Consider the following 54746-nt stretch of genomic DNA (forward strand, 5'->3'; position numbering starts at 1 on the left):
CACCTGGCGGGCCTCGAAGCCCTCGGGGTCGCCGCCGCGCTGCCGGAGCTCGTGGGCCATGTCGGCATCCATCGGGTGGCCGACCAGCGCCATCGTGCCGGCCGAGGCGAAGCGCAGCCCGGCGGGCGCGACGTGCCGGGACCAGCGCTCGGCGAAGGTGGACCGGCAGATGTTGCCGGTGCAGACGAAGAGGATGTTCACGCGGGGCTCCGGTGCTGCGAGGTCGACGGGGGCATTCGGAGTCTAGGCCGGGCGTGCTGAGTGTCACGATCGGATCGGGGCGCGGAGCCGAGGACTCAGGGCCACAGGACGCTACAGTGACGGAACTGCACCCTGTGGGGTGCAGTGTGCTCACATCCTCATCACCGACGGAGAACGTCTTGACGCTCGACGACATCCTGCGACTCTCCCGCCGACACATCATCACCCTCCTCCTCAGCACCCTGGCCGGGCTCGCGCTGGCGGCGGGCTGGGTGGCGATGCAGACGCCGGTCTACACCGCGACCGCCACCGGCGTCGTCCAGGCCTCCTCCGGTGGCGGAACGGTCGGCGAGTCCCTGTCGGGCAACTCGCTCGCCATCACCAAGGGCACGACCTACGTCACCTACTTCAACTCCAAGCCGGTGGCCGAGAAGGTCATCAAGGAGCTCGACCTCGACACCACGCCCAGCGAGCTGGGCGACCGGATCGAGGCGACGGTCGAGGAGGAGACCCCGAACATCACCGTCACCGCCGAGGGCGGCAGCCCCGAGGAGGCGAAGGAGCTCGCCGACGCGGTCGTGAACCAGACGTCCGAGTACGTGCGCGAGCTCGAGACGAAGAACCTGTCCGACACCGGTGTGACGCAGGGACCCTCCGGTGAGGAGGAGGGCAAGGACGAGGAGCGCACGCCGGCCACGAGCATCATGCCGCTGGCCAGCGCCCAGCTGCCCTCCAGCCCGTCGGAGCCGAAGCCTGCCCGCGCCCTGGCCCTCGGCGGCCTGGCCGGCCTGGCCCTCGGCTACGTCCTCGCGTGGTTCCGTCACCGCCAGGACACCCGCATCCGCACCCAGGACGACATCTCCGAGGCCGCCAAGGGCTCCCCGACGCTGGGTCTCATCCCGGCCAACGAGGCCCTCGCGTCGCCCGAGCGCGCTGTGCGCGACTCCGGCGAGATGGACTTCACCACCCGCGAGGCGCTGCGCCAGTTCCGCACCAACCTGCGCTTCGTCAACGTCGACCAGGCCCCGAGGTCAATCGTGGTCACCTCGGCACGCATGGGTGAGGGCAAGTCGACCATCTCGTCGAACCTGTCCTACCTGTTGGCCGAGGGCGGCGAACGCGTCATCCTGGTGGACGCCGACCTGCGCCGTCCGGCCTTGGCCGGCATCTTCGACATCGACTCGTCGGTGGGACTGACCCAGGTGCTCGCCGGGTCGGCCGACCTCGCCGACGCGGCGCAGCCGACCAGCCACCCGAACCTCATGGTCCTGCCGGCCGGCACCATCCCGCCGAACCCGTCGGAGCTGCTGGGCTCGCAGCGCATGCGCGATCTCATCGCCACGCTGACCAAGACGCACCGCGTCATCCTGGACGCCCCGCCGCTGCTGCCGGTGACGGACGCCGCGCTGCTGACCACGAGCACCGACGGTGCCGTGATGGTCGTGGCCGCCAACGACACCCGCAAGGAGCACGTCGAACGTGCCGCCGCGAACCTGCGGAACGTCAACGCCCGCCTGCTGGGTGCGGTCATCAACCGCGCGTCGGTGAGCCGCCTCAACCGCCTGCTCTACGGCGAGGGCTACGGCTACGGGTCCTACGGCTACGGCTACGGCAACCAGTACGGCTACGGCGACGACAAGAAGAGCAGGAAGCGTCGCAAGAAGCGCAGGAAGAAGTGAGCGCGACCCCCTGAGGGGACACGAAGGAGGGCCACCGGGAGAAGTTCTCCCGGTGGCCCTCCTTCGTGCGCGGGGACGTGCGCCCTCAGGCGTGCGCCTTGGCGTAGGCCTCCTCGAGGTCGGCCGACAGACGGCCGCGGTCGCTGACCTCCCAGCCGTTGGCGCGGCCCCACTCGCGGATGGCCGCGATCTCGCGCTTGCGCGCGGCACCCGTGGTGGACGAGCCGGCCGAGGAACGGCGGGACGTGCCGCTGCGACGCCCGCCGGAGCGACGCGCGTGCGCCACCCAGTCCGCGAGGTCGTCACGCAGCTTGGCCGCGTTCTCCGCGTTGAGATCGATCTCGTAGCTCACCCCCTCGAGGGAGAAGGTGACCGTCTCGGTGGCCTCGCCCCCGTCCAGGTCGTCCTCGAGGATGGTCACGTGTCGCTGCACCATGCGCCCTGCCTTTCGTCGCCTCGCGTCCTTGATGGTTTCTGTCGGGACATTCCACCCCAGAAAGGCCGGGTCACGCAACACGAAAAGGGGACAGGAAAACCCGGTGATTACTCACCGGGTTTTCCTGGAATCAGCCGAGGGGGTCCTCGTCGGTTCCCTCCTGCTCGGCCTCCCACTGCGCGATGGCCGCCCGCTCGCGGCGATCGCCCTCCACGATGTGCTTCATGACGACCCCGAAGAGCCACAGGATGCCGATGCTCGGCACCAGGGCCGCGACATAGGGCCAGACCGCGTCGAGGAATTCCGACATCATGCCTCCGGCTTGGTGTGGGGGAACAGGATCGTCTCGCGGATCCCGGCGCCCGTGAAGAGCATGACCATCCGGTCGATGCCGAAGCCGAGGCCGCCCATCGGCGGGGCGCCGTACTCCAGGGCCCGCAGGAAGTCCTCGTCCAGCTGCATGGCCTCGGGGTCGCCCGCGGCGGCCTGCACCGACTGCTCGGTGAGCACCTCGCGCTGCACGACGGGGTCAATGAGCTCGGAGAACGCGGTGGAGCGCTCCACCCCGGCGATGATCAGGTCCCAGGCCTCGATGAGCCCGGGCTTGCTGCGGTGCGGACGGGCCAGCGGCTGGGCCGACGGCGGGTAGTCGCAGAGGAAGGTCGGCTGCAGCAGGTCGGGCTCCACGAGCTCGAGCAGCTCCAGCACGATCTTGTCGGCGTCCCAGTCGTCCTCGACCTCGACCTCGTGCTCGGCGGCCAGCCGGCGCAGGGTGGCCACGTCGGTCTCGGGCGTCACCTCGGTGCCCACCACGCCGGAGACGGCCTCGTGGACCGGCAGCCAGCGCCACTCCCCGTCGAGGTCGACCTCACCGGCCGGGGTCTGGATCCGACGCGACTCGAGCAGGCCCGCCTCGATGAGCGCGTCGGCCACGGCGAGGTACATCTCGCGCATGAGCTCGGCCATGGTCGTCTGGTCACCCCAGGCCTCGTAGGCCTCGAGGGTGGTGAACTCCGGGCTGTGGGTGGAGTCGACGCCCTCGTTGCGGAAGATGCGACCGATCTCGAAGACCTTCTCGACGCCGCCGACGACGGCCTTCTTGAGGTTGAGCTCGGTGGCGATGCGCAGCGTCATGCGCTGGTCGAAGGCGTTCATGTGCGTCTCGAACGGACGCGCCTTCGCCCCGCCGTGGATGAGCTGCAGGATCGGTGTCTCGATCTCCACGTACCCGCGGTCCTCGAGGAAGCGGCGGGCGGTGCTGGTGACCAGCGAGCGGATGCGCACCATGCGGCGGGCGTCGTCGCGCATGATGAGGTCGGCGTAGCGCTGGCGGACGCGCTGCTCCTCGGAGAGGTCCTTGTGCAGGGTGGGCAGGGGGCGCAGCGCCTTGCTGGCGAGCTGCCAGTCGGTGGCCATCACCGACAGCTCCCCGCGCCGGCTGCAGATGACGCGACCGGTCACCGAGACGATGTCCCCCAGGTCGATCACCGACTTCCAGCGGTCCAGGGCCTCCTGGCCCACCTCGGCCAGCGAGAGCATGGCCTGCAGCCGCTCCCCGCTGCCGGCCTGCAGGGTGGCGAAGCAGAGCTTGCCGGTGTTCCGCGAGAACACCACGCGACCGGTCACCGAGACGACGTCCTGGGTCTCCTCACCCGTCTCCAGGTGACCCCACTGCTCGCGGACCTGCTCCAAGGAGTGGGTGCGGGGCACCTCCACCGGGTAGGCCTGACCGCCGGCGTCGAGCAGTGCGGCCCGCTTCTCGCGCCGCACCCGCATCTGCTCGGGCAGCTCGTCGGCTGCGACCGGAGCCCCGGGGGCACCGTCGGCCGGCTGCGAGGCGGACTGCTGGGCGGCGGGGTCGGTAGTCACATCGCCATTTTACGCGTCACCGTCCAGCCCCCTGCTCGTGGGCGAGCAGCCACTCCTTGGTCTCGACGCTGCCGGCGTAGCCGTGGGCCGACCCGGACGCGCTGACCACCCGGTGGCAGGGCACGACGACCGACAGCGGGTTGCGCGAGTTGGCCGCCCCCACCGCCCGGACGGCCCGCGGGTTGCCGATCGCCGCGGCGATCTGCCCGTAGGTTCGCGTCTCCCCGACCGGGATCGCGCACAGCTGCTCCCACACCGCCTCCTGGAAGGCGGTGCCGTGGGCGTCAGTGGTCAGGTCGAACGCGGTCCGTCGCCCGGCGAAGTACTCGGTGAGCTGCTCGGCGGCAGCCGTCAGCGCCGTCGGGTCCTCGGGACCGAAGGTCGAGCGGTCGGGGGCGGGCCGGTGGTCCGGCCAGTACACCCCCTCGAGCACCTCCCCGGTGCCCACGAGGGTCACCGGCCCGACGGGGGTCTCGAGCACCCGGTGGCTGCGGGTGGCGACGGGGTCGGTGTCGGCTGCACTCATGCTCGCTCCTGGGACGGGGCCGGACGCACCGGCGACGAGGGCGTCGGGTTCCTGACGCCTGCGACACAGCATGGCCCGCTCCGGGGCCGGGCGAAAACTCCTGCCGTCCGACCTGTGGACGGCGGGATGCCCCTCAGCTCTGGTCCAGCCCCAGCTCGTGCAGCAGCTCCCGGGCGGCCGGTGGCGGCTCGATGCGGGCCGCCACCGCGTGACGTGCCGCTGCGCGCTCCAGCGCCCAGAGCACCTCCGCGAGCGCCTCCGAGCCGTCGGCCGCGACGGGCCGCTGCGCCTCCGGGGCGGCCTGCAGCCCCGCCACGTCCCGGGCCGCCGCCAGCTGCTCGGCCAGGCGCTCGGCGTCCCAGCCGCTGACGGGCCCGGACGGAGAGGTCCCCGCCGGCGCCTCACCACTGCCGAGAGCCGCCTCCAGGGAGGCCCGCAGCAGCGGACCGGCCACGGCGTCGGGGCGGGTGACCCCACCCGCAGCCAGGGCGCGGCGCACCGTGGTCACCAGGGCGGAGACCCCCTCGGTGGCCACGGTGACTGCCGCGTCGTGCCGGGGCAGGTCCACCGCCTCCAGTCGCATCGGGGTGGCGCCGAGCTCCATGACGAGCGACTGCGCCACCGGGTCGACCTCGGCCGGACAGAGGTGGCAGACGACCGCGTCGCCCAGCCGCTCAACGTCCTGTGCCTGGCCGGAGAACACCATGGCGGGCTGCAGGGAGAGGCCCAGGACCGGTACACCGGCCTCCAGCACCGGGCCGAAGAGTTCCACCCCCACCCCGGGCACGGTGTGGGCCAGCAGGTGGCCCGGGCGCACCACCCCGGCGGCCACCAGCCCGGCCACGAGTCCCGCGGCGTCCTGCCGGGGCACGGCCAGCAGCACCAGGTCGGCGTGGCCGGGCACCTCCTCCGGGGCGCAGCGGACGCTCGTGGGCAGCAGCGAGGCCGCCCGGTCCGCACCCCTGTCACCCACGCTGTGGGCCACCACCCGGTGCCCGGACCGCTCCCACGCGGCCCCGAGGACGGCGCCCACCCGTCCGGCTCCGATGACGCCGATGCGCAGCCGCGGAGCGCTCGAGGACCCGGGGACGTCGCTGACCATGCGCCGCACCCTACGACGCGCCGTTGCCGTCCGCGTCGGTGCGATGTGGAACGCTCGGGGCGTGGACACATGGCACTGGCAGAGCCCCCGCGAGGCGGTGCGGCGCACCGAGCTCGAGGAGACCGTGGACCCCGCGGAGCTCATCGAGCAGGTCGACGCGCAGCTGGCCGCCGGAGCCCGCCGGGTGGAGGTGCTGCTCGACCCTCGCCGCCGAGACCTGCGCCGCCTCACGATGCGGGCCGGCCTGCGCACCGAGGGGACCCTCCGCGCCTTCGCCGGCCCCTCCCCCGAGGGGGACCGGCTGCTGGCCACGCGCCTGGACAGCGACCCTCCGCGGCTCTCCCGCGAGGGGCGTCTGGGGGTCCTGGACAGCGCGCTGCCGGTGAAGCGCGTCATCGCGCAGGGGGTGATCACCGACGGGGCCGGCCGGGTGCTGCTGTGCGAGCTGACCTACAAGTCCGAGTGGGACCTGCCCGGCGGCATGGTGGACCCCGACGAGGGGCCGATGGACACGGTCGTGCGCGAGGTGGCCGAGGAGCTCGGCCTGGACATGGAGGTGCAGGGGCTGCTCAGCGTGAACTGGCTGCCGGCCTACCGGGGCTGGTCCGACGCGGTGCTCTGCGTCTTCGACCTCGGCACCCACCCCGACATCGTCGAGCGGGCGCGGTTGCAGCCCAGTGAGATCGCGGCCCTGCACTGGTGCACCCCGGAGCAGGTCGCGCAGCACGCCGCGCCCTACGTGGCACGGCACCTCTCCAACGTGTGGGACGGGGAGCAGGTCCGACGCGACACCGTCTACCTGAGGGACGGGGAGCCGCCGCAGCGCTGAGCCCGGCCCATCGAGGGCGCCCCGGCTCAGTCGTGCCGCGTGCGTCCCAGTGCCGGCGTGCCCCGGCTGGGCGCAGGCTGTCGGCGCGGTCCGCGCTCGTCGTCGTCCCCCTCCTCCGGAGGCACCCGGCACAGCCACTGGCTCACCTGACCGGACGCGGCCAGCAGGAGGGAGGTGCCCACCTGCAGACCGGTGCGGACCAGGTCGGCACGCACGCTGGGGACGTCGCCGTTCGGCAGGCCCGCAAGCAGCAGACCGCCGAAGGCACCGGCCAGGACCGAGCCCGCCCAGGCCGCGGCGATCGCGATCACGACGATGAGCCGGGCCGTCTGCGGCGAGGGGGCGTGGTGGCGGATGCGCTCGTGGCGCGCGGAGTCCTCCTGCGCCCGCACCGACCGCCAGACCCAGAAGGCCGCACCGAGCAGGCCCAGGCTGAACAGCACGTCGAAGACCAGGCCCATCGCCGCGCGCACCGGGACGGCGTTGCCCTGCCCCAGCCACCAGCGGGAGGCGAGCCACCCCAGCACGCCGGCCACCAGGAGGGCCACCAGCAGCTGGGGGACGCGGGTGCCCGGGCCGCCGCGGCGGGGGTCATGCGGGGTCGTCGGGCTCATCGCGCACCTCCCCAGCGCAGCGCCGGCCAGGACGGGCCGGGCCGGGCCCCCTCGGCGTCGGCGGCCCGCTCCGCCAGCTCGGGGACCGCGGCACCGGCGAGCTGCGCGGCAGGGTCCACCATCGCCCACGGGGCGAGCACGAAGGCCCGCTCGGCCGCGCGCGGGTGGGGCAGCTCGAGCTCCCCGGTGGAGCACTGCTCCGTGCCTGCGCGGGGGTCGCCGTACTGGACGAGGTCGAGGTCGAGCGTGCGGGCGCCCCAGCGCACCTCGCGGGTGCGTCCGTGCGCGGCCTCGATGCGGTGCAGATCCGCGAGCAGCTCCTCGGCCGGCAGGGTGGTCTCCACCAGGGCGACGGCGTTCAGGAAGACCGGCTGCTCCACCGGGCCGACCGGATCGGTCTCGACCAGCGGCGAGAGCCCCGTGAGCCGCACCCCCGGGAGCGACCCGAGGGAGCCCACGGCCGCGGCCAGGGTCGCCGCGGCGTCCCCGAGGTTGGCCCCCAGGGCCACGACCGCCGGCACCACGGCCCGTCGCGTGGCGGTCACCGCGACGTCGCCGAAGGGCACCGTGATGGGCGCCTGCGGCTTGTGGACGGTCACCTCGAGCACCGGGCAGGCGCGCCCGCCGGGGAGCTCCTGCACGGCGTCGAGCACGCGCTCGGCGAGCGTCTCCAAAAGGTCCACCGGCTGGTCGCCGACCGCGGCCACGACGGCCTCGGCCGCCTCCCCGTAGTGCAGCGTGGCACCGATGTCGTCCCCCGCGCCGGCCCCGACCGGCAGCTGGGCCACGAGGTCGACGACGAACTCCTGCCCCTCGCGCCGCTCGTGCTCCAGCACCCCGTGGTGGCCCCGGGCCCGGACGCCCGTGAGCCGGATGACCTGTCCCTGCCGCGCCTGCGTCATGCCCCCGGCTCCTCCCGGCCCGCCCGGGCGGTGCCGCGGAGCACCCCGAGCACGTCCACGGTGCCCTGGACGTCGTGCACCCGCACCGACCAAGCGCCCGCCTGGGCGCTCAGCACCGAGGTCGCCGCGGTGGCCGTGTCACGCTCGGCCGGCGGCGCCGGTGCGTCCTCGGGGCCGAGGGTGCCGGGGCGCACCCGCCCCAGGAAGCCCTTGCGCGAGACGCCGATGAGGGAGGCGCTGCCGAGCTGCCGGGCTCCGTCGACGAAGCGGTCGAGCTCGCGCAGCAGCACCCAGTTGTGGGCCGGGGTCTTCGCGAAGCCGAAGCCCGGGTCGAGCACGACGTCCTCGACCCGCACACCGGCGGCCACGGCCCGCTCGAGCTGCTGCTCGAGCTCGGCCAGCACCTCCCCGGTGACGTCCTCGTAGTGCGCCTCGCCGTACATGTCGTCGGAGTGCCCGCGCCAGTGCATGAGCACGTAGGGCACGCGCGACTCGGCGACCACCCGGAACATGTCCGGGTCCGCCAGCCCGCCGGAGACGTCGTTGACCACGGCCGCGCCGGCCTCCACGGAGGCGGCGGCGACGGACGCCCTCATCGTGTCCACCGAGACGCACCGACCCGCTCGCGCGAGCTCCCGCACGACGGGCAGCACCCGCTGCAGCTCCTCGTCCTCGGGCACCCGACCGCTGCCGGGGCGGGTGGACTCCCCGCCGACGTCCAGCAGGTGCGCGCCGGCGGCGACCAGCTCCTCGGAGTGCGCGACCGCCGCAGCCGGATCGGCCCAGCGTCCCCCGTCGCTGAACGAGTCGGGGGTGACGTTGACGATGCCCATCACCACCGGCAGCCCGTCGGGGTCCTGGGGCAGCCCGGACACGAGCGGGGCGTCCTGCCCGGCCATCAGCCGTTCCTCAGCAGGGTCAGCGCCTCGGCGCGGGTGGCCTGGTCGGTGAAGTGGCCGCGCACCGCGGAGGTCACCGTCCGCGCGCCCGGCTTGCGCACCCCGCGCATCGACATGCACAGGTGCTCGGCCTCCACGACGACGATCACCCCGCCCGGGTCGAGGTGCTCCACCAGCGCGTTCGCCACCTGGGTGGTCAGCCGTTCCTGCACCTGCGGGCGGCGGGCGTAGAGCTCCACCAAGCGCGCCATCTTGGACAGTCCCACCACCCGCCCGTTGCGGGGGGTGTACCCGACGTGTGCGACGCCGTGGAAGGGCAGCAGGTGGTGCTCGCAGAGCGAGTACATCTCGATGTCCCGCACCATCACCATCTCGTCGTGGTCGACGGCGAAGGTGGTGCCCAGCACCTCGGCCGGGTCCTCACCGAGGCCGGCGGTCAGCTCCGCGTACGAGCGGGCGACCCGGGCGGGGGTGTCCAGCAGGCCGTCCCGCTCCGGGTCCTCGCCGACCGCCAGGAGAAGCTCCCGGACGGCCGCCTCGGCGCGCGCGTGGTCCATCAGGGCTTCCGGCCGGAGGGACCCCACCCGCTCGGGCTGGAGCCGGGCGTCGGCGGCCGGCCGTGGCCCTCACCGGGGCCGGCCGTCCCGCCGGGCTCACCGGCACCGTGACCGGGGTCCACCGGCCGCTCGTCGACGGGCAGCTGGTCCAGCGGGGAGGAGATGTCACCGCGGTCGATGGCGGCGCGCTCCTCCTCGGTCAGGATCGGCGGACGCTGCGACACCGGACGGTCGGCGCTGGAGAGCCAGGTGGCCCGCACCGGGCGCTTGCGCACCGGCTCGAAGATCTCGGCCAGCCGCTCGGCGTTGATGGTCTCCTTCTCCAGCAGCTCGAGCACGAGGGCGTCGAGCACGTCGCGGTTGTCGCGCAGCGCGGCCCAGGCCTCGTTGTGCGCCGCCTCGATGAGCACGCGCACCTCGTCGTCGACCACGCTGGCCATGCGCTCGGAGTACTCCCGGCCGCCGCCCATGTCGCGCCCCATGAAGGGCTCGCCACCGGACTCGCCCAGCTTCACGGCACCGACCTTGTCGCTCATGCCGTACTGGGTGACCATCTTGCGCGCGATGTCCGTGGCCTTCTCGATGTCGTTCGAGGCGCCCGTGGACGGGTCGTGGTAGATCAGCTCCTCGGCCACCCGGCCGCCCAGGGCGTACGCCAGCTGGTCGAGCAGCTCGTTGCGGGTGGTCGAGTACTTGTCGTCCAGCGGCATCACCATCGTGTAGCCGAGCGCGCGGCCGCGGGGCAGGATCGTGATCTTGCTGACCGGGGCGGTGTGGTTCATCGCCGCGGCCACCAGGGCGTGACCACCCTCGTGGTACGCGGTGACCTTGCGCTCCTTCTCGTTCATCACACGGGTGCGCTTCTGGGGACCGGCCATCACGCGGTCGATCGCCTCGTCCAGCGCCCGGCTGTCGATGAGCTGCGCGTTCGAGCGGGCCGTCAGCAGCGCGGCCTCGTTGAGCACGTTCGACAGGTCTGCACCGCTCATGCCCGGGGTTCGGCGGGCGACGGCCAGCAGGTCCACGTCGGAGGCCATCGGCTTGCCGCGGGCGTGCACCTTGAGGATCTCGTGGCGGCCCTTCATGTCCGGGGCCTCGACGGCGATCTGCCGGTCGAAGCGGCCCGGGCGCAGCAGGGCCGGGTCCAGCACGTCGGGACGGTTCGTGGCCGCGATGAGGATGACGTTCGTGTTGCCGTCGAAGCCGTCCATCTCCACGAGCAGCTGGTTCAGCGTCTGCTCGCGCTCGTCGTGGCCGCCGCCCATGCCGGCTCCGCGGTGCCGGCCGACGGCGTCGATCTCGTCCATGAAGATGATGGCCGGCGAGTTCGCCTTGGCCTTCTCGAACAGGTCGCGGACGCGCGAGGCACCCACACCGACGAACATCTCGACGAAGTCCGAGCCGGAGATCGAGTAGAAGGGCACCCCCGCCTCACCGGCGATGGCGCGGGCCAGCAGGGTCTTGCCGGTGCCGGGCGGGCCGTAGAGCAGCACGCCCTTGGGCACCTTGGCGCCCACGTGCTGGAACTTGGCCGGCTCGGTGAGGAACTCCTTGATCTCGTCGAGCTCGTCGACGACCTCGTCGGCGCCGGCGACGTCCTCGAAGGAGACCTTCGGCATGTCCTCGGTGGCGAGCTTGGCCTTGGACTTGCCGAACTGCATGATCCGCGAGCCGCCACCCATCTGCGGCAGGATCAGCAGGAACAGGCCGAGGATGAGGAGGAAGGGCAGCAGCGTCATGAGCAGCCCGACGAACCAGTTGGTCTTCTCCGGGTCGTCGGTGAAGCCCTTCTTCGGCTCGTTCTCGTTGAGCGCCTTGACGACGTCCTCGCCGCGGGCCTCCACGTAGAAGGACTGGATCTTGCGGGCGTTCTCCACCCCGCCGCCGCTGTACTCCTTGCCCTCCTTGAGGGTGAGGTCCACGCGGTCGGGCGTCACCTTGGCGGACTCGACGTTCCCGGCCTCGATCTGCTTGAGGGCGGCCGAGGTGTCCACCCGCTCGAAGCCCTCGTTGTTGGTCAGCCCGAACCAGAGCAGAACCCCGCCGATGATCAGGAAGATCCAGACCAGCGGCCCACGCCACATCTTCTTCATTGCCATCCTCGTGCGGGGTGTGCTCCCCGCGTCTCGTCCTGCCGACGTCCTGCTGACGCTCGATGCCTCGCGCCAACGCACGAGGGCGCCTCAGTGTTCCACAGCACCCTGCCGCGGCACGGGTTCCGCGGAACGGCCGGTCACTCGTACATGTGCGGTGCGAGGGTCCCCACGCAGCGCAGGTTGCGGTAGCGCTCGTCGAAGTCCAGGCCGTAGCCGACCACGAAGTCGTTCGGGATGTCGAAGCCCACGTAGCGGGCGTCGATCTCCACCTTCATCGCGTCCGGCTTGCGGAGCAGCGTGGCGACCTCGACCGAGGCCGGCCCGCGGGAGGCCAGGTTCTCCAGGATCCAGCTGAGGGTCAGCCCGGAGTCGATGACGTCCTCCACGACCAGCACGTGGCGGTCGGTGATGTCCGCGTCCAGGTCCTTGAGGATGCGCACGACGCCGCTGGACTTGGTGCCCGACCCGTAGGAGCTGATGGCCATCCAGTCCATCGGCACGCTGTAGGGCATGGCGCGCATGAGGTCGGCGACCACCACGACCGCCCCCTTGAGGACGCCCACCATGAGCAGGTCCTTGCCCCGGTAGTCCTCGGCGATCTGGTCGGCCATGCGCTGCAGACCCGTCAGGATCTGCTCCTCGGTGAGCAGGACGTTCTCGAGGGCGTCCTCCATGTGCTCAGCGTCCACGTGGTCCTCCAGGCTGCGTGTGGGTGGGGGTCGTTCCCTGCGGTGCGGGGTCATTGTCGCTGATCGGTCCGACCACCGCTGCACCACCCGGCCCCCGCCAGCGCCACCAGCGCCGGGGACCGGGCAGGTCGACCGGCCCCTGACCGGTCCAGTCGGTGAGCAGGCGGTCGAGCTCGCGCAGGTGCACCGCGGCGGGGGCGGGAGCGTCCGGCCCCGCCGCGCGCAGCACGAGCTGCCGCCACACGCGCGGGCGCAGGGCCTCCTCCACCGCCAGCAGGTCGTCCACCGGGCACGTGCCGTCGGGGGTGGCGGGCAGACCCTCGAGGCGCTCCCGGGCCAGGGCGTCGAGCAGGTCCGCGTCCGCGCGGGCGTGGTCCGCGGTCCGGGCCAGCGCCGGCGCCAGGTCGGTCCCCAGCTCGGTGGCGAGCCGCTGCAGCAGCCATCGGGCCCGCACCCGGGTGAACCGGGGGTCCTCGTTGTGCGGGTCGTGGTGCACGTCGAGGCCGAGGTCCTCGCACGCCCGGCGGGTGGTGACCGCCGGGAGCCCCAGCAGCGGTCGTCGCAGCCGGCCCCGGTGCGGGGACATGCCGGCCAGCGAGCGGGTCCCCGCCCCTCGCACCAGACCCAGCAGCACCTGCTCGGCCTGGTCGTCACGGGTGTGGGCCAGCCAGGTCTCCGCCTGCCGGGTCGCCTCGGTTCCCTCCGGGGTCAGCGCGTCTGCGCAGCGCTCGAGCGCCGCGTGGCGGGCACGCCGGGCGGCAGCCTCGGGGCCCTCGCCGGCGTCCACCACCTGCACCCGCACGGATTCGACCCGACCGATGCCGAGGGCCCAGAGCGTGTCCACCGCCCGGGCGGCCACCCGGTCGCTCCCGTCCTGCAGCCCGTGGTCCACCACCACGGCCGCCACGAGGGGGTCCACGCCGCGCCGACGCAGGCCGTCCGCCTCGAAGGCGACCGCCGCCGCCATCGCCGTGGAGTCAGGCCCCCCGCTGCAGGCCAGCAGGACGGGACGCCCCGCGGCCACCGCCTCGGCGAGGAGTCCGCGGACGGCCCGGCGGACGGCCGCCACCGCCGGCGGCGGGCCCGGCACCTCAGCCCCCGTGCACGCCGACGACCGTCAGCCGCCGTTGCACTCGCACTGCTGCAGCGCGGCGACCAGCTCGTCGTGCGCCTTGCGCGCCACCATCGGCTGGGTGGAGCGCTCGAAGTCGTCGCTGCTGACCACGAAGGTGAGCAGTCGCCCGTCCTTGGTGACGGTCGTGCCCGCGATGCCGCTGGCCATCGGCAGGGTGCCGGTCTTGCCGCGCACGAAGCCGCGCGCCTCCTCGCGGCCATCCCCGTAGAAGCGGTCCGCGAGCGTGCCGTAGAGGCCCGACATGGACAGGTTGCCCAGGATCCTGCCGTACTCGGGGTCGTCCCCGGAGGCGCCGGCCTTGAGGAGCTCGCCGAGCACCTGGGCCGGGATCTCGTTCTTGCTGGTCAGCCCCGCGGCGTCGAACTGCTTGTGGCCGGAGTTGTCGATGCCCCGCTCCTTGGTCATCTTCACGACCCACTTGCCGACGTCCGACGGACCGGAGTGCTCGACCTCGAGCCCGCCGCTGGCCAGACCGGCCTGCCGGGTGAGGGTCTCCACGCGCGCGTTGTCGCTCACCTGCAGGGCGTGGATGAGCTGCTGCCGCACCGGTGCGGACTTCACGACGCCGAGCTGCTCACCATTGGACTTGCCCTTGGTGCGCGGGACCGACTTCTTCACCTTGACGCCCTCGTCGTGCAGCGCCTGGGCGAAGGCACCGGCGGCGCTCAGGGTCGGGTCCGCCGGGGTCGGCTTCAGGTGCCGGGCCCGGTCGTCGAAGAGCTGCAGCATCGTGACCTTGCCGGTCCACCCCTCGTTGAGGGCGACGTCGGACCAGTCCTCGGAGTACAGGGGCCCGCCCTGGGAATCGTCGACGGCCACCTGGAACTCGTCCGGCAGGTCCTCGCCGGCCTTGCGCTTGGCCTCGATCTCGGCGGCCACCTGCCGCGCCAGGTCCTTGAGGCCGGCTCGCCCGGCGACGGACAGCGGGTCACCCATGCCACGGGACAGCATGGTGTCGCCCCCGGCGACGATGACGATGTTGTTCCCCTCGTCCAGCAGGGCACGGGTGGGCAGCCGCTGGTCGAGGTCCCAGCCGGACTCCGTGATGGCGCCCACCGAGACGAGCTTGGTCATGGAGGCCAGGTGGTTGGGGCGGTCGCCGTTCTTCTGGTAAACGACCTCGCCGGTGGCGGCGTCACGGATGTCCAGCGAGAGGAAACCGAGCTCCTCGTCGTCCAGCGTCTCGCCCAGCGCCTTCTCGATGGTCTTCTTGCTGGGGGCCTCCCCCGAGTCGTCGAGGGGCTCCACCAGCGGCTCGCGCTCGGGGAGCTCCTTCTCGATCTTCTCGACCTCCTCCTTCTTGGTGGGGCCGTCGACCACCTTGTTGGCCGCACCGGGGTCCAGCTGCTGGTCCAGCACGTCCAGCGGTGCGTCGGGGTCGGCCGTCGAGCTCTCGTTGGGGGCACCGGCGGTGGAGTCGAGGAGGTCGGTCTCGTCTCCCTCCTCGGCCGCCGCCGCGGCCGGCGCGTCACCGAGGGGGCCGGGGACGGCTCCCTGGGAGTCGGCGGTCACGTAGGCCCCCACCAGGGCGACGACGGAGGTCGAGGCGATGAGGGAGTTTCGGAGGGAGGGCTTCACCGGGCACCTTTCGGACGTGCTCACAGGATGGGGGAGACTGGCCCCAGCGTAGACGCCAACCAAGGAGGCTCCATGGAATTCGACATGACCGTCGAGATCCCCGCCGGGAACAAGAACAAGTACGAGATCGACCACGAGACGGGCCGGATCCGCCTGGACCGCCTGCTCTTCACGGCGATGCGCTACCCGGCGGACTACGGCTACATCGAGGACACCCTGGGCGAGGACGGGGACCCGCTGGACGCCCTGGTGCTGCTGGACGAGCCGACCTTCCCCGGCTGCATCGTGCGCGTGCGCCCCATCGCCGTGTTCAAGATGGTCGACGACGCCGGCGGCGACGACAAGATCCTGTGCGTGGCCGCGGGCGACCCGCGCCGCGACCACATCACGGACTCCTCGGACGTCTCGGAGTACACGCTCGACGAGATCCGCCACTTCTTCGAGGTCTACAAGGCCCTGGAGCCCGGCAAGTACGTCGAGGAGGGCTCCAGCTGGGGCGACCGCGCCGAGGCCGAGAAGATCGTCGACGAGGCGCTGAACCGCGCCAAGGAGCAGGGCATGACCACCGCCCGCTGGCCGCTGCCGGGCCACGAGTCCGACGACACCGAGCGCTCGATCGACCGCGCCGAGTCCGTCGACGGCGAGCCGAGCCAGGCGGACAAGCCGCAGGCCTGAGCCTCCCGGACACGCAGAAGGCCCCCACCAACCGGTGGGGGCCTTCTGCGCTGGAGCCGCCTACCGGAATCGAACCGGTGACCTGCTCATTACGAGTGAGCCGCTCTGGCCGACTGAGCTAAGGCGGCGGGTACTCCACACGCGCCGGGCGCGTGATGCGATCGCCCACTATAGCGGTGGCGACCAGCGCTGGTGAAATCCGGGAGCGGCCATCCGCTCCGTCACCCACCTCACTCGCAGCGCGCCGCGTCCCCCTCGGGCACCGTGCCAGAGAGCAGGTAGGCGTCCACGGCCTCGTCGACGCACTCGCTGCCGCGACGGTAGGCCGTGTGCCCGTCACCGTCCCGGGTCAGCAGGTGGCCGTTGTCGAGCCCCTGGGCGGTGTCCTCGGCCCACTCCAGCGGGGTGGCCGGGTCGCGCGTGGTGCCGACGACCAGGATCGGCTCGCTGCCCTTCGCCTTCGCCTCGAAGGGCTCGGCGGGGTCCACCGGCCAGTCGTCGCACACCGACCCCTCGCCCATGAGGAAGTCGCCCCACAACGGTGCGGCCTTCTCGTAGGCCTTCCGCACCTCGGCCTCGGAACGACCGCCGAGCGCGCGGTCGTTGCAGGTGTAGACGTGGAAGGCCTCCATGAGGTTGGAGTCGTAGCTCCCGTCCGGCTGCCGGTCGGCGTACCCGTTGGCCAGCTCCATGAGCCCCTGGCCGTCGCCGTCCTGCGCGCGGCGCAGCGCCTTGGTGAGCTGCTGCCACCCGGCCTCGTCGTACATGGCCGCGGCCAGCCCGTAGGTGGCCCACCCGACGTCCAGGTCGTCCACCCGCGCGTCGGCCCGCACCCTCGGCGGCTCCTCGTCGATGGCGCGCAGCAGCTCGCGCAGGCCGTCGGCGGCCTCGTCCGGGGTCTCCCCCAGCGGGCAGTCACCCTCCTGCGTGCACCACTCCAGGTAGGAGCGGGTCGCCCGCTCGAACCCGCGGGCCTGCCCGAGACCGATCTCCACCGCGTCGAGGTCGGTGGGCAGCACCCCGTCGAGGACGAAGGCCCCCACCCGGTCGGGGAACTCCTCGGCGTAGGTGGCGCCCAGCTGGGTGCCGTAGCTGAGGCCCAGGTAGTTGAGCCGCGAGTCCCCCAGCGCGCTGCGCAGCACGTCCATGTCCCGCGCCGCGTCGGCCGTGTTGATCGCGCCGATGCGGTCCCCCAGGGCATCGGTGCACCCGTTGACGAAGGCCTTCCGCACCTGCTCGCCCTCGCGGCGCTCCCGGGCGTCGTCGGGCTCGGGGTCCGCCCCGAGCAGCGCGTCGAGCTGCTCGTCCTCGACGCAGTCGACGCCCTCGGAGCGAGCCACCCCGCGCGGGTCGAAACCGACCACGTCGTAGACCTTCCGCACCGAGGGGCTGACGACCGTGTCGGCGGCCTGCGCGTAGTCGACCCCGCTGGAGCCCGGGCCACCCGGGTTCACCACCAGCGAGCCGATGCGCCTGTCCTCGTCGCCCGCCCGGTGCCGCAGCAGCGCGAGCTCCATCGTCGGCCCGGAGGGGTCGTCGTAGTCCACCGGGACGGTCAGCGTCGCGCACTCGCCGCCGTCGCAGTCCGACCACGACAGCTCCTGGTCGTGGAAGCGCTGCAGCTCCTCGGCCGGCGGGGAGGCGGACCCGGCCGACCCGGGTTCCCGCAGGTCGCTGGGCAGCGGCTCGGACTCCCCCGGCGTGCAGCCGGCGAGGGCCGTGGCCAGGACCGCGGCCGCCGCCAGGGCACGAGGGGCTCGACGTCCCGGCCGCATCACCGGCGTCCCCCGGCCGTGCGGGTCCCTGACCGCACCTGGTGCTGCTGCAGGGAGACGAGCATCGCCTCCAGCGCCAGCAGCGGCGCCACGTTCTCCGTGATGCGGGTGCGTGCGATGTCGATCTCCTCCAGACACAGCAACAGGTCGTCGGCCGTGGACGTGCGCGCCAGGCGCTCCAGCTCCGCGGCGTCCTGCGGGTTCACCAGGGCGATGCCGTCGGCCCCGACCGCCACCAGCAGGGCGTCACGGTAGACCGACGCGAGGTCCACCAGCGTCCGGTCGATGACGTCGCGCACCCGTCGCGTGGCGCGCGCCTTCTGCTCCTTGGCCAGCTGGTTGAGCTGGGACCGGATCGCGGGCGGCTGGGTGCGGGCGGCCGGGTCGGCACCGTTGACGCGCAACAGCTCCTCCCGCTCGGCGACGTCGCGCTCCTCGGCCTCGGCGGCGGCCTCGCTGGTGGCGACCTCGTGCAGGGCCGCGGCCTGCCGCAGCGCCGCCCCGAGGCCGTCCAGCTCGGAGGGGATGCGCGTCACCCGGTGACGGCGGTTGCGGGCGGCCTCGTCGCGCGCGAGCCAGCGCGCCACCCCGATGTGGGACTGCGCCGCCCGCGCCGCGTGGGCGGCCATCGCGGCGTCGACCCCCTGCGACTCCAGCAGCGCGGCCACCGCCTCGACCGGCGGCGTGCGCAGCGACAGGTGCCGTGCGCGGGAGCGGATGGTCACGATCACGTCCTGCGGGGAGGGTGCGCACAGCATCCAGATGGTGCGGGTGCTCGGCTCCTCGAGGGCCTTCAGCAGGGCGTCGGCCGCCTGCTCGGTGAGCCGGTCGGCGTCCTCGACGACGATGATCCGCCAGGCCCCCACCGACGGGTGGTGGGCCGCGGTCAGGGCGAGCTCGCGGGCGTCGCGCACCGAGATGGAGAGCCCCTCGGTGTTCACCACCTGGACGTCGGCGTGGCTGCCGTCCAGTGCCGTCCGGCACTCGCGGCACTCCCCGCACCCGCCCTCGGGGCACTGCAGGGCGGCCGCGAAGGCGCGAGCCGCGGTGGACCGGCCGGAGCCCGGCGGGCCCGTGAACAGGTAGGCGTGGGTCAGCCGGCCCGGGTCGGCCACGGCCCGCGCGAGCCCCTCGGACAGCTCCTCCTGGCCCACCAGCGAGGCCCAGACCCCCTCAGGCACCGGTACCCCCCGGGGTCGGTCCCGCCGTCGGCGTCACCGCCCCGGCCAGCAGCCCGTCGGCGGCGGTGGCCACCTCGGCGGCGAGCTCCTCGGCCGGTCGGCAGGCGTCGAGCACCAGGTAGCGCTGCGGGGCGGCGTGCGCGAGGTCCAGGAAGTGCCTGCGCACACGGGCGTGGAAGTCCGCCGACTCGGCCTCCAGCCGGTCGTGCTCGGCACCCCGGCGACAGCGCCCCAGCTCCGGGTCCACGTCCAGCAGCACCGTGAGGTCCGGCACCAGTCCCTCGGTGGCCCAGCGGGAGATCGAGGCGACCTCCTGGGCGTCGAGGTCGCGCCCCGCCCCCTGGTAGGCCACGGAGGAGTCGACGTACCGGTCGCTCACCACCACGGCGCCGCGCTCCAGCGCCGGGCGCACGTGGGAGGCGACGTGGTGGGCGCGGTCCGCGGCGAAGAGCAGCGCCTCGGCCCGCGGGGCCACGTGCTCGCCGTGCAGCAGCAGCTCCCGGACGCGCGCCCCCAGCTCCGTGCCCCCGGGCTCCCGCGTCACGACGACCTCGCGCTCCGGGTGCTGCTGCGCCAGGTGAGCGACCAGTCGGTCCACCTGCGTGGACTTCCCGGCGCCGTCACCGCCCTCGAAGACCAGGAAGAGACCGTCCCCGGCCGGGCTCACGGGAGGTCCGTCCCGGTCACCGGACGGGCCAGGGGGTCGTCGGGGCGCAGTCGCGCCAGCATGCGCGCGGTGACCCGGTCGAACACCGCGAGCTCCTCGGGCGTCATCCCGTCGAAGAAGATCGAGCGCACGTCGCGCACGTGCACCGGTGCGGCCGACTCCAGCACCTCCCGACCCTCCGCGGTGAGCGAGACGTCCGCCCCCCGCCCGTCCTCGGCCGTGGCGGCGCGGCGCACCAGACCACGCTTCTCCATGCGGCTGACGTGGTGGCTCAGCCGACTGCGCTCCCACCCCATGTGGCGCGCCAGCTGGGAGACCCGCATCGAGCCCGGGTCCTCGGACAGCATCACCAGCACCTCGTAGTCGGCGATGGAGAGGTCCGCGTGGTCCTGGAGCGACCGGTTCATGTGGCCCTGCAGGTCGGTGCGCAGGGCGATCCACCGGCGCCAGACCACCTGCTCCGAGTCACTCAGCCACGGGACGCGGCCCGTTGCCCCGCCGTTGTCCGTCGATCCCTCGCTCTGCATGGGGCGACTCTAGTGCCGCACACCGACACCCGTCCTGCTACTCGGGTCGAACGTGCGCCGGCGTCCACCCGCGGTCGGATCCGCCCCGGGTCCGGCACTGGCTAGCGTGGCCAGAAGCCGAATCGACCGGACCAGCGAGCCCAGGAGGGGATCATGGCACTGTACGGCAAGCTCTTCGAGCAGTTCGAGGAGGTCAGCGGGAATGACCAGTTCCAGCTGCAGAACAAGAAGCTGCTGAAGATCCGGATGCAGTACGGGCCGGTGTCGGCCCTGACCGGCTCGATGGTGGCCTACCAGGGCGACATCCGCTTCAAGAACAAGGGTTCCGGCGGTCTGGGCAAGATGTTCAAGCAGGCCGTCAGCGGCGAGGGCGTCGACATGATGGAGGCCGAGGGCACCGGTGAGCTCTTCGTGGCGAACATGGCCTCGGAGATCCAGGTGCTCTACATGGAGAACGACGAGCTGAGCCTCAACGGCCAGAACGTCCTGGCCTTCTCCTCATCGATCGACTGGGACATCCACCGCATCGAGGCCCGTGGCGCCGCCATGACCGGCGGCCTGTACAACGTGGGTCTACGCGGCACGGGCTACGTCGCCTTCACCACCAAGGGTGACCCGGTGGCCCTGGACGTCTCCGGCGGCAACACCTTCGTCGACCCGCAGGCGGCCGTCATGTGGACCCGCGGGGCCCGCATGGACGTGCGCGTGGACACCGGTGGCCTCGGTTCGATGCTGCGTGGCGGCACCGGTGAGACCTTCCAGATGGCCTTCAGCGGCCAGGGTCACGTGGTCGTGCAGCCGGCCGAGAACGTCGCGCACACCAGCCAGGGCGGCAGCAGCGGCCTGGGACAGCTCTTCAACTGACCCGGCGCAGCAGGAGGGGCCCCGCCGTGGCGGGGCCCCTCCTGCTGCGTTCGGCCGGTGTCACCGCCTCCTGCACCACCTGTGCACGCGTCACCAGCGACCCGGGCTGCCGGGCGGCACCTCTCGCCAGGCGGCCAGCTGGTCCGGGTCCTGGGCGTCCAGGAAGTCGACCAGCTGCTCGAACGAGACGCAGTGCACCTCCTCCCGCGGGCACTGCTCGCGGGTGAAGCGGTCCATCGCGTCGAGGTACACGCCGTCGTCCCAGGCCGCCAGGTGGTTGCCGAGGATCAGCGGTGCGCGGTTGCCGTCCAAGGCCTTCTCGAGCTCCGCGTCGTAGGTCTCCTGCATCACCCGACCGCGCTCCTGGTTGGGCATGTCGGGCGCCCAGGTGTTGAAGGCGGAGAACCAGTTGTAGTCCATCGCCGGGATCATGCGGTCGTCGAGCTCCGGCACCGTGAGGGTCGGCATCGGGATGTTCCACAGCCCGTTGTCCTTGGCCGGCCAGCGCACGACGTCGAGCGACGAGGAGTCGTAGGTCCAGCCGTCCTCGGCCGCCGCCTTCTGGGCGTTCTGCACGCCCTCCAGGCAGGGGGTCCGGCCGCCCTCCACCGACCGCGCCAGCCCCTTCGGCAGCGCGGTGCCGCCCTCGATGGGGGTCTTGCCCTCCCACCGCTCGACGAGCTCGTACCACTCGTCCATCTCCTGGTGCCACTGCGCGACCGACCAGTCGTTGCCGCCCCCGGGGCCGCAGAAGTGGCCGTTGTAGTGAGTGCCGATCTCGTGCCCGGTCTCGTATGCCGCCGCGAGCTCCCTGGTGGTGTCCACGACCATCTGCTCGGTGCGGGGCTTGATGTGCTGCATGCCCTTCGGGTGGTTCGGAGGGTCGTACAGCTTGTTCACCTGCTGCCCCGTCGCCAGGAAGGGCCCGCTCAGGAAGAAGGTCATGTTGGCGTCGGACTCGTCACCGGCCTTGCGGAAGCGCGAGACACCCTTCTCCCGCGGGGTCTCGCCGGCGCCGTCCCAAGACATGACGACGAACTGCGGCGGCTTCTCGCCCTCGGGCACGCGACGCTGCGTCACCGCCGCGTCCTCCCGGGGGTTCTCGTCCCCGGCCCGGCCCTGGCCGCCGGACGTCCCGCCGGCGGGAGACTCCTCCGTGCCACCGGACGCGTCGTCGCTCCCCTCGCCGGACTGCTCCTGCGTGCTCTCGGAGGGCGACTCGCCCCCGGAGCGACCCGGCTCCCCGGGCTCACCGGCGCCGTCACGCGAGGAGCCGTCCGAGGACTCCTCACCCGACTCCGTCTGCGAGGAGGAGCTGCTCGCCCCCGCGTCCTCCGACTCGCTCCCGGTCGACCCACTCGCCGTCGAGCCGCCGGCGTCCTCCTCGGCACCCGGGCTGCACGCCGTCACCAGGCCGCACAGCCCGATCGCCGCCAGGATGCCCCGTCCGCCCCTGCCCATCATGAACCGTTCCCCCGAACCCTCGTGCGTGTGTCATCACGTGAACTGTGAACTGCCCCACCCACAGTAGAAGTCGACCCGACGGTCCCGGTCCACCCGCAGGTGGACCCGACGACTGCAGGATCCACCGGCGGAGGCAGGTCACGCGCGGGGCGCAGGCGTCAGCGGCGCAGCGGGAGCGGACAGGCCTCGGCCATGTCGGTGACCATCGTCGGATGCCCGGGCAGTGGTGGCTCGTGACCGGCCTCGACCTGGGCCCCGGTGGGGGCCACCGCGTGCTCGAGCGCCTCGAGCTCGGCGGGCTCGAACACCCTGGACCGGGTGAGCAGCCGCTCCCCCCTCCGGCGCGTCGAGGCTGAACCCCGAACCGCGTCCCGCTGCCCCACCCGGAACTCGCCGTCGCGGTAACACATGGGGGCCAAGCCGTCACAGCACCCGCCCGACTGGTGGAGCATCACCGGCCCGTGGCGGGCGAGGATGCGACGCAGCAGGGCGATCCCCGCCGGCATCGCCACCACGGGGGGGTGGGACACCGGCGGCATCGGCGCCCTGCCCGGGGGCACGCCCGGTCTCGCGGACGGGGACCACTCAGAACAGCCCCGCCGGGTCCTGCGAGTAGCTCACCAGCAGGTTCTTCGTCTGCTGGTACTGGTCCAGCATCATCAGGTGGTTCTCGCGGCCGGTGCCGGACTGCTTGTACCCGCCGAAGGCCGCGTGGTCCGGGTACTGGTGGTAGCAGTTCGTCCACACCCGGCCGGCCTGGATGGCGCGGCCGGCCCGGTAGGCGGTGGCGCCGTCCCGGCTCCAGACACCCGCGCCGAGGCCGTAGAGGGTGTCGTTCGAGATCCGCACCGCCTCGTCGAAGTCCTTGAAGGTGGTGACCGTCAGGACCGGGCCGAAGATCTCCTCCTGGAAGATCCGCATGGAGTTGTCCCCGCGGAAGATGGTGGGCTCCACGCAGAAGCCGCCATCCAGGCCCTCCAGCGCCTTCTGCCGGTAGCCGTCGTCGGCCGCCATCACGTCCTCGAAGAAGACGTTCGGCGACTTGCCGCCGAGCTCCAGCGTGACCGGGGTGACGTTCTCGCTGGCGTACTGCATGATCAGCCGACCCGTGGTGGTCTCGCCGGTGAACGCGATCTTGCGGATGCGCGGGTTGGAGGCCAGCGGCTTGCCTGCCTCCGCGCCGAAGCCGTTCACGACGTTGACGACGCCGTCGGGCAGCAGGTCGGCGATGACCTCCATGAGCACCATGATCGAGGCGGGGGTCTGCTCGGCAGGCTTGATGACCACGCAGTTGCCCGCCGCCAGGGCCGGGGCGAGCTTCTCGAGGTTCTCCTCGATCCGGTCGCCGATGCGGTGCAGGATCAGCGTGCGCTCTGCGGCGGTGGTGTGGTTCCACGACTCGGCGGCCTTCCACGCGGCATCGAGCGCCTTCTCGACGTCGGCCTCACCGGAGCGGGCCGCGAGGGGGTGTCCTAGTGTGACCGGAACCTCGTCGTCCCGAACAGGAGCCTTCTCGATGACCCCGTCCCGTCCGTCCGCCGACCAGCACACCGTCGCCGTGCACGCCGGTCGCCACGACCTGACCGCCTTGGGCGTGCACGCCGCCCCCATCGACCTGTCGAGCACCTCCCCGCTTCCGGACATCGAGCACGGCGGCGAGGCCTACGAGCAGCTGGCCGGCGGTGGTCGCCCGCTGGAGGGTCAGTCGTTCGTCTACCAGCGCCTGTGGAACCCGACGGTGGCGCGCTTCGAGGACGCCCTGGCGGAGATGGAGCACACCGACGAGGCGGTGGCCTTCGCCTCCGGCATGGCGGCCGTCTCGGCGAGCCTGCTGGCCTGCGTGTCCGCCGGGAAGCCGCACATCGTGGCCGTGCGCCCGCTCTACGGCGGCACCGACCACGTGCTGGGCACCGGCCTGCTGGGCACCGAGGTCACCTGGGCCGAGCCCGACGGCATCGCCGAGGCGATCACCGACCGCACCGGCCTGGTGGTCTGCGAGACGCCGGGCAACCCGACGCTGGACCTGGTGGACCTCGACGCCGTCGTCGCGGCCGCCGGTGACGTGCCGGTGATGGTGGACAACACCTTCGCCACCCCGGTGCTGCAGAACCCGGCCGACCACGGGGTGGCGATGGTGCTGCACTCGCTCACCAAGGCCATCGGCGGGCACGGCGACCTGCTCGGCGGCGCGATCGCCTGTTCCTCGGAGTGGGCCACCCGCCTGCGCCAGGTGCGCGCCGTCACCGGCGGGCTGCTGGCCCCGCAGGTGGCCTACACCGCCCACCGCGGTCTGCAGACGCTGCCGGTGCGCGTGGAGGCGGCCACGCAGACCGCCGGCAAGGTGGCCCGCTGGCTGGCTGAGCAGCCTCAGGTGGCCGAGGTGTACTACCCCGGCACCGCGAAGGAGGAGGACGCCCAGATCGTCGTGCGGCAGATGCGCGGCGCCGGCACGATGATGGCCTTCCGCCTGAAGGACGGCTACGCCGCGGCGTCCAAGGTCGCGCAGGGGTGCCGGATGATCGTGCACGCCGTGAGCCTGGGTGGCGTTGACACCCTCATCCAGCACCCGGCCGCCCTCACCCACCGCCCGGTGCCGGCCGACGCCCGACCGGCAGCCGACGTGCTGCGGCTGTCGATCGGGCTGGAGTCGGCCGAGGCGATCATCGCCGACCTGGAGCAGTCGCTCGGTCAGCTCTGAGGCTCACGCCTCCAGGCGGTCGGCGTTGGCCGCGTGCGCGTCCCGCGCGTACGCGGCCAGGCCCTCGGCCACGTCCTCGTAGGTGGCGGTGAAGCGGGGGTCGGTGACGTAGAGCTCGCCCAGCCCCCGGTGGATCTGCGGCGTGCACTCGTAGAACCAGCGCGAGATGTGCTGCCGGTGCGACTCGGCCGCATCCATGGAGCGCTGCGAGTTGGCCGGCTCACCCGCCTGCATCGCTGCGGCGAGCTCGGTCATGGCCTGCTCGCTCTCGGCACTGATCCGCTGCCACTGCGCCTTGTCGTACTGCTTGGCACGCTCCATCGACCGGGCCCACTCCGGGTTGTCGCCCCAGTTCTGCTCGGCCTCGGCCTGGTAGTCGTCGAGGTTCTCGGCGAAGGTGCTGCCGAAGACCTCCCGCTGCTCGTCCCGGCTGATGCGGTAGCCGCCGTTGTCCTGCTGGTTGTTGTTCATCTCGGCCTCCAGTGCCGTGTCGATCGCGTCGAGCACCCCGGTGAGCTGCTCGACCTGTCCCATGACCTCCTCACGCCTCGACCGCAGTTCGGCCGTGACGTCACCGCCCGTGAGCACCTCGCGGATCCGGTCCAGCGAGAGCCCGAGACGACGCAGGAAGACCACTCGCCGCAGCACCGCCATGTCCTGCGGCGCGTACAGCCGGTAGCCCGACCACGAGCGGTTCGAGGCACCGGCCAGACCGATCTGCTCGTAGTGGTGCAGCGTGCGCACCGTGACACCGAGCAGCTCGGCCGCCTGGCCGACGGTCAGGTCCTCGGACCCCTCGTGGTCCCACTGGGATTCGGTCATGGGCACCACTGCACCGCCTCACGTCGCGTCAGGGTCAAGTGTGGACCGGGGACCGCCGGCCCAGGTCGCCCGCACCCGGCCCGTGTCGGCCACGGCATGGCCAACGAGAGCCAGGGTCCCCGCGGGGGACGTCCTCTGCGAGAGGGGTGTCCTATCAGGCGATAGGTCGACCACCGAGCAGGCGGGTGCCTGCGAATCGATCGACCCATCACCCAATAGATGACGTCTCCGGCGGAGGAGATCACCACCGCTCACCGAAGAGGGCGTGCCACCGTGTCAGTCGGCGGGACCTTCCGGCAGGAAGGTCAGCGTGGAGGCGTTCCGGTGCCGCTCCACGGCCTCCTCCCACTCAGCCCTCGTCTCGGGGACGTCGAGCCGCGAGGTCAGGACTTCTTGCGACTGCCGGCCTTCACGGTGCGCTTGGTGGTGGACGCCGGCTTCTTGGACGAGGACTTGCGCGTGGTGGTCGAGCTCTTGCGGGCCGGCTTCTTCCTGGGCCCCTCGGCACGCTTCTGCGCCAGCATCTCGAAGGCCTGCAGCTCGGAGACGTCCTCGGGCCGCATGGAGCGCGGCACGGTCACGTTGGTCTCGCCGTCGGTGATGTACGGCCCGAAGCGGCCGTCCTTGATGACGACCTTCTTGCCGGAGACCGGGTCCTCGTTGAACTCCGCGATCGGCGGGTTCGCCACGGAGCGCCCGCGCCGCTTGGGCTCGGAGTAGATCTTCAGCGCCTCCTCGAGGGTGATCTCGAAGATCTGCTCCTCGCTGGTGAGCGAGCGCGAGTCCGTCCCCTTCTTGAGGTAGGGCCCGTAGCGCCCGTTCTGCGCGGTGATCTCGGTGCCGGTCTCGGGGTCGGCACCCACGACGCGTGGCAGCGAGAGGATCTTCAGCGCGTCGTCGATGGTCACGGTCCGCACGTCCATCGAGGCCAGCAGCGAACCGGTCCGCGGCTTCACGACGTCCTTGCCCTTGCCCGTGGTCTTCTTGCCCTCGGCCTCGAAGCGCGCGACGTCCTCGTCGGTGAAGACCTCGGAGACGTACGGCCCGTAGCGGCCGGTCTTGGCCACCACGTCGCGCCCGGTCTGGGGGTCCTGGCCGAGCACCCGCCCGTCGGAGGCGGCCTCGGAGAGGTACTCGCGCGCCATCGCGGGGGTCAGTTCGTCCGGGGCGATGTCGTCGGGGATGCTCGCGCGCAGCGGCTTGGGCTCCTCGGCGGACGCGCCGGCCGCACCCGCGGAGGACCCGGCGGAGCCCACCGCAGCGCCGGGGCGGGCGACGATCTCGGCCCCCTCGGGGACCTCTCCGGTGGCGGGATCGGTGCCGGACGGCGCCACCTCCTCGACGTACGGCCCGTAGCGGCCGACGCGCACGACGATCCCGTCGCCGATGTCGATGGTGGACACGCCCTTGGCGTCGATCTCACCGAGGTCCTCCACGAGCGCGCGCAGCCCGCCGGAGCTGGTGGCCTCGTCGCCGAAGTAGAAGCGCTGCAGCCAGGCCACCCGGTCCTCCTCGCCGGCGGCGATGGCGTCCAGGCCCTCCTCCATCGAGGCGGTGAAGTCGTAGTCCACCAGGGTCGGGAAGTGCTTCTCCAGCAGCGTGGTCACCGCGAACGCGAGCCAGGTGGGGATGAGCGCGTTGCCGCGGGTGCGGACGTAACCGCGGTCCTGGATGGTGCCGACGGTGGCCGCGTAGGTGGACGGGCGGCCGATGCCCTTCTCCTCCAGCGCCTTGACCAACGTGGCCTCGGTGTAGCGCGGCGGCGGGGAGGTCTCGTGGCCGAGCGCCTCGACGCGGGAGGTCTCCAGCTCCTGCCCGGTCGACAGCTTCGGCAGACGCGACTCCTTCTGCTTGCCGCCCTCGGAACCGCCCTCGGCCGGGGTGGCTCCGTAGCGCTCGGCGTCGCGCCCCTCCTCGTACGCGGCCAGGAAGCCGCGGAAGGTGATGACCGTGCCCGATGCGGTGAGCTCGGCCGCCTGCACGGCCTCGCCGGCGACCTGCACACCGGCCAGCGGCGCGGCGATGCGCACGGTGGCCGTGGAGCCCTTGGCGTCGGCCATCTGCGAGGCGACCGTGCGCTTCCAGATGAGCTCGTACATCGCGTACTCGCTGCCGCGCAGCTCGCCGGCCACCTGCGCCGGGGTGCGGAAGGTGTCCCCGGCCGGACGGATCGCCTCGTGGGCCTCCTGCGCGCCCTTGACCTTCTTGCCGTAGTGGCGCGGGGAGTCCGGCACGTACTCGGCGCCGTACAGGTCGCGGGCCTGCTGGCGGGCGGCGGTGGTGGCCGACTGCGAGAGCGTGGTCGAGTCGGTACGCATGTAGGTGATGTAGCCGTTCTCGTACAGCCGCTGGGCCACGCGCATGGCGTCCTTGGAGCCCAGGCGCAACTTGCGGCTGGCCTCCTGCTGCAGCGTGGAGGTGATGAACGGGGCGGCCGGACGGCGGGTGTACGGCTTCTCCGAGACGTCGGAGACGCTCACCTGCGCCGCCTCAATGCCGGCCGCGACGGCCTGCGCGTCGGCCTCGCGCAGGTGGGTGACCTGGGCGCCGGACTTGAGCTCACCGGCATCGGTGAAGTCGCGGCCGGTGGCCACGCGGGTGCCGTCCAGGCTGGTCAGGCGCGCGGTGAAGGTGCGGTCTCCGGCCGGAGCGAGGTCGGCCTCGACGTCCCAGTAGGAGGCGACCTCGAAGGCCATGCGGGCGCGCTCGCGCTCGACGACCAGGCGGGTGGCCACGGACTGCACGCGCCCGGCGGACAGGCCCTGCTTGACCTTGCGCCAGAGCACCGGGGACACCTCGTAGCCGTACAGGCGGTCCAGGATGCGGCGAGACTCCTGGGCGTCGACCATGCGGTCGTCTAGGTCGCGGGTGGTGTTCACCGCGTTCTGGATGGCGTCCTTGGTGATCTCGTGGAAGACCATGCGCTTGACCGGCACCTTGGGCTTGAGCGCCTGCAGCAGGTGCCAGGCGATGGCCTCGCCCTCACGGTCCTCATCGGTGGCGAGGTAGAGCTCGTCGGCCTCCTTGAGGGCCTTGCGCAGCTCGGTGACCTTCTTCTTCTTGTCGGCGTCGACGACGTAGTAGGGGTCGAAGCCGTTGTCCACGTCCACGGCGAACTTGCCGTAGGGCCCCTTCTTCATGTCCGCGGGGAGCTCGCTGGGCGTCGGCAGGTCACGGATGTGGCCGACGGACGCCTCCACGCGGTACTCGTCGCCGAGGTACTGGCCGATGGACTTGACCTTGGTGGGCGACTCGACGATCACGAGCTTGCTGCCCTTGGCTGCCGGGGACATGCGACTCCTTCTGTCGGCCGGCGTGCGCTGGAATCGTCAGCGCTCTGCGGCGCCGGGGTCGACGGCGGCCACCGTAGCCCACGACCGCGGGTAGTAGTCGCAGGCCCGGGAGCCCCGCGTCCTGGCCAGGGCGCACCGGACAGGGGCATTGCCCCGACCCCTCCGGTGCTTACCATTTTTCCGCCAAAGTGGTAAGCATCTCCCATGACCGCCTGGCCCCCTGTCACCCACGAGACCGTCCGCTGGGTCCCGAGCGTGGCGACCGAGCACCTCACCCGTCGCCAGCGGGCCGAGCTCCGGGACACGTACGAGGCCACGGTGCCGGCAACCATCGCCGCGGAGGAGTGGTCGCCCCCACCCCCTCTGGCCGCGGACCTGGACGACATCACCGCCGAGATCTCCCGCTTCGACGCCACCTCCCCCCTCGAGCTCGCCCCCTTCGCCGGGCTGCTGCTGCGCTCCGAGGCCGCCGCCTCCTCCCGCATCGAGCACCTGACCGCCAGCGCACGGGCGATCCTCTCGGCCGAGGTGGGCGACCGCTCACGGCGCAACGCCACCGAGATCGCCCACAACACCACCGCCCTGGCCCTGGCCACCGACACCGAGGTGGTGCCGGACGCCGCCGCCATCCTGCAGATGCACAGGACCCTCCTGGCCGAGGTCGACCCGGATGCCGGCCGCTGGCGCTCCCAGCAGGTCTGGGTCGGCGGCTCGGACGTGGGGCCGTTCGGAGCGGCCCACGTGGCTCCCGTGCACGAACGCGTGCCCGCCCTCATCGAGGACCTGACGGCGTTCATGGGGCGGCAGGACCTTCCCGTGCTCACCCACGCGGCGCTGGCCCACGCCCAGTTCGAGACCATCCACCCGTTCACCGACGGCAACGGGCGCACCGGTCGGGCCCTGGTCCACGCGATGCTGCGCGCCCACCGACTCACCCGCCGGGTCACCGTGCCGGTCTCGGCCGGGTTGCTGACCGACACCGGCGCGTACTTCGCCGCCCTGGACGCCTACCGGCAGGGTGATGCCGGCCCCATCGTGGAACGCATGGCGCACGCGGCACTGCGAGGAACCCAACAGGCCCGGGTCCTGGTGGAGGAGCTCACCGCGGTGCACGCCAGGTGGGGCGAGCAGGTGAGCGCGCGCCGCCACTCCACGACCTGGAAGGTGCTCGACCTCCTCCGCCAGCGCCCGGTCCTGACCGCCGAGGTGCTGCGGACGGAACTCGGGATCGGCCCCACGCACGTGCGACGGGCGGTGGACCCGCTGCTGGAGGCCGGCATCCTCAAGGAGACGCGCATGACCGGTGATGCGCGCCGGGTCGTGTGGCGGGCACCCGAGGTGCTCCAGGCGCTGGATCGGTTCGCCGAGCGCAGCGGACGGCGGGTCCTCGGCAACACCTGAGCCGCCCCCTCAGGCGCGGGTGAGCAGCCCGTCGGCGACGAGGTCGCGCAGCACCGGTACCACCTGCTCGGTGAGCAGCCCGGCATCGCCCTCGGTGAGCACCGCGATGCCGGCGATCCCCTGCCGCGGAGTCAGGTCCCCGTCGCACACGCCCACCAGCCCGGCCACCTCGGAGGAGACCTGGAAGGCCCGCCGCAGCCCGCCGCCCTGGCGGACGACCACGGCCTGCGGGTCCGGGTCACCGGGGTGGGCGAAGTGGTGTTCGACCGTAACGTCCGGCGCGTAGTGCCAGTGCGCGTCGAGCAGCTCGTCACGCGAGTATTCGGCCAGCCAGGTGCGGGCGCGCACGCCGGCCAGCACCACCTCCCCCATCGCCGGGCCGGTAGTGCCGCGCGCCTCGGCGAGGTCGATCCACGGCTCGCGCTCGCCCTCGGGCCGGTGCAGCACGATGACGCCGAACCCGATCTCCGCCGTGCCGCGGGCCGCGAAGTCCTCCAGCCACGCGGTGTACATCGCCTCATACTCCTCCGTACCCGGCGTGTGGCCGCCGTCGCGCGCCCAGGTCTCGGCGTACTGGGCCGGGTCCTGCACCTCGCGCAGGATCACCCAGGCGTCCACCCCCGCGGCCTCGAGCACCGGACGCAGCCGCTCGCGCCAGTCCTGCCCCTCGCGGACCTCCCAGTTGCCCAGCATCGTGGCGATGCCCCCGGGCGCCAGGCGGGCGGCCACGTCGCCGATCAGCCCGGTGGTGATGCCGTCGCCCTCGGTGTTGCCGTCGCGGTACTCGTAGACCGGCACACCCTCGGTGCGCGGGGTGATGACGAACGGCGGGTTACTGACGATCAGGTCGAACTGCTCGCCGGCCACGGGCTCGGTGAGCGACCCGGCGCGCAGGTCGAGCTCCACCTCGTTGAGCGCGGCGGTGAAGCGGGCGAACTCCAGGGCGCGCTCGGAGATGTCGGTGGCCGCCACCGAGCCGGCGTGCGGACCGAGCAGCAGCGCCTGGACGCCGCAGCCGGTACCCAGGTCCAGGGCGCGGGCGACCTGCGGGCGTGGTGTCCACGAGGCCAGGGTGGCGCTCGCCCCGCCGATGCCCAGGACGTGGTCGGTGGGCAGCGGCCCGCCGTCGGTGAGCAGCTCGGGCAGGTCGGAGGCCACCCACCAGGAGTCGTGCTCGGTGGCGTGGGGGCGGAGGTCGACCGCGGGACGGTAGGTGGCGGTGGCGGCATCGGTGCGCAGGATGCCGAGGGCCAGCGCCCCGTCCGGGCCGAGGGTGGGCAGGGCGAGGGCGACCTCATCGGCCGTCAGCGGCAGGCCCAGTCCGAGCAGGCGCGTCAGCAGGGCCACTGGCTCCCGGCGACCGCGCGTGGCGAGGTCGGCGGGCAGCGGCTGCTCGCGCTCCAGGGCGGCGGTGGCCACCTCGCCGATGCACTCGCGGATGCCCTCGATCGTGTACCCGGCGGCACCCAGGTCGGCGCGCAGGCGGGCGACGAGCGGGCGCAGGTCGGTGCCGTCGTCGGCCACCAGACGCGGCGGCGGGGTGGGCTGACGATTCACGGGAGCGGCGGTGCTGGGCTGCGAGGAGTTCTCGGCGGAGGTCACGTCGCCATCGTCCCACTCCCCTCCGCAATTTGGTCCCCTGATGTGGTCGGTCTTGTCGCGACACGGCGTGTTCTGGCGCGAACCGCAGCCATCAGGGGACCAAATTGCGGAGGGGCGAAGCGGAGCGGAGGGGCGAAGCGGAGCGGAGGGGGAGGCGGGAGGGAGGGAGGGCGAAGGGGCGAGGGGGCGGGGCGCCTCAGTCCCACCAGCTGGCGGCCAGCAGACCCGGCTCACGACCGGGCTCGATGTAGAACTCGCGCCCGAACCAGGCGGCGAAGGCCTCCTCGGGCAGCGAGAGCATGAATCCCACGTCGCTGGTCTGGCTGGCGTGGCACTCCAGGGCGGCGCGCTTCACCGGCAGCTGGTCGGTGACGTCGATCTCCCAGTGGATGTTCGCCTCCGGCTCGCCGAAGGGGTTGCCGTCGTCCGCCGGGGCGTCGGGGTCCATCACCTCCATGCCGGCCGCGGCGGCCTGCTGCGCCATCGCCCGCAGCCGGTCGCGGTTCATCGTGCTCTCCAGCAGGCGGGGGCGGCACTCGGCGGCATCGGCGGCCAGGTGGGCCACCCGGTGGGCCTTCACGTGGTCGGGGTGTCCGTAGCCGCCGTGCCAGTCGTAGGTCACCAGCACGTCGGCGTCCTCGGCATCGAGCACGGCCGCCAGCCGCATGCCCGCGGCGGCCGGGTCGGCGGCATGGAAGGAGGTCTCGTGCGAGTTCTGGTCCCACCCGCTCATGCCCGAGTCCGCGTAGCCGAGCCAGTGGATCGCCCGCGCCCCGGTCACCTCGGCCGAGGCCTCTGCCTCTGCGCGACGCCGGTCCACGACCATCTCCCCGGGCGCCAGGTCCTCCGGGGCGACGCCGTGGTCGCCGTTGGTGCCGTAGGCCACCACGACGCGGTGGCCGGCATCGGCCAGGAGCCGCATCGTGCCGGAGGTCTGGGAGGCCTCGTCATCGGGATGGGCGTGCAGGAAGACGACAGTGAGGGCAGATGTGGTCACGTCACCATGTTTCCACGTCTCGCCGCGTCTCCCGCCCCTTCCCGATGTGGTCCCCTGATGACTGCGGTTCGCGCCAGAACACGGCGTGTCGCGCCAAGACCCGCCACATCAGGGGACCAAATCGGAGCAGGCGGAGGCGAGCGCCTCACGCAGCACCGAGCGCACCACATCCGCGTCGACCTCGCCGGGCACCGCCTGTCCGGCCAGCGTGAGGCCGTCGACCACCGCGTGCAGGCCCGGCACCTTCGCCTCGGCGTCGGCGGGCAGCACATGATCCGGCCCGGCCGGGACGTCCACCCCGAGGACGTCGGCCAGAGCCGCCCGCACCAGCCACCGCTCCCCCTTCCACGCCTCCGTCGCGGCCGCGGCCAGCCGGTCGTCGGTGGCCCCCGCGACGACGAAGGCCAGGTAGGTGGCCACCTCTCGACGCCGCTCCTCGTCCAGGGGCAGCAGCTGCTCGAGCGTCGCCAGCGCGCGATCCCGTCCGGCCCCCTGCTCGGAGCGCAGCGCCCTGACCCGCGCCCCGATGCGGGCGTCCATCTCCTGCATCACGAAGGTCAGCAGGTCGTGCTGCGCGGAGAAGTAGTGCCGCACCGCCCCGGGCGACCAGCCCACCTCCGCGGCCACGCCACGCACCGAGGCTGACGGGAGGCCCTCGCGGGCGATGAGGGCGAACACCGCGTCGGCGAGCGCGGCGCGGCGGGCGGCGTGGTCGGCGAGACGAGGCATGCACCCATGGTGCCACGCATTCCGGCACACCTGTGTTGACAAAGCCGCACGGCGCCCTCCACACTCCGTGGAAACACGGGTGTACTTGAACGGAGGGTGGCATGGGGACCGGTGCACTGGCGGGTCTGGCAGGACTGGCCCTGCTCGACAGCCCGAGCTTCGGCACCCTCGTGCTGCCGGTGATCGCGCTGCTGGCACACCGCCGCGTGGGACGGCGCGTGGTGGCGCACCTGGCAGTCATCGCCGCCTTCTACTGGGCCCTCGGCGTCGCGATGGTGCTCGGCGGGCAGCAGGTGCTGGCCCACCTCGGTGGGTGGCCCCCTGTGCTCACCGACCCGCTCACCTGGGTGGTCGGCGGCGCGGCCCTCATCGGGCTGAGCTACGTCGTCGACGGCACCATCCCCCTGCCCGGCCCTCTGGCCGAGCGCGCCCGCCGCAGCCGGGCCTGGATGCGCCACGCCATCGGCCCCGACGCCGGCCCGCGCACGGTGGTGGCCGTCGCCCTGGCCGCCGGCCTCGCCGAGGTCGCCTCGATGCTCCCCTACCTCGGCGCGATGGGGATCCTGCTCGACTCCGACCTGACCGGCCCGGCGCGCGGGGCCGTGCTGGCCGGCTACTGCCTGCTGATGGTCGCCCCCGCCCTGGCGCTCGTCGCGCTGCGCACCGCCACGGGCCGCTGGGTGGACGGCCCCCTCGAGCGGTTGGGCGGTTGGCTGGACCGCAACGCCGGGCGGGAGGCCGGGTGGGTCGTCGGCATCATCGGGGTCGTGCTGCTGGTGCAGGGCATCGGTCGGCTCAGCGGCGCGGGGTGACGTACGGCGGGTTCAGCGCAACAGGCGCGGTCGCTCCAGCCGGCCGCCCCAGGCACCCAGCAGGGTCGCGGCCACCAGCGACTCGTTCAGCTCCGTGACGATCCTCGCCAGGTCGTGGCGCATGCTGGCCGTGGAGGACGTGTCGATGTCGAAGACGTTCCGCTGGTGGTCGACGGCCACCAGGAGCCGGTCGCCCCACGTCTTGAAGCCGACCCCCTGAGGGAGCCGGTGGGCGAGCCCGACGAGCCCCTCCTGCACCGAGTGGGGAAGGACGAAGTAGGCGTCCTGCGGGACCGCCGCCCGGACCGTGTAGGCGTCCCCCAGCTCGACGTTCTCCAGGCGCACCTCGTCACCGGGCACCCCCAGCAGCGCCCCCTCGAAGCCGTCTCTCCTCCGAGGGGCGATCCACACCGGGGCCGCGACCGGGCGTGCCGTGCGCAGCTGGAGGACGACCCCCCGGAAGAGGGTGACGGTCCGCCGGCTCTTCCCCGAGCTCCGCTCCTCGGTGGTCCTGAACTCGCCCACCTGCACGTGCTCCCCCGCCAGGACACCCCACATCCCGTCGTCGCAGACGCAGTCGTCGCCGGTGTCGACCACCTGCACCTCGTGCACCAGACGCTCCTCCGCCGGACCGAGGCGCAGCCAGCTGCCGGAGGTCCCGTTCAACTGGTCGACACCCCGGGCGAAGGAGTCCAGCACCGGCTGGACGAGGTCCCGGTCCAGCCGCTGGAGCACCGGGCGCTGCCGCCGGTCGAGCCACCGGGACAGCAGGGTGTGCACTCCGAGCACCCCGAAGACGCACACCACCAGGTAGAATTGCGCTGCATCCCTGCTCCACGGCCTGACCACATGGGCGACGACCCCGATCACGGCCAGGAGCAGGGCGAGCCCGACCGTGATGCCCAGGACGACGCGGTGCTGCCGCCTCAGGCGGTCCCGCTCGGCCCGGAAGGCCTCCGGGTCCACCCCGGAGCGGTCGACCACCCGGGCCGGGTCGGGCAGCGCGATCACCGCTGCCACCCGCCGCCGAGCCGGTTCTGCAGACCGGAGAGGTCCACGTCGGCCCGCTGCTCCTCGTTGGCCCGGAACATCGGCTCGGTGCCGAAGCCGAACATGCCGGCCACGATGTTGGAGGGGAACATCTGCCGACGGTCGTCGAGCTGCGCGACGGCGCCGTTGAAGCTGCGCCGGGCAGCCGACAGCTGCTCCTCCACGTAGGTGATCGCCTGCTGCAGCTCCACGAAGGACTGGTTGGACCGGAAGTCCGGGTAGGCCTCAGCGGTCACGTTCACGGCGGATTGCGCACGGTCCATGGCGCGATCGGCCTGCTCCAGCTGGGGCACCGACATCTGCTGGGCCGGACGAGCCTGGCGCAACTCCACCATCCGCTCCTGGAAGGCGGTCTCGGCCTGCACCGCGGCCGGCACCACCTGCATCTGCTTGGTCAGCAGGTCGTGGCGCTGGGTCAGCGCCACCTCGATGCCGTGCCTGGCCTGCCGCATGGCGTTCCGGGCCCGCACGAGCCCGTTGTAGAGCATCACCACCGTCAGGAAAAGCAGCACCAGCACGACGCCCACGATGAGCAAGAGTTTCATGGTTCTCCCGTCCCTCGTTCCCCCGCGACCCGATCTCGCCCCGCAACGTTAATCGCCCGACGACCTCCGGGACGTGGGCCCGAGGGCGGGTTCCGCCCCCGACTCCGGTTGGACGGAGGCCCCGCGAAAATGCCTCGATCCCGCTCCCCTCGTCGTGCGACGATGCGGCGATGAGCTCCCCCGCCGCCGTCGTCCGGGCACGCGGCCTGACCAAGACCTACGGCGACTTCACGGCGGTGGACGGCATCGACTTCGACATCGCGCCGGGTGAGTCCTTCGGCCTGCTGGGTCCGAACGGCGCGGGGAAGTCCACCACCATGCGGATGATCGGCGGCACCCTGAACCGCTCCGGCGGCTCGATGGAGGTGGCCGGGCTGGACCCGGACTCCCACGGCCCGGAGGTGCGCGCGAGCCTGGGGGTGGTGCCGCAGCAGGACAACCTGGACACCGAGCTCTCCGCCCGGGACAACCTGATGGTCTACGGCCGCTACTTCGGCCTGCCGTGGAGCTACCTGCGGCCGAAGGCCGACGAGCTGCTCGAGTTCGCGCAGCTGACCGACAAGGCGCGGTCGAAGGTGGACGACCTCTCCGGCGGCATGAAACGACGCCTCACCATCGCGCGCTCGCTGGTCAACGAGCCGAAGGTGCTGCTGCTGGACGAGCCCACCACCGGTCTGGACCCGCAGGCCCGCCACGTGCTCTGGGACCGGCTGTTCCGCCTCAAGGAGGTGGGGGTGACCCTGGTGGTGACGACGCACTTCATGGACGAGGCCGAGCAGCTGTGCGACCGGCTGATGGTGGTGGACCACGGCCGCATCCGTGCCGAGGGCTCCCCGCGCGAGCTGATCCGCGCGCACTCCACCCGCGAGGTGCTGGAGCTGCGCTTCGGCGCCGACCGCAACGCCGAGGTGGTGCCGCAGCTGGAGTCCCTCGGCGAGCGCCTCGAGGTGCTGCCCGACCGGGTGCTGCTCTACGCCGACGACGCCGAGGCCGCCCTGGACGCGGTGGCCTCGCGCGGGCTGGAGCCGATCACCTCGCTGGTGCGCCGCTCCTCCCTGGAGGACGTGTTCCTGCGCCTGACGGGGCGGACCCTCGTTGACTGAGCACGAGGCAGCGCCCACCGCCGGGGACGACCTCGCGAGCCTGCGGCGGCTCGCCTCCTCCGGCCGCGTGCCACCGCCCGAGGAGATGGCGCGCCGCGCCCGCCGCTGGGGCTGGTGGTACCACGTCGAGTACTGGTCGATCACCGCCAAGGCGTGGGCGCAGTCGATCCTCGTCTACGCCATCGCCGAGCCGCTGCTCTACCTGGTGGCGATGGGGGTCGGCCTGGGCACCCTGGTCGACACCGGCTCCGGCGGGGTCGGTGGCGTGGAGTACATCGACTTCGTCGCCCCCGCGCTGCTGGTCTCCACCATCGTGATGTCCGCCGCCGGGGAGTTCACCTACCCGGTGATGGCCGGCTTCAAGTGGGAGCGGCTCTTCCACGGGCCGCACGCCACCCCGGTGGCACCGCGGCAGATCGCCGAGGGGCACTTTGCCGGAGTGATGCTGCGCTTCGTCGTGCAGGCGGCGATCTTCCTGGGGATCATGGCCGCGTTCGGGGCGGTGCACTCGCCTTGGGCGTGGCTGTGCGTGCCGATCGCCGTGCTCTCCGCCGCGGGTTTCGGCGCCCCACTGCTGGCCTTCGCGGCCGGACTGGAGTCCGAGGGGCAGGAGTTCACCTTCATCCAGCGCTTCGTGGTGATGCCGATGTTCCTGTTCGCCGGCACCTTCTACCCGCTGGACTCGATGCCGGTGTGGTTGCAGCCGATCGGGTGGGTCTCACCCATCTGGCACGGCAGCGAGCTGGCCCGATGGGCGACCTACGGCGCCGAGCACGGTCCGGTCCGGGCGGCGCTGCACGTCGGCTTCCTGCTGGTCCTCGCGGCGGCCGGGCTGCTGCTGGCCCGGCGCGGCTTCGAGCGGAGGTTGAACTCGTGAGCCCTCGGTCCGGCGCCCTGCGCGGTCTCTACGGCGGCAACGTCCGCGCCGTCGTCGAGCGCGGGCTCAAGGTGATGGGCGGGCAGAACTGGCTGGTGGTGCTCTCGGGCTTCCTCGAGCCGGTGCTCTACCTGCTGGCCATGGGGTACGGCATGGGCGGTCTGGTCGGCGAGGTCGAGGGCCCCGGCGGGCGACAGGTCGAGTACGCGGCCTTCATCGCGCCGGCGCTGCTGGCCACCTCGGCGATGAACGGCGCGGTCTACGACTCCACCTGGAACGTCTTCTTCAAGCTGCGCTTCGCCCGGCTCTACCAGGGCATGCTGCAGACCTCGCTGGGGCCGTTGGACGTCGCGGCCGGGGAGATCACCCTGGCCCTGGTGCGCGGGCTGCTCTACGCGGTGGGGTTCATGGGCGTCATGGCGGCGATGGGACTGCTCACCTCGTGGTGGGCGCTGCTCATGGTGCCGGTGGCGCTGCTCATCGCGCTCGGTTTCGCCGCCCTGGGCATGGGGGTGACGAGCTACCTGAAGTCCTTCCAGCAGATGGACCTCGTCCAGCTCGTGCTGCTGCCGATGTTCCTGTTCAGCGCCACGCTGTTCCCGGTGGAGGTGTTCCCCACCCCCATCGAGTGGTTGGTCAAGGCGCTGCCGCTGTGGCACGGGGTGGAGCTCATGCGACACCTCGCCTTCGGCGAGCTGAGCTGGGCCGTCGCCGGGCACGCGCTCTACTTCGTGGTGATGTCGGTGGCCGGCATCTGGTTTGCCGCCGTGCGCCTGCGCAGCCTCTTCCTCCGCTGACGCGGCCGCACCTCTGCCCCGATTTGGTCCCCTGATGTTCACGAATCGTCTTGACACGCCGGGAAATCCGGCGAACCACAGTCATCAGGGGACCAAATCGGGGAGGGGGAGGCGCGGGGCGGGCGCCGGGGCGCTGGGCGAGAATGAGCGCATGCCCGATTCCGCCGCGAACCCGCAGGGCTGGGTCCGGCTGCTGACCGCCGGCGGGCTGGCCGACCGGCTGGTGCACACCGAGACCCGCCCCGCCCGCGAGGCCGTCACCGCGCCCCTGCCGGAGTGGCTGAACCCGCAGGTGCAGGCCGCCCTGGCCGGCGCCGGCATCGAGCGGCTGTGGAGCCACCAGGCCGAGTTCGCCGAGCACGCCCACGCCGGCCGGAATGCGGTGGTGGCCACGGGCACCGCCTCGGGCAAATCCCTGGCCTACCTGCTGCCGGTGCTCTCGGCGCTGACCGACGGCTCCCGGCACGTGACCGGCCGGGGTGCCACCGCCTTGTACCTGGCCCCCACCAAGGCGCTCGCGCAGGACCAGCTCGCAGCGGTCGAGCGGTGGATGGTGCCCGGCGTCCGCGCGACCGTCGTGGACGGCGACACCCCGCCGGAGGGCCGCACGTGGGCCCGGCAGCACGCCAACCTCGTGCTGACCAACCCCGACCTGGTGCACCACTCGCTCCTGCCCGGCCACGACCGCTGGCGGGCCTTCCTGCGGCGCCTCCGGTACGTGGTGGTCGACGAGTGCCACACCCACCGCGGCGTCCCCGGCGCCCACGTCGCGCTCGTGCTGCGCCGGCTGCTGCGCGTCGCCCGCCGCTACGGCGCCGAGCCGACGGTGCTGCTCGCCTCGGCCACCGTCGCCGACCCCGCCGACCACGCCGGCCGCCTGCTCGACGCCCCGGTCGAGGCCGTCACCGAGGACGGCTCCCCGCGCGGGGAGATGACCTACGCCCTGTGGGAACCGCAGGCCGAGGCCGGGTCCGGCGGCGAGCGCCCGTCCACCCTGACCGAGGCGGCCCGCACCGCGGCACGACTCATCGCCGACGGACGGCAGGTGCTCACCTTCACCACATCGCGGGTGGGGGCCGAGGTGGCCGCCCGGGCGATCGGCGACCAGCTCGCGGCCGCCGGAGCGGGCGAGCTGGAGGATGCCGTGGCCGCTTACCGCGGCGGCTACCTGCCCGAGGAGCGACGCACCATCGAGCGGCGGCTGCGCGAGGGTGGCCTGCGCGGCGTCGCCGCCACCACCGCGCTGGAGCTCGGCATCGACGTCTCGGGCCTGGACGCCGTGGTGATGGCCGGCTGGCCCGGGCGACGGGCGAGCTTCTGGCAGCAGGCCGGACGCGCGGGGCGTTCCGGCCAACCCGCGCTGGCGGTGCTGGTGGCCGGCGACAACCCTCTGGACACCTATCTGGTGCACCACCCCGAGGCGATCCTGGAGTCCGGGGTCGAGGCCACCGTGGTGGACCCCACCAACCCGCGCGTGCTCGCCGAGCACCTCGCGTGCGCCGCAGCGGAACTGCCGCTGACCGAGGCGGACTCGCTGTGGTTCGGCCCCGGCACGGCCACCGTGCGGGAGTCGCTGGTGCGCGCCGGGATGCTGCGTCGACGACCGAACGGCTGGTACTGGGCCAGCGGCGAGCGCCCCCACCCGCTGGTGGACCTGCGTGGCATGGCCGGCACCCTGCAGCTGGTCGAGGGGCGGACCGGACGGGTGCTGGGCACCGTCGACGCCGGGCGGGCGGACTCCACCGTCCACACCGGCGCGGTGTACCTGCACGCCGGGGTGACGCACGTGGTGACCGATCTGGACCTCGAGGAGTGCGTGGCCACGGTGACCGTGGGGGACCCGGGGTGGATCACCCGCGCCGTGGTCGAGGAGGCCTTCGACGTCCGCGAGGTCCGGGACGTGGCCCCCGGGGACGAGGTGACCTGGGCGGTGGGTGACGTGCTGGTGCGCACCCGCGTCACGGCGTTCCGCCGGATGCTGCCCGGCGGGGAGGTCCTGGGCCAGCACCCGCTGGACCTGCCCGAACGCACGATGCCCACCCGCTCGGTGTGGTTCACCGTCACCCCGGAGGCGCTCGAGGCGGCCGGCGTCGACGAGGTGGACGTCCCCGGCGCCCTGCACGCCGCGGAGCACGCCCTCATCGGCATGCTCGGGCTGGTGGCGACCTGCGACCGGTGGGACGTCGGTGGGGTGTCCACGCCCCTGCACCCGGACACCGGCCTGCCGACGGTGATGGTCCACGACGCCCACCCCGGTGGCGCCGGGTTCGCAGACCGTGGCTTCGCGGCCCGCCGGCCGTGGGTGGAGGCGACGCTCGCGGCCGTGCGGGACTGCCCGTGCGAGGCCGGCTGCCCCGGCTGCGTGCAGTCCCCCAAGTGCGGCAACAACAACGAGCCGTTGTCGAAGGAGGGAGCTGTGCGGCTCCTCACACTGATCGCCGAGCCGTGGGGCGGCCAGTAGCCTTGATCGCCCCGAACCCCCTCGCAGAAGGCACCACATGCTCATTCTCGGCCTGCTGATCCTGCTCGTCGCCGCACTGTTCATCCTCTACGTGGTGATGGGCGCCGACGGCTCCACCACCCTGGAGGCCTTCAACGTCAGCACCACGATGCCGGCGTTCACCCTGTTCCTCAGCGGCATGGTCTCCCTGCTGGCCCTCGGCCTGGGCCTGTGGCTGATCCTGGCCGGGACCCGCCGCTCCTCCCGCAAGCGCAAGGAGCGCCGCACCCTCGAGCGTGACGCCCGCGAGGCCCGCGCCCACCGTGAGGCGGGGAACGCCCGCCCCGTGGCCGACTCCCCGCGTGACGGGATGCCCCGCTACGAGGACCACCAGGAGCCCCGCCCGGCCCGCTCCGGTGAGCCGGTGGACGACCGCTCCCGCGACGGCCTGCGCCCCGGCGAGGAGCCCTACCCGCCGGCTCGCTGATCCCGGACCAGCTGGCACGACGGCCGGTGGGTGCCCTCTCGGGCGCCCACCGGCCGTCTGCTGCACCGCCCTCTGTCACCGCACGGGCGAGGGGGACGGCCGCCGTGGCCCGCCCCGCTTCCTCGGGTGATCAGGAGGCTTCGGCCCGGCGGTCGCCCGGCTGAAGGCCGGCCCGAAGGGCGTGCCGGAGTCCACGGACACGCGCACGGTGACGTCGAAGCGGCGCACCGTGCACGAGACGAGCACCGCGCCGTTCCGTGCCGCCACCTCGCGGGCGACGCGACACGGTGAGGCCGGACGCATCGCAGTCGGGGAGGTCGCCCCGGTGGCGGCGAGTGCGGACAGGTCCGCCGCGGTCCGGGCGTTCGAGGCGGCCCGCCAGGTCTGACCGGCGGTCAGCCCGGCCGCCAGCAGCGCGATGAGAACCATCCCGATGAGCATCGCCACCATGGCGCCCGACCCGCTCTCACCGTCCTGCCGGACCACCGCGCCCTCCCGCGGAGGCGTCGTCTGGGGCGTGCTCATCGCACCCCCGGTTCGAGCCGCGCGGTGGCCGAGGACTCCGGATCCGTGCCCGGGAACCACTCGGCCGGGCCACGCGCCCGGGACGAGACGGTGACGGTGACCGACCTGCCACGGCGCCGGACGTCGACGTCGGCCCCGTCGGGGGCCAGGGCACGCACCTGGCGTCGCACCTCGAAGCCGGAGTCGCCGCGGGACGCGGCCCGGGCACCCACCCGGGCCGCGTCCGTCACCTGCAGCAGGTCCACCACCAGCACCATCGCGGTCACCGCCATGCCCAGGACCAGCACGATCACCGGGGTGATCATCGCGAACTCCACCGAGGTGAAGCCGCGCTCGCCGGCCCCCGGGTCCCGCCTCACCGGCCGACCCCGACGGTGCTGCGTCATCAGTTGAACTTGCCGAAGGCGGCCTCGATGATCGCCTTCATCAGCTTCGGCACCAGGCCCTCCATCGCCTGCATGCCCAGGAGCACCACGGCGGCGATGACGAAGATGCCGATCGCGTACTCGGCCACGGCCATGCCCTGCTCGTCACCGGCGCGCACGGCGTCGAGGCGGGGCTGGACGAAACGGGTGATCTTGTTCTGCATGGGATTCCCTCTCTGTGATGGACCCACCGGTCGGTGGGCCCCCCTTCCACCGGGTCAGGTCTGACCCAGGGTCTGTGTCGCCAGCGCCGCCACCAGCGGGACCACCGCGATGAGGACGAAGGCAGGCATGAAGACGGTGCCCAGTGGGATCACCAGGAACACCGGGAGGCGCGCGGCGGCTCGGTCGAGCGCCGCTGCGCGGTCGCGCCGCAGGTCCGCGGCAGCGCGGCGGATGGTCTCGGCGGGAGGGGCCCCGGCGAGCTGGGCCAGCGTGAGCGCCTGGGCGACGGGTCCCCACTCCACGGGGAGCCCCTCCCAGACCTCCGCCTCGGGGCGTCCCCACCGCCGTGCCGCCACGACGCGTCGCAGGTGCCCGGACAGGGGGTCCGTCACCTCGTCGGCCACGACCTCGAGCGCGTCGGTCACGGCACAGCCCGAGTCCAGGGCGAGCGCGAGCATGTCCAGCACGGCTGCCAGGTCGTCGACGTCGGCGCGAGGCGGTTGCTCGCGACGTCGGCGCAGCCACCTCCGGAGATCCCCGCGTCGTCCTTCCTCCCTCGACGGGCTCCCGGCACCCGCGGGTGCCGGCCACCAGAGGGTCAGGGACACCGCGAAAAGCACCGCCGTGAGCAGGGCAGCCATCACCGGATCGCCTTCCCCCGCAGCGCCCCGGCCACGATGCGGCGCGAGACCAGCCAGCCGACCACCAGCAGCACCACGCCGAGCCCGGCGCTCACCAGGCCGAGCGGCTGCTCCAGGTAGAGCTCCCGCGGCGACCACCCGAGCAGGGCCGCCCCGGCCACCCCCACCACCGGCAGCAGCGACAGCATGTACATCGACGCCATCGCACCCGAGGCGGCGGAGCGGGCCGACTGCCGGCTCTCCCGGCTGGCGCGGACGGTCTCGGCCGCCGTCGCCACGGCGGGCGCCAGGGCGGCTCCCGACCGTTCCGACAGGGACCACGCACTCGCGACGTGCCGCAGGGTCGCGTTGCCCGACTCCTCGGCCACCCGGCACCAGACCGGGCCCAGCGGCGCACCCCGCGCCCCGGCCCGCAGCACCGGGGCGACCCATGGCAGCTCCCCACCTGCATCGACGACCAGCTGCAGCGCCGCGTGCGGCGGCAGCCCCGCCGAGAGCGCGGCGGTCAGCCCGTCGAGCAGGTGCAGCACGTCGTCGTCGCTGATCCGGGAACGCCCCAGCCGGTGCTGCAGCCGCTCCACCACCTGCTCCGCCCCGCGGCCGGCCCCTGCCACCGGGTCCGCGGCCAGGAGACCCCGGACCTGCCCCGTCGTGGCGCGCTGCCGTTCGGCCTCCGTCCGCCGCCTCGGCAGGTCGGCCAGACCACGCGCCACCCGGTCCCGGGTCCGGGTGGGCCACAGCAGCAGCGCGAGGGCCAGCAGCACCCCGGTCGACAGCCCCGTCACGACGCCCACCCCAGCAGCTGCTCGAGCCGCTCCCACGCGACCGCGGGCCGCAGTGCCCCGTCCTGGAGAGCCATCGCGGGCAGGCAGTGCACGCGCCCGTCGTCCCGGGCCACCAGCACCCCGACCTGGGCCAGTACCCGGCGCTCCGGCAGGCGCCGCACGTGCAGGACGCAGTCCAGTGCGCTGCCCAGCTGTGCGTGCACGGCCTGCGGTGTCATGTCCGCGAGCGCGCCGAGTGCCTCGAAGCGCGCCACCACGTCCTCGATGGCGTTGGCGTGCACCGTCCCGCACCCTCCCTCGTGCCCGGTGTTCAGCGCCGCGAGCAGCTCCCGCATCTCCGGCCCGCGCACCTCGCCGACCACCACCCGGTCCGGCCGCATGCGCAGCGACTGCTTGACCAGGTGGGTCATGTCGACCGCCCCGCGCCCCTCGACGTTCGCCGAGCGGGACTGCATCCGCACCACGTGGGGATGGCGGACGGCCAGCTCGCGCACGTCCTCCACCACGAGGATGCGGTCGCCCGGGTCCACCAGGCTCAGCAGCGTCGCGAGCAGCGTGGTCTTGCCGCTGCCCGTGCCGCCGGAGACGACGAAGGCCAGCCGCCGCTCGACCACCGCGCGCACGACCCGGGCTCCCAGCTCGTCCAGCGTCCCCAGCCGCAGCATCTCCTCCACGCTGGGCACCACCTCCCGCGGGACGCGCAGTGACAGGTGGGCGGCCCCGTCGACCAGCGGCGGCAACACCGCGTGCAGCCGGATCCCGCCGGGCAGCAGTCCGTCGACGCACGGGGCGGTGTCGTCCAGCCGGCGACCGGCCAGCCCGGCCAGCCGCACCGCGAGCTCCCGCAGGTCCTGGGGCGAGCCCATCGGCGTGCTGTCGCGCTCCAGCCCGCGGCCCCGGTCGACCCAGACGCCCTCGGTGCCGTTCACCAGGACGTCGGTCACCCCGGGCTCGGTGAGCAAGGGCTCCAGCGGACCCGCGCCCAGCACGCTGCGCCCCAGCCGCTCGGAGCGTTCGCGCACCCCGCGGTCCCCCAGGCGCAGCCGCTGTGCGCCGGCGACCTCGTCCACGGTCCGCGGACTGGGCGCCCGCCCGCGGGCGATCTGCTGCCGCACCGATCCGACCGGGCTCACGACGCCGCCTCCACCACACCCAGCAGGACCTCGTCGGCCGCGGTACGCAACGGCCCGGCCACCGAGCCCACCGGGCACCCCTCGAGCTCGCACCGCCCCACGGCCGGGTCCTCGTCCAGCACGGCCACGACGGGGTGGCCCGCGACCTCCTCCACCGCCTCCACCATCGGGGCGGCCGGGGCGCCGGTTCCGCGCACCACGAGTGCCGCGTCCCCCGGCAGGGCACCGAGCGCCTGCCGCAACGCGGGCGCCACGGCCACCGCGGTGGGCCGGGTCCCCACCACGACCCGCACCACATGGCACCAGCTGGCCCAGCCGAGGAACTCCGCGGAACCCACGGGCGGCAGGTCCACCACCACGAGGTCCGTCGTCCCCGCCAGCGCCCGGCGGGCGTGGTGCACGACCGCCCGCGGCAGCTCGGCCCACCCGGCCGGACCGATCCCGTCCCGGGCCAGCAGCCGCACGTCGTGCGCCTCGGGCAGCGCGTCCCGGAGCTCGTCACCGGGCAGGTGGCCGTCGCTGCGTGCGAGGTCGTCCCAGTGCACGCCCCGAGCGCCCTCCATCCCGAGGGCGATCGCGAGGGACGTCCCCCACCGGGAGCTGTCCACCGCCACCGTGCGAAGGCCCGCCGTGGCCCCGCGCAGCGCCACCGCTGCCGCCAGGGTGGACGCCCCGACCCCGCCGGTCGCCCCGCCGATACCGATCACGTGTGCCGTCATGGCCACGACGATGGCGGTCCCCGCACCCGTCCGGCGGCCTTCGGCGGCTCACCCTGTGAGTCACCCGATGCGGCCACCGGGCGGCCCGCAGGAACCTGTGGACAGCGCCCCGGAGCGGGAGGACGATGCGGCGTCAGCCCCCCAGACATAGGTGAAGGCCCCAGCCGGGGGGGCAGCTGGGGCCTTCGGCGCGCCATGCCCTGGGGGGGAAAGGCAGGTGCGCCCGCGCTCAACCCGAAGGGAGCGCGCTGGTAAATATGATGCACCCCGTACCCGGCAATTGCAAGGGGACCGGGGTCTCACAACTCCGGAAGTCGGCCTGCCCGCACGGAATCGGCGATCCTGCCGCCTGCTCGTGCACCGCCGACGACTGCGTCACACACGTGCCGGACCCACAGCCCGACACCCTCCGGGCTACCGGTGGCGTAGGCCGCGAGCGCCCCCAGGTACTCGACGCCCCCGCCCGGACGGTGCCCCGCCTCGACGACGGCCAGGCCCATCGGGTCGAGCCCGCGGGAGCGGACCACCGCCCGCTGCACAGCCCGGGCGACCAGACCGTTCCCCCGCACGAACGGCCGGACCGCGACGATCTCCGCGTGCGCGACCGCGGCCACCAGCACCGCGGGGACGCTCGCCGGGGCGGTGAGCACCTCCTGCAGTCCCGCCAGCCGCGCGCGCACCTCGTCCACCCCGGGAGCCGGCCCGACGTCCGTGAGCTCCCGCACCTCCTCGCCCTCGAGCCGGGGGCGGCCCAGTGCGTCGTCGTCGACCAGTCCACGAGCCGCCGCCACGTGCAGCCGGGCCAGCACCTGGCGCGGCGAGGCACCGACGAGCGACTCGAGGTGGGCGGCCTCCTCGGTGGCGCGCACCGCGCCCCGCACCACGGACTCCACCGGGTCCGGCTCCGCGGACCAACGGCGCGCCCCGACCATCACCTCCCGCACCCAGTCGAGCGGCAGCTCGGCTCCCTCCAACGAGGCCGAGGCCCAGGCACCGTGCACCCGCGCCTCGGTGGCGCACTCGGCCGAGCGGCGGCGCAGCGCCTCGTGCCAGCGCAGCTCGGTGCAGGCCTCCCGCGCGGCCTCGGTGGCGGCCCGGACCCCCGGGAGGTTCTCCAGCCGTGCCAGCGGGTGCGCGGCCGGAGAGGTGAGCGGCTCGGTCATGCGCACAGCCTACGGAGCCGTGCCCCGCGAGGGCGGCACGAGACGCGGCCCACCCTCCCCATGACTGGCATCGAGGCCGGGCAGGGCGCACAATCTAGGGAGGATTCACTAACATTTCCGCAGAATCGACGAACGGGAGCACTCATGGCCACCCCCGCCAGCCAGAAGGACCTGTCCACCAACCGAGTGGCACGCACCACGGGCAACGAGCGCTCGATCGGGCAGATCGTGAGCGACGCCGCCAGCAACGCCCAGACGCTCGTCCGCGACGAGATCGCCCTCGCCAAGGCCGAGGTGAGCGCCGACGTGCAGAAGGGCGCCAAGACCGGTGCCGGCTTCGCCGTCGCCGGCGTGTTCGCCGCCTACGGCTTCGGCATCCTGCTGCTGGCCATCGGCTTCGCCCTCGCGATGGTGCTGCCCAACTGGGCCGCCTTCCTCATCGTCGCGGCCGTGCTCTTCCTCATCGCCGCGATCGCCGCCTTCTTCGGCTACTCGCAGATGAAGAAGATCAAGGGCAAGCCGGAGCGCGCGATCAGCGCCGCGGACCGCACGCAGCAGACGCTGAAGGCCGCGGCCAACCCGAACGTCACCACCCCGCGCTCCTGACGCGGACCGGCGGCACCCGCCGCTGACGGAGGGCGGTCACCCCACACGGGGTGACCGCCCTCCGTCGTGCCCGGGCCTCAGAGGAACTCGTCGGGCACGTCCCGGACGTCCCGCGGGTTCCACGGTCGGTCCCGTCCCCCCAGCCGCAGCACCGTGGAGAGCACCCACCCGGTGTAGCCCCAGACGAACAGGCCGTCCACGTCGAAGCCGGGTGTCGTCCGGTCCACCGAGGCCATCCGGGCCGTGAACCGACGCGCCGGGTCCACCAGCTCCTCCAGCGGCACCACGTGCACGCTGGCCACCTCGACCTCGCTGCCGACCCCGATGGCGTGCGGCCGCTCCCACCAGCCGACCACGGGGGTGACGGGACGGAAGCTCGGCGCCACCGGCAGACGGGGCAGGTGGGCCACCACCCGGACCGAGGCCGGGTCGAGCCGCACCTCCTCCTGCCCCTCCCGGAGGGCCGCCTGCTCCGCGTCCTCACCCGCGTCCACCCCACCGCCGGGGAAGGCCACCTGCCCGGCGTGGGAGGAGAGCCGCGAACCGCGCCGGGTCAGGACGACGCCGTCCGGGCCCACGAGCACGAGCACCGCCGCGTCCCGCTGCTGCGCCTCGCGGGACGCCGCCGGGGGCGGGGCCGCGAGCGGTCGCACCAGGCGGTCCATCGGCGCAGCATCGATGCGCGACTGCAGCCCCGCCAGCCACGGCGGGACGGGGAGCGGGTAGCCCTCACCCGGCTGGTCGAAGACCCAGGAGCTCACAGCTCCACCCGCCCCTCGACCGGCTCCAGCCCCCGCGCACGGGGCGGGAGCAGCGCCTCGTCCTCCGGCAGAAACTCCACCGGCACCGTGCCCTTGACCATGGCCCAGGCCTCCTTGGTGCCCGTGACCCCGGTGCCGGAGGAGGGGCACCACCGGGCGACCGGGCAGGCGCCGCAGGCCGGGCGGCGCGAGTGGCACACCCGCCGCCCGTGGAAGATCAGCGTGTGGGAGAGGTCGGTCCAGTCCCGCCGGGGGATCAGGTCCGCCACGACGGCCTCGACCTTGACCGGGTCCTCCAGGGTGGTCCAGCCCATCCGGCGAGCCAGGCGCCCGAAGTGGGTGTCGACGGTGAGCCCGGGGACGTCGAACGCGTTCCCCAGCACCACGTTGGCGGTCTTGCGCCCCACCCCCGGGAGCGTCACGAGGTCCTCCAGCCGCCCGGGCACCTCTCCGTCGAACCGCTCCACCAGGGCCTGCGCCAGCCCGATGATGGAGCGCGTCTTGGCCCGGTAGAAGCCGGTGCGGCGGATCAGCTCCTCGACCTCCGTGGGGTCCGCGCCGGCCAGCGACAGAGCGTCCGGATGCCGGGAGAACAGCCCGGGAGTGACGGCGTTGACGGCCACGTCCGTGGTCTGGGCGGACATCACGGTGGCCACCAGCAGCTCGAAGGAGTTGCGGAAGTCGAGCTCGCACTCGGCGTCGGGGTGGCGTCGGGCCAGCACCCGGTACATCTTGCGGGCGCGGCGCGTCCGCGCCAGGGGGGTCTCGTCGGGCGGGGGTGGCGGGGCGGCAGGCATCGACGACAGCGTAGGTCGGGCCCGGACGGGGGCGCGCGTTCGGCCCGGCCCCGGTGCCACGTGGCACACTGCAGGAGTGGACCTCGACATCGTGACCCGTTCGCCCCTGTTCGCCGGACTGGACGAGGCGGCCGCCGCCGCCCTGCTGGACCGTGCCGAGCGCCTGTCGTTCAAGCGCGGTCAGGTCATCTTCACCGAGGGTGACCCCGGCGACAAGCTGTACGTCGTCGCCGCCGGCAAGATCAAGCTCTCGCGCACCAGTCACGACGGCCGCGAGAACCTGCTTGCGGTGCTCGGCCCCGGCGAGATCATCGGGGAGATCAGCTTCTTCGACCCCGGCCCCCGCACCGCCTCGGCCATCACCGTGAGCGAGACCGAGGTGCTCTCCCTGGCGCACGCGCACCTGGGGGGCTTCCTGGAGGCCAACGCCGGCGCCTCCGTGGCGATGCTGGGCGCCCTCGCCCACCGTCTGCGCCGGACCAACGACAGCGTCGCGGACCTGGTCTTCACCGACGTCCCCGGGCGCGTCGCCAAGGCGCTGCTCGACCTCGCCGAGCGCTTCGGCGTCGAGGACGGCAACGGCATGCTCGTGCAGCACGAGCTGACGCAGGAGGAGCTCGCCCAGCTCGTCGGCGCGAGCCGCGAGACCGTCAACAAGGCACTGGCCGACTTCGCCTCGCGCGGTTGGCTCCGCCTGGAGGCCCGCGCCGTGCGCCTGCTGGAGGTCGACCGCCTGCGCAAGCGCGCCCGCTGACGCGCACCCACTCCACGACCGGTCCCCCGTCACCACCCGGTGGCGGGGGACCGTCGCGTCAGGCGGATCGGCCCTGCGAACGCAGGTGCTCCAGCTGGGCCAGCACCGTGAGCCGGGCCGCCGGCCACACCTCCCGCGGCACGTCCGCGTAGACGGTGCGCACCACGGCGTCGGCGAGGTCCTCCCCGGCGCCCGGTGACACCTGCGCGGAGGCCGCGGCGACCTGCTCCAGCCGCTCCTGCCGGTGCTCCCGGTACCAGGCCACCACCCCGGCGGCGTCGGCGACGAAGGGACCGTGACCGGGGAGCAGGGAGGTGACCTCGCCGGAGCGGGTGAGTCGCTCGATCTCCTCGAGGGAGTCCAGGTAGGCGCCCAGGTCGCCGTCCGGCCACGCCACGACGGTGGACCCCCGGCCCAGCACGGTGTCGCCCGTGAGCAGCCGGTTCTCGGCCGGCAGGACGAAGGACACCGAGTCGGCCGTGTGTCCCGGGGTGGGCACCACCAGCAGCTCGAGCCCCCCGACCGACAGGTGGTCCCCTGCGACGAGGTCGTCGTCACCCCCGTCGACGACGGCCCGCCTCACCGGGGCGCCGGTGAGGCGCCGGAAGGTCTCGGCCCCCTCGGCGTGGTCGGAGTGGCCGTGGGTGAGCAGGGTGAGGGCCACGCGCGCCCCCTGCTGCTCGACGCCGTCGACCACGGCCCGCAGGTGCTCGGGGTGCTCCGGCCCCGGGTCCACGACGACGACCTCGTCGGAGCCGGGCTCGCGCAGCAGCCAGGTGTTCGTCCCGTCCAGCGTCATCGGGGAGGGGTTGGGGCACAGCAGGCAGGTGGCCCGCTCGCTCACCACGCCCCCGGACCACTCGCCACCGTCCGGCAGGTGCGACCTCCTCGACCGCACGGCTCAACGCCTCCAGGGGGTGCGCATGGACAGACCGTCGGGGAACTCCTCGCTCACCGGGACCTCCGCCGGCCACGGCAGCACCTCGGGGACCTCGTGGCGGTCGGCGAGGACCTCCTGCGCCGATCCCGCACCGACCAGGTCCTCCAGCGCCGCGATGGTGGGCGGCAGCATGAGGCCGGAGTCCGTCGCCACGCACTCCAGCACCTCGGCCGGGCGCGCCCAGGAGGCCTCGACGGCCTCGCTGGTGCCGTCGTCCGGCTCCTGGCCGGTGGGGATGCGGGCGGCGAAGAACCAGGTGTCGTAGCGACGCGGCTCGCACTCCGGGGTGGTCCAGTGGTCGCGCACGCTGAGGCACTCGGTGCGGACGGTCAGCCCGGCCCCGCCGAGGAAGTCCCCGAAGGCCACCTCCTTGGCCTCCACCCGGCGACGCGCGTCGGCGACCTCCGGGGTGCTGGCCTCGGCCTCGCTGACGGGGCGGCCGTCCGGGTGCGCCGCGAGCAGGACCCCGGTCTCCTCGAAGACCTCCCGCGCGGCGGCCAGCACGAGCTGCTGGGCGGTGGCCGGCGTCGTGCCGGGCATCCGGGCCGCCCACTCCTGCGGCGTGGGGCCGGACCAGGGCGTCCCGGCCACCTCGTCGCGGGCGTCCACCCCGCCGCCGGGGAAGACCATCATCCCGGGCGCGAAGGCCATGGTGCGCGCTCGCGTCTGCATGAAGACCTCGACACCCCGGGCGCCGTCGCGCAGGACCATCACCGTCGCAGCCGACCGCGGGGTCACCGGCGCGGGCCGCTCCGACTCCGGCGTGTCGAGCCACTCCCGGACCGTCGGCACCAGGGCCGGCGGCATCGGGAAGTCACGGACCGGCCCCGGGGTCGGGGTCGAGGCGGTGGTCACGTCAGTCCCGCAGGGCCAGGACGATCTCCACCTCGACCGGGGCCCCGAGCGGCAGGGCCGCCACGCCGACGGCCGAGCGCGCGTGCTGACCGGCCTCACCGAACGCGATGGCCATCAGCTCGCTGGCGCCATTGACCACGGCGGGCTGGGCGGTGAAGTCCGGCTCGCTGGCCACGAAGCCGGTCACCTTCACCACGCGCTCGACGCGGTCCAGGTCGCCCGCCACGGACTTCGCCGCGGCCAGGGCGTTCACCGCGCAGGTGCGGGCGAGCTCCTGGGCGCGCTCCGGGGACACGGCACCCTCACCGTCGCCCACCACGCCGGTCGCGGCGAGCTCGCCCTTCACCATCGGCAGCTGGCCGGAGGTGTGCACCATGCCGGCGTGCTCGATCGCGGGCACGTAGGAGGCCACCGGCGCGGCGACCTCGGGGAGCTCGATGCCGGCCTCGGACAGACGCTGCTCGACGGCGCCCATCAGCCCTGCTTCTCCCGCTTCAGGTAGGCCACCGGGTTGGTCCCGTCGGGGCCGGGCAGGACGGTGACGAGCTCCCAGCCGTCCTCCCCCCACTGATCGAGGATCTGCTTGGTCGCGTGGACGATCAACGGAACGGTGGCGTACTCCCATGTGCGCATGGTCCGAGCCTAACCGGGTGGCGGACCGTACCCTTGGGCGCATGCCTCGCCCCTCCCCCCGACGCATGTCGCCCTTTGCCGCCCTGACGGCCTTCGTGGTGTGTAGCGCCATCGCAGGACTCCTGGCCGCCATCCTCCTGGTGCCGGCGACCATCGGGCTGGGGCGCGCGACGCAGGCCGGGGTGACCTACTTCGAGGAGCTCCCGTCCGACTTCGGGGACGACGGCGTCACCCAGCAGACCCGCATCATGACCTCCGACGGCAAGCAGATCGCCGCACCCTTCGGGGAGAACCGCGTCGTCGTGGAGGGCGACGAGATCTCGCCGTGGATGAAGAAGGCGCAGGTGGCCATCGAGGACGAGCGCTTCCTGGAGCACAACGGCGCCGACCTGATGGGCATCGGGCGCGCCCTGCTGAACAACGCCGGGGGCGGGGGCACCCAGGGTGGCTCCACCCTCACCCAGCAGTACGTGAAAGTCTCCCTGCAGGACCGCGCCCTGCGCGACGGTGACCTCGAGGCCGCCCGCCGCGCCACCACCCAGAGCGGGCTGGCCGGCTACGCGCGCAAGCTGCGGGAGGTCAAGTACGCGATCTCGCTGGAGAAGACCCACAGCAAGGACGAGATCCTCGCCGACTACCTGAACCTCGTGTACTACGGCGACCGCGCCTACGGGGTTGAGGCCGCGGCCCAGCACTACTTCTCCGTGCCGGCGAAGGACCTGACCATCGCGCAGTCCGCCACGCTGGCCGGCATCGTGAAGGCCCCCGGGTCCAGCGACCCGATCCAGCATCCGGAGAAGGCCCGCGAGCGCCGCGACGTCGTGCTGCACAAGATGCGCCAGCTGGGCGACATCACCGAGGAGCAGTACCAGGAGGCACGCAGCAGCGACCTGGGGCTCGACGTCTCATACACCAAGCGTTCGTGCACCACCAGCGACTACCCCTTCGTCTGCACCTACGTCGTGGAGTGGCTGCTGCAGCAGAAGGCGCTCGGGGAGTCCGAGTCCGACCGCCGGACGCGCCTCGACCGCGGCGGCCTGACCATCCGGACGACCTTCGACAGCAAGCTGCTCGACCGCGCCACCAAGGAGCTCAAGGACAAGGTGCCGGCGGACAACGACGACGCCGTCGCGGCCGCGGCCGCCGTCGTCGAGCCGGGCACCGGCAAGGTGCGCGCGATCGCCCAGAACCGCGACTACGGCCTGGACAACGGGTCCGCCGAGACCGCGGTCGGCTACTCCGTGGAGCGTCCCTTCACCACCAGCGGTGGCTTCGCGATCGGCTCCACCGCCAAGATCTACTCGGCGGTGGCCGCCATCCGCGACGGATTCCCGGTGGACGGCCGGATCGCGCTGCGCGACACCGTCGACCTGACGGCGCTGAACTCCCGGGGCGAGGAGCGGACCGTGCCCAAGGCCGTCTTCCGGCCGCAGGAGTACGAGCCCTGCGCCGAGGTGAAGGACGGCGAGCTGTGGGCCGTGCAGAACGACCACGGCAGCTTCTCCGACGAGATCCCCTTCAAGGAGGCCACCGAGGAGTCGGTGAACACCGCCTACTCGGAGCTCACCACCGCGCTGTCGCCCTGCCGGGTGCGCGACACGATGACCGACATGGGCCTGCACCGCTCGCAGCTGGACGACCAGGGCAAGCACGTCCCCTTCAGCACCAAGCCCGGCTCGGTGGCCCTGGGCGCCGACGAGGCCAGCCCGCTGACCGTGGCCAACTCCTTCGCCACGCTCGCCTCCGGCGGTCGTCGCTGCGAGCCCTACCCGGTGGAGAAGGTCACCGACTTCGAGGGCGCCGAGATTCCGCTCGACGCGCAGAACTGCGAGCGCGTCCTCGAGGAGGGCGAGGCCGCCGCCGTGACCGACGTCTTCCGCTCCGTACCCGAGACCACCGATGGCGGCGCCTCCCGCGCCCGCCTCT

The 54746-nt window shown here is 73.1% G+C and carries 57 protein-coding genes and 1 tRNA gene (2 of these 58 cut by a window edge); 15 read left to right on the plus strand and 43 right to left on the minus strand.

Annotation, left to right across the window (positions count from 1 at the left end):
- Window positions 1-201, minus strand: the start of a protein-coding gene (locus ACY8FT_RS08820) for an arsenate-mycothiol transferase ArsC (RefSeq protein WP_462418557.1). 345 nt of this gene lie to the left of the window's left edge; only the first 201 of its 546 coding nucleotides appear in the window; the start codon lies at window positions 199-201; the stop codon falls past the left edge of the window.
- 179 nt (window positions 202-380) lie between these two features.
- Between ACY8FT_RS08820 and ACY8FT_RS08825 the strand changes: the two genes are divergently transcribed.
- A complete protein-coding gene (locus ACY8FT_RS08825; protein ID WP_462418558.1) occupies window positions 381-1880 on the plus strand; it encodes a tyrosine-protein kinase domain-containing protein in 1500 nt (499 codons plus the stop codon).
- A gap of 85 nt (window positions 1881-1965) precedes the next feature.
- On the opposite strand, the gene ACY8FT_RS08830 is transcribed toward ACY8FT_RS08825, so the two are convergent.
- The 5 genes from ACY8FT_RS08830 to ACY8FT_RS08850 form a co-directional block, all read right to left on the minus strand.
- Window positions 1966-2316, minus strand: coding sequence for a histone-like nucleoid-structuring protein Lsr2 (locus ACY8FT_RS08830; protein ID WP_462418559.1), 351 nt, complete (start codon window positions 2314-2316; stop codon window positions 1966-1968).
- A gap of 130 nt (window positions 2317-2446) precedes the next feature.
- Complete coding sequence (locus ACY8FT_RS08835) at window positions 2447-2629, minus strand: hypothetical protein (RefSeq protein WP_462418560.1); 183 nt, start codon at window positions 2627-2629, stop codon at window positions 2447-2449.
- Window positions 2626-4185, minus strand: coding sequence for a lysine--tRNA ligase (lysS, locus tag ACY8FT_RS08840; protein ID WP_462418561.1), 1560 nt, complete (start codon window positions 4183-4185; stop codon window positions 2626-2628). The genes ACY8FT_RS08835 and lysS overlap by 4 nt, the downstream gene beginning before the upstream one ends.
- Before the next feature lie 16 nt (window positions 4186-4201).
- Complete coding sequence (locus ACY8FT_RS08845) at window positions 4202-4711, minus strand: methylated-DNA--[protein]-cysteine S-methyltransferase (protein WP_462418562.1); 510 nt, start codon at window positions 4709-4711, stop codon at window positions 4202-4204.
- 133 nt (window positions 4712-4844) lie between these two features.
- The gene (locus ACY8FT_RS08850) at window positions 4845-5813 is read right to left on the minus strand and encodes a DUF2520 domain-containing protein (protein WP_462418563.1); all 969 of its coding nucleotides are present in this window, start codon (window positions 5811-5813) and stop codon (window positions 4845-4847) included.
- 61 nt (window positions 5814-5874) lie between these two features.
- On the opposite strand from ACY8FT_RS08850, the gene ACY8FT_RS08855 reads away from it, so the two are divergent.
- Complete coding sequence (locus ACY8FT_RS08855) at window positions 5875-6642, plus strand: NUDIX domain-containing protein (protein ID WP_462418564.1); 768 nt, start codon at window positions 5875-5877, stop codon at window positions 6640-6642.
- Window positions 6643-6668: 26 nt separating this feature from the next.
- Here ACY8FT_RS08855 and ACY8FT_RS08860 read toward each other — a convergent pair whose 3' ends face one another.
- The 8 genes from ACY8FT_RS08860 to ACY8FT_RS08895 all read right to left on the minus strand — a co-directional run bounded on the left by ACY8FT_RS08860 (window position 6669) and on the right by ACY8FT_RS08895 (window position 15112).
- The gene (locus ACY8FT_RS08860) at window positions 6669-7256 is read right to left on the minus strand and encodes a DUF3180 domain-containing protein (protein WP_462418565.1); all 588 of its coding nucleotides are present in this window, start codon (window positions 7254-7256) and stop codon (window positions 6669-6671) included.
- On the minus strand, window positions 7253-8158 hold the full coding sequence (gene folK / locus ACY8FT_RS08865; RefSeq protein WP_462418566.1) for a 2-amino-4-hydroxy-6-hydroxymethyldihydropteridine diphosphokinase: 906 nt from the start codon (window positions 8156-8158) through the stop codon (window positions 7253-7255). Before folK ends, ACY8FT_RS08860 begins: the two co-directional genes overlap by 4 nt.
- On the minus strand, window positions 8155-9057 hold the full coding sequence (folP, locus tag ACY8FT_RS08870) for a dihydropteroate synthase (RefSeq protein ID WP_462418567.1): 903 nt from the start codon (window positions 9055-9057) through the stop codon (window positions 8155-8157). The genes folK and folP overlap by 4 nt, the downstream gene beginning before the upstream one ends.
- Entirely contained in the window at window positions 9057-9614 is a 558-nt protein-coding gene (gene folE / locus ACY8FT_RS08875) for a GTP cyclohydrolase I FolE (RefSeq protein ID WP_462418568.1), read from the minus strand. The genes folP and folE overlap by 1 nt, the downstream gene beginning before the upstream one ends.
- Window positions 9614-11713, minus strand: coding sequence for an ATP-dependent zinc metalloprotease FtsH (gene ftsH / locus ACY8FT_RS08880; RefSeq protein ID WP_462418569.1), 2100 nt, complete (start codon window positions 11711-11713; stop codon window positions 9614-9616). Before ftsH ends, folE begins: the two co-directional genes overlap by 1 nt.
- Window positions 11714-11847: 134 nt before the next feature.
- Window positions 11848-12399, minus strand: a complete 552-nt coding sequence (hpt, locus tag ACY8FT_RS08885) for a hypoxanthine phosphoribosyltransferase (RefSeq protein ID WP_462418570.1) — start codon at window positions 12397-12399, stop codon at window positions 11848-11850.
- Window positions 12389-13489 (minus strand): tRNA lysidine(34) synthetase TilS, encoded by a 1101-nt coding sequence (gene tilS, locus ACY8FT_RS08890; RefSeq protein ID WP_462418571.1) that lies wholly within the window; start codon window positions 13487-13489, stop codon window positions 12389-12391. Before tilS ends, hpt begins: the two co-directional genes overlap by 11 nt.
- A gap of 27 nt (window positions 13490-13516) precedes the next feature.
- The gene (locus tag ACY8FT_RS08895) at window positions 13517-15112 is read right to left on the minus strand and encodes a D-alanyl-D-alanine carboxypeptidase/D-alanyl-D-alanine-endopeptidase (protein ID WP_462418572.1); all 1596 of its coding nucleotides are present in this window, start codon (window positions 15110-15112) and stop codon (window positions 13517-13519) included.
- A gap of 72 nt (window positions 15113-15184) precedes the next feature.
- On the opposite strand from ACY8FT_RS08895, the gene ACY8FT_RS08900 reads away from it, so the two are divergent.
- Window positions 15185-15787, plus strand: coding sequence for an inorganic diphosphatase (locus ACY8FT_RS08900; RefSeq protein WP_462418573.1), 603 nt, complete (start codon window positions 15185-15187; stop codon window positions 15785-15787).
- A gap of 51 nt (window positions 15788-15838) precedes the next feature.
- Here ACY8FT_RS08900 and ACY8FT_RS08905 read toward each other — a convergent pair.
- From ACY8FT_RS08905 to ACY8FT_RS08925, 5 genes are all read right to left on the minus strand, one after another.
- A tRNA-Thr gene (locus ACY8FT_RS08905) sits at window positions 15839-15915 on the minus strand.
- 102 nt (window positions 15916-16017) lie between these two features.
- Complete coding sequence (locus ACY8FT_RS08910) at window positions 16018-17562, minus strand: alpha/beta hydrolase (protein ID WP_462418574.1); 1545 nt, start codon at window positions 17560-17562, stop codon at window positions 16018-16020.
- A complete protein-coding gene (locus ACY8FT_RS08915; protein ID WP_462418575.1) occupies window positions 17562-18743 on the minus strand; it encodes a DNA polymerase III subunit delta' in 1182 nt (393 codons plus the stop codon). The genes ACY8FT_RS08910 and ACY8FT_RS08915 overlap by 1 nt, the downstream gene beginning before the upstream one ends.
- A complete protein-coding gene (gene tmk / locus ACY8FT_RS08920) occupies window positions 18736-19410 on the minus strand; it encodes a dTMP kinase (RefSeq protein WP_462418576.1) in 675 nt (224 codons plus the stop codon). Before tmk ends, ACY8FT_RS08915 begins: the two co-directional genes overlap by 8 nt.
- Complete coding sequence (locus ACY8FT_RS08925; RefSeq protein WP_462418577.1) at window positions 19407-19937, minus strand: MarR family winged helix-turn-helix transcriptional regulator; 531 nt, start codon at window positions 19935-19937, stop codon at window positions 19407-19409. Before ACY8FT_RS08925 ends, tmk begins: the two co-directional genes overlap by 4 nt.
- Before the next feature lie 153 nt (window positions 19938-20090).
- Between ACY8FT_RS08925 and ACY8FT_RS08930 the strand changes: the two genes are divergently transcribed.
- Window positions 20091-20801, plus strand: a complete 711-nt coding sequence (locus ACY8FT_RS08930; protein ID WP_462418578.1) for an AIM24 family protein — start codon at window positions 20091-20093, stop codon at window positions 20799-20801.
- 90 nt (window positions 20802-20891) lie between these two features.
- Here the strand turns inward: ACY8FT_RS08930 and ACY8FT_RS08935 are convergent, their stop codons facing one another.
- The 3 genes from ACY8FT_RS08935 to ACY8FT_RS08945 all read right to left on the minus strand — a co-directional run bounded on the left by ACY8FT_RS08935 (window position 20892) and on the right by ACY8FT_RS08945 (window position 23816).
- A complete protein-coding gene (locus ACY8FT_RS08935) occupies window positions 20892-22265 on the minus strand; it encodes a polysaccharide deacetylase family protein (protein WP_462418579.1) in 1374 nt (457 codons plus the stop codon).
- A gap of 158 nt (window positions 22266-22423) precedes the next feature.
- Window positions 22424-22795, minus strand: a complete 372-nt coding sequence (locus tag ACY8FT_RS08940; protein ID WP_462418580.1) for a DUF779 domain-containing protein — start codon at window positions 22793-22795, stop codon at window positions 22424-22426.
- Between the two features lie 55 nt (window positions 22796-22850).
- Window positions 22851-23816, minus strand: coding sequence for an aldehyde dehydrogenase family protein (locus tag ACY8FT_RS08945; protein WP_462418581.1), 966 nt, complete (start codon window positions 23814-23816; stop codon window positions 22851-22853).
- Between ACY8FT_RS08945 and ACY8FT_RS08950 the strand changes: the two genes are divergently transcribed.
- Window positions 23782-24963: a trans-sulfuration enzyme family protein gene (locus ACY8FT_RS08950; RefSeq protein WP_462418582.1), complete on the plus strand. Its 1182-nt coding sequence runs from the start codon at window positions 23782-23784 to the stop codon at window positions 24961-24963. The genes ACY8FT_RS08945 and ACY8FT_RS08950 overlap by 35 nt on opposite strands.
- A gap of 3 nt (window positions 24964-24966) precedes the next feature.
- Here ACY8FT_RS08950 and ACY8FT_RS08955 read toward each other — a convergent pair whose 3' ends face one another.
- The gene (locus ACY8FT_RS08955; RefSeq protein WP_462418583.1) at window positions 24967-25785 is read right to left on the minus strand and encodes a MerR family transcriptional regulator; all 819 of its coding nucleotides are present in this window, start codon (window positions 25783-25785) and stop codon (window positions 24967-24969) included.
- A gap of 383 nt (window positions 25786-26168) precedes the next feature.
- Entirely contained in the window at window positions 26169-29078 is a 2910-nt protein-coding gene (topA, locus tag ACY8FT_RS08960; RefSeq protein WP_462418584.1) for a type I DNA topoisomerase, read from the minus strand.
- Window positions 29079-29282: 204 nt separating this feature from the next.
- Between topA and ACY8FT_RS08965 the strand changes: the two genes are divergently transcribed.
- Complete coding sequence (locus ACY8FT_RS08965) at window positions 29283-30479, plus strand: Fic family protein (protein WP_462418585.1); 1197 nt, start codon at window positions 29283-29285, stop codon at window positions 30477-30479.
- A 9-nt stretch (window positions 30480-30488) separates the two neighbouring features.
- On the opposite strand, the gene ACY8FT_RS08970 is transcribed toward ACY8FT_RS08965, so the two are convergent.
- The 3 genes from ACY8FT_RS08970 to ACY8FT_RS08980 all read right to left on the minus strand — a co-directional run bounded on the left by ACY8FT_RS08970 (window position 30489) and on the right by ACY8FT_RS08980 (window position 33807).
- Complete coding sequence (locus ACY8FT_RS08970; RefSeq protein WP_462418586.1) at window positions 30489-32081, minus strand: DUF7059 domain-containing protein; 1593 nt, start codon at window positions 32079-32081, stop codon at window positions 30489-30491.
- A 196-nt stretch (window positions 32082-32277) separates the two neighbouring features.
- Window positions 32278-33078 carry a PIG-L deacetylase family protein gene (locus ACY8FT_RS08975; protein WP_462418587.1) on the minus strand — a complete coding sequence of 267 codons (801 nt, stop codon included), beginning with the start codon at window positions 33076-33078 and terminating at the stop codon, window positions 32278-32280.
- Between the two features lie 108 nt (window positions 33079-33186).
- On the minus strand, window positions 33187-33807 hold the full coding sequence (locus ACY8FT_RS08980) for a TetR/AcrR family transcriptional regulator (protein WP_462418588.1): 621 nt from the start codon (window positions 33805-33807) through the stop codon (window positions 33187-33189).
- A gap of 101 nt (window positions 33808-33908) precedes the next feature.
- Here ACY8FT_RS08980 and ACY8FT_RS08985 point away from each other — a divergent pair, with 101 nt between their 5' ends.
- On the plus strand, window positions 33909-34619 hold the full coding sequence (locus ACY8FT_RS08985) for a GAP family protein (protein ID WP_462418589.1): 711 nt from the start codon (window positions 33909-33911) through the stop codon (window positions 34617-34619).
- Window positions 34620-34631: 12 nt separating this feature from the next.
- Here the strand turns inward: ACY8FT_RS08985 and ACY8FT_RS08990 are convergent, their stop codons facing one another.
- Together ACY8FT_RS08990 and ACY8FT_RS08995 are read right to left on the minus strand one after the other, a co-directional pair.
- Window positions 34632-35630, minus strand: a complete 999-nt coding sequence (locus ACY8FT_RS08990) for a DUF3137 domain-containing protein (RefSeq protein ID WP_462418590.1) — start codon at window positions 35628-35630, stop codon at window positions 34632-34634.
- Entirely contained in the window at window positions 35627-36214 is a 588-nt protein-coding gene (locus tag ACY8FT_RS08995; protein ID WP_462418591.1) for a LemA family protein, read from the minus strand. The genes ACY8FT_RS08990 and ACY8FT_RS08995 overlap by 4 nt, the downstream gene beginning before the upstream one ends.
- Window positions 36215-36384: 170 nt before the next feature.
- On the opposite strand from ACY8FT_RS08995, the gene ACY8FT_RS09000 reads away from it, so the two are divergent.
- The 5 genes from ACY8FT_RS09000 (at window position 36385) to ACY8FT_RS09020 (ending at window position 41918) form a co-directional block, all read left to right on the plus strand.
- Window positions 36385-37317, plus strand: coding sequence for an ABC transporter ATP-binding protein (locus tag ACY8FT_RS09000; RefSeq protein ID WP_462418592.1), 933 nt, complete (start codon window positions 36385-36387; stop codon window positions 37315-37317).
- Complete coding sequence (locus tag ACY8FT_RS09005) at window positions 37310-38194, plus strand: ABC transporter permease (protein WP_462418593.1); 885 nt, start codon at window positions 37310-37312, stop codon at window positions 38192-38194. Before ACY8FT_RS09000 ends, ACY8FT_RS09005 begins: the two co-directional genes overlap by 8 nt.
- Window positions 38191-38991 (plus strand): ABC transporter permease, encoded by an 801-nt coding sequence (locus ACY8FT_RS09010; protein ID WP_462418594.1) that lies wholly within the window; start codon window positions 38191-38193, stop codon window positions 38989-38991. The genes ACY8FT_RS09005 and ACY8FT_RS09010 overlap by 4 nt, the downstream gene beginning before the upstream one ends.
- A 151-nt stretch (window positions 38992-39142) precedes the next feature.
- Window positions 39143-41452, plus strand: coding sequence for a DEAD/DEAH box helicase (locus ACY8FT_RS09015; protein WP_462418595.1), 2310 nt, complete (start codon window positions 39143-39145; stop codon window positions 41450-41452).
- 37 nt (window positions 41453-41489) lie between these two features.
- A complete protein-coding gene (locus tag ACY8FT_RS09020; protein WP_462418596.1) occupies window positions 41490-41918 on the plus strand; it encodes a hypothetical protein in 429 nt (142 codons plus the stop codon).
- A gap of 75 nt (window positions 41919-41993) precedes the next feature.
- Here the strand turns inward: ACY8FT_RS09020 and ACY8FT_RS09025 are convergent, their stop codons facing one another.
- The 8 genes from ACY8FT_RS09025 to ACY8FT_RS09060 form a co-directional block, all read right to left on the minus strand.
- Window positions 41994-42443 carry an Rv3654c family TadE-like protein gene (locus tag ACY8FT_RS09025; RefSeq protein WP_462418597.1) on the minus strand — a complete coding sequence of 150 codons (450 nt, stop codon included), beginning with the start codon at window positions 42441-42443 and terminating at the stop codon, window positions 41994-41996.
- Window positions 42440-42829, minus strand: coding sequence for a TadE family type IV pilus minor pilin (locus tag ACY8FT_RS09030; protein ID WP_462418598.1), 390 nt, complete (start codon window positions 42827-42829; stop codon window positions 42440-42442). Before ACY8FT_RS09030 ends, ACY8FT_RS09025 begins: the two co-directional genes overlap by 4 nt.
- On the minus strand, window positions 42829-43032 hold the full coding sequence (locus ACY8FT_RS09035) for a hypothetical protein (protein WP_462418599.1): 204 nt from the start codon (window positions 43030-43032) through the stop codon (window positions 42829-42831). Before ACY8FT_RS09035 ends, ACY8FT_RS09030 begins: the two co-directional genes overlap by 1 nt.
- Window positions 43033-43086: 54 nt before the next feature.
- Window positions 43087-43674: a type II secretion system F family protein gene (locus tag ACY8FT_RS09040; protein WP_462418600.1), complete on the minus strand. Its 588-nt coding sequence runs from the start codon at window positions 43672-43674 to the stop codon at window positions 43087-43089.
- Window positions 43674-44459, minus strand: a complete 786-nt coding sequence (locus ACY8FT_RS09045) for a type II secretion system F family protein (protein WP_462418601.1) — start codon at window positions 44457-44459, stop codon at window positions 43674-43676. Before ACY8FT_RS09045 ends, ACY8FT_RS09040 begins: the two co-directional genes overlap by 1 nt.
- The gene (locus tag ACY8FT_RS09050) at window positions 44456-45592 is read right to left on the minus strand and encodes a TadA family conjugal transfer-associated ATPase (protein ID WP_462418602.1); all 1137 of its coding nucleotides are present in this window, start codon (window positions 45590-45592) and stop codon (window positions 44456-44458) included. The genes ACY8FT_RS09045 and ACY8FT_RS09050 overlap by 4 nt, the downstream gene beginning before the upstream one ends.
- Window positions 45589-46311 (minus strand): CpaE-like family protein, encoded by a 723-nt coding sequence (locus tag ACY8FT_RS09055; RefSeq protein WP_462418603.1) that lies wholly within the window; start codon window positions 46309-46311, stop codon window positions 45589-45591. The genes ACY8FT_RS09050 and ACY8FT_RS09055 overlap by 4 nt, the downstream gene beginning before the upstream one ends.
- 299 nt (window positions 46312-46610) lie before the next feature.
- Window positions 46611-47474 carry a Fic family protein gene (locus tag ACY8FT_RS09060; protein WP_462418604.1) on the minus strand — a complete coding sequence of 288 codons (864 nt, stop codon included), beginning with the start codon at window positions 47472-47474 and terminating at the stop codon, window positions 46611-46613.
- A 144-nt stretch (window positions 47475-47618) separates the two neighbouring features.
- Between ACY8FT_RS09060 and ACY8FT_RS09065 the strand changes: the two genes are divergently transcribed.
- On the plus strand, window positions 47619-48080 hold the full coding sequence (locus ACY8FT_RS09065) for a phage holin family protein (RefSeq protein ID WP_462418605.1): 462 nt from the start codon (window positions 47619-47621) through the stop codon (window positions 48078-48080).
- Between the two features lie 77 nt (window positions 48081-48157).
- Here the strand turns inward: ACY8FT_RS09065 and ACY8FT_RS09070 are convergent, their stop codons facing one another.
- Both ACY8FT_RS09070 and nth read right to left on the minus strand, forming a co-directional pair.
- Complete coding sequence (locus ACY8FT_RS09070; RefSeq protein WP_462418606.1) at window positions 48158-48841, minus strand: NUDIX hydrolase; 684 nt, start codon at window positions 48839-48841, stop codon at window positions 48158-48160.
- Window positions 48838-49638 (minus strand): endonuclease III, encoded by an 801-nt coding sequence (gene nth, locus ACY8FT_RS09075; RefSeq protein WP_462418607.1) that lies wholly within the window; start codon window positions 49636-49638, stop codon window positions 48838-48840. Before nth ends, ACY8FT_RS09070 begins: the two co-directional genes overlap by 4 nt.
- Before the next feature lie 76 nt (window positions 49639-49714).
- Between nth and ACY8FT_RS09080 the strand changes: the two genes are divergently transcribed.
- Window positions 49715-50392: a Crp/Fnr family transcriptional regulator gene (locus ACY8FT_RS09080; protein WP_462418608.1), complete on the plus strand. Its 678-nt coding sequence runs from the start codon at window positions 49715-49717 to the stop codon at window positions 50390-50392.
- A 58-nt stretch (window positions 50393-50450) separates the two neighbouring features.
- On the opposite strand, the gene ACY8FT_RS09085 is transcribed toward ACY8FT_RS09080, so the two are convergent.
- From ACY8FT_RS09085 to ACY8FT_RS09100, 4 genes are read right to left on the minus strand one after another with little or no spacing between them, the layout of a single operon-like run.
- A complete protein-coding gene (locus ACY8FT_RS09085) occupies window positions 50451-51239 on the minus strand; it encodes an MBL fold metallo-hydrolase (RefSeq protein ID WP_462419085.1) in 789 nt (262 codons plus the stop codon).
- A gap of 54 nt (window positions 51240-51293) precedes the next feature.
- Window positions 51294-52187 (minus strand): NUDIX hydrolase, encoded by an 894-nt coding sequence (locus ACY8FT_RS09090; RefSeq protein WP_462418609.1) that lies wholly within the window; start codon window positions 52185-52187, stop codon window positions 51294-51296.
- Between the two features lies 1 nt (window position 52188).
- Entirely contained in the window at window positions 52189-52662 is a 474-nt protein-coding gene (locus ACY8FT_RS09095) for a RidA family protein (RefSeq protein ID WP_462418610.1), read from the minus strand.
- A complete protein-coding gene (locus tag ACY8FT_RS09100) occupies window positions 52662-52820 on the minus strand; it encodes a DUF4177 domain-containing protein (RefSeq protein ID WP_462418611.1) in 159 nt (52 codons plus the stop codon). Before ACY8FT_RS09100 ends, ACY8FT_RS09095 begins: the two co-directional genes overlap by 1 nt.
- Window positions 52821-52861: 41 nt before the next feature.
- Between ACY8FT_RS09100 and ACY8FT_RS09105 the strand changes: the two genes are divergently transcribed.
- Window positions 52862-54746: the 5' portion of a transglycosylase domain-containing protein gene (locus ACY8FT_RS09105; protein WP_462418612.1), read on the plus strand. Its footprint extends 569 nt past the window's final position; 1885 of the gene's 2454 nt are visible here — the first part of the coding sequence; it begins with the start codon at window positions 52862-52864; its stop codon lies off the right edge, out of view.

The sequence above is a fragment of the Kytococcus sp. Marseille-QA3725 genome (assembly GCF_054950055.1).

What these genes read in the sequence shown, in the direction of transcription:
- ACY8FT_RS08830 (WP_462418559.1), bottom strand. Translation starts at nt 2,316, where the DNA reads ATGGTGCAGCGACACGTGACCATCCTCGAGGACGACCTGGACGGGGGC.
- ACY8FT_RS08835 (WP_462418560.1), bottom strand. Translation starts at nt 2,629, where the DNA reads ATGATGTCGGAATTCCTCGACGCGGTCTGGCCCTATGTCGCGGCCCTG.
- ACY8FT_RS08845 (WP_462418562.1), bottom strand. Translation starts at nt 4,711, where the DNA reads ATGAGTGCAGCCGACACCGACCCCGTCGCCACCCGCAGCCACCGGGTG.
- ACY8FT_RS08850 (WP_462418563.1), bottom strand. Translation starts at nt 5,813, where the DNA reads ATGGTCAGCGACGTCCCCGGGTCCTCGAGCGCTCCGCGGCTGCGCATC.
- ACY8FT_RS08860 (WP_462418565.1), bottom strand. Translation starts at nt 7,256, where the DNA reads ATGAGCCCGACGACCCCGCATGACCCCCGCCGCGGCGGCCCGGGCACC.
- folK (WP_462418566.1), bottom strand. Translation starts at nt 8,158, where the DNA reads ATGACGCAGGCGCGGCAGGGACAGGTCATCCGGCTCACGGGCGTCCGG.
- folP (WP_462418567.1), bottom strand. Translation starts at nt 9,057, where the DNA reads ATGGCCGGGCAGGACGCCCCGCTCGTGTCCGGGCTGCCCCAGGACCCC.
- folE (WP_462418568.1), bottom strand. Translation starts at nt 9,614, where the DNA reads ATGGACCACGCGCGCGCCGAGGCGGCCGTCCGGGAGCTTCTCCTGGCG.
- ftsH (WP_462418569.1), bottom strand. Translation starts at nt 11,713, where the DNA reads ATGGCAATGAAGAAGATGTGGCGTGGGCCGCTGGTCTGGATCTTCCTG.
- ACY8FT_RS08900 (WP_462418573.1), top strand. Translation starts at nt 15,185, where the DNA reads ATGGAATTCGACATGACCGTCGAGATCCCCGCCGGGAACAAGAACAAG.
- ACY8FT_RS08910 (WP_462418574.1), bottom strand. Translation starts at nt 17,562, where the DNA reads ATGCGGCCGGGACGTCGAGCCCCTCGTGCCCTGGCGGCGGCCGCGGTC.
- ACY8FT_RS08925 (WP_462418577.1), bottom strand. Translation starts at nt 19,937, where the DNA reads ATGCAGAGCGAGGGATCGACGGACAACGGCGGGGCAACGGGCCGCGTC.
- ACY8FT_RS08930 (WP_462418578.1), top strand. Translation starts at nt 20,091, where the DNA reads ATGGCACTGTACGGCAAGCTCTTCGAGCAGTTCGAGGAGGTCAGCGGG.
- ACY8FT_RS08935 (WP_462418579.1), bottom strand. Translation starts at nt 22,265, where the DNA reads ATGATGGGCAGGGGCGGACGGGGCATCCTGGCGGCGATCGGGCTGTGC.
- ACY8FT_RS08950 (WP_462418582.1), top strand. Translation starts at nt 23,782, where the DNA reads ATGACCCCGTCCCGTCCGTCCGCCGACCAGCACACCGTCGCCGTGCAC.
- ACY8FT_RS08955 (WP_462418583.1), bottom strand. Translation starts at nt 25,785, where the DNA reads ATGACCGAATCCCAGTGGGACCACGAGGGGTCCGAGGACCTGACCGTC.
- topA (WP_462418584.1), bottom strand. Translation starts at nt 29,078, where the DNA reads ATGTCCCCGGCAGCCAAGGGCAGCAAGCTCGTGATCGTCGAGTCGCCC.
- ACY8FT_RS08965 (WP_462418585.1), top strand. Translation starts at nt 29,283, where the DNA reads ATGACCGCCTGGCCCCCTGTCACCCACGAGACCGTCCGCTGGGTCCCG.
- ACY8FT_RS08980 (WP_462418588.1), bottom strand. Translation starts at nt 33,807, where the DNA reads ATGCCTCGTCTCGCCGACCACGCCGCCCGCCGCGCCGCGCTCGCCGAC.
- ACY8FT_RS08985 (WP_462418589.1), top strand. Translation starts at nt 33,909, where the DNA reads ATGGGGACCGGTGCACTGGCGGGTCTGGCAGGACTGGCCCTGCTCGAC.
- ACY8FT_RS08995 (WP_462418591.1), bottom strand. Translation starts at nt 36,214, where the DNA reads ATGAAACTCTTGCTCATCGTGGGCGTCGTGCTGGTGCTGCTTTTCCTG.
- ACY8FT_RS09000 (WP_462418592.1), top strand. Translation starts at nt 36,385, where the DNA reads ATGAGCTCCCCCGCCGCCGTCGTCCGGGCACGCGGCCTGACCAAGACC.
- ACY8FT_RS09015 (WP_462418595.1), top strand. Translation starts at nt 39,143, where the DNA reads ATGCCCGATTCCGCCGCGAACCCGCAGGGCTGGGTCCGGCTGCTGACC.
- ACY8FT_RS09020 (WP_462418596.1), top strand. Translation starts at nt 41,490, where the DNA reads ATGCTCATTCTCGGCCTGCTGATCCTGCTCGTCGCCGCACTGTTCATC.
- ACY8FT_RS09025 (WP_462418597.1), bottom strand. Translation starts at nt 42,443, where the DNA reads ATGAGCACGCCCCAGACGACGCCTCCGCGGGAGGGCGCGGTGGTCCGG.
- ACY8FT_RS09030 (WP_462418598.1), bottom strand. Translation starts at nt 42,829, where the DNA reads ATGACGCAGCACCGTCGGGGTCGGCCGGTGAGGCGGGACCCGGGGGCC.
- ACY8FT_RS09035 (WP_462418599.1), bottom strand. Translation starts at nt 43,032, where the DNA reads ATGCAGAACAAGATCACCCGTTTCGTCCAGCCCCGCCTCGACGCCGTG.
- ACY8FT_RS09040 (WP_462418600.1), bottom strand. Translation starts at nt 43,674, where the DNA reads ATGGCTGCCCTGCTCACGGCGGTGCTTTTCGCGGTGTCCCTGACCCTC.
- ACY8FT_RS09055 (WP_462418603.1), bottom strand. Translation starts at nt 46,311, where the DNA reads ATGACGGCACACGTGATCGGTATCGGCGGGGCGACCGGCGGGGTCGGG.
- ACY8FT_RS09060 (WP_462418604.1), bottom strand. Translation starts at nt 47,474, where the DNA reads ATGACCGAGCCGCTCACCTCTCCGGCCGCGCACCCGCTGGCACGGCTG.
- ACY8FT_RS09065 (WP_462418605.1), top strand. Translation starts at nt 47,619, where the DNA reads ATGGCCACCCCCGCCAGCCAGAAGGACCTGTCCACCAACCGAGTGGCA.
- nth (WP_462418607.1), bottom strand. Translation starts at nt 49,638, where the DNA reads ATGCCTGCCGCCCCGCCACCCCCGCCCGACGAGACCCCCCTGGCGCGG.
- ACY8FT_RS09095 (WP_462418610.1), bottom strand. Translation starts at nt 52,662, where the DNA reads ATGGGCGCCGTCGAGCAGCGTCTGTCCGAGGCCGGCATCGAGCTCCCC.
- ACY8FT_RS09100 (WP_462418611.1), bottom strand. Translation starts at nt 52,820, where the DNA reads ATGCGCACATGGGAGTACGCCACCGTTCCGTTGATCGTCCACGCGACC.